The following is a 48,232-nucleotide window of genomic DNA, read 5'->3' as shown; positions in this document are numbered from 1 at the left end:
TTTATGGCTAAACGGATTGGAGCTAAGACAACCGAAGTTAACTCCAGTCATGTTCCTTTTATCTCTCATCCAAAAGAGGTTGCCAAAGTGATTGAAGCAGCAAGTACTGCTGTGAAGTAATCCCAATTTAACGATTTGTTAGTGAGCTAAGTCCTGCGAACCAATGAGACGCAAGTTTGGTTTCTGGCAGAACATTTGGTGGATACACCATTGGTACGCAGTTAAATTCAGCAGATCGGGTGTTGTAAATCAAATAACTAACAGTATCTCAGCAATCGCTCTTTAAATGAATTCATTCTTGACTCCATTTATCCATTGTAGATAACAGAGGAAGAGAACTTTATGACTAATTATGACTACATTGTAATCGGTGCAGGGTCAGCAGGTTGTGTGGTTGCCAATCGTCTAACCGAAGACAATGACACAACTGTGTTACTACTCGAAGCGGGTAACCCAGATACGAAACCAGAGATTTTCATCCCAGCGCAGTGCGTCAATCTACTAGGCTCAGAGGTGGACTGGAGCTATTTCTCTGAACCAGAACCCTTCTTGAATAATCGCAAAATCTTTTGTTCCCGTGGCAAAGTCTTAGGAGGCAGCAGTTCGATTAATTTCATGATGTATGTCCGAGGCAATCATCACGATTATGACCACTGGCAGGAGTTGGGAAATCCCGGTTGGAGTTACCAGGATGTCTTGCCTTATTTCAAGAAATCTGAACACCAGCAACGCGGTGCCTCCGCCTACCACGGAGTTGATGGGGAGTTGAGCGTTACCGATCCCATTGCGCCTACTGCAACTTCTCAACGATTTGTAGAGGCATGTGTGGCAATGGGATTTGACTACAATCCTGATTTCAATGGTACGCAGCAGGAAGGAGCCGGACTCTATCAGCAAACTACCAAGGAGGGTAAACGGCACAGTGCTGCTGCTGCGTTCCTTGTGCCTATTCTCCAGCGTCGCAATTTGACCATAACGACTGGGGCATTGGTGACTCGATTGTTGTTTGAGGGAACCCGCACCGTTGGGGTGGAATATCTGCACGAGGGAATGCTGCACCAAGTCAGGGTTGAGCGGGAAGTGATTTTAAGTGCGGGCGCGTTCGATTCGCCCAAGCTGCTAATGCTTTCCGGCATTGGGGATGCAGCACACCTACAAACATTAGGGATTCCTGTTGTCGTCGATCTGCCAGGTGTTGGGCAAAACCTGCAAGACCACATTTTCTCTCCTGTGGTATACCAGGCAACTCAGGATTTACACTTTGCCAGCACCAGTAGTATCGGGGAAGCTGGATTATTTTTGCATAGCAAGTGGAATTCAGCGGTTGCACCCGATTTACAGTTTCTATTCGGTTCCATTCAGCTCTTACCCCCTGGCTATGCTCCAGCGGCATTTGGATTTACCGGTGCAGTCGCTTTGACCCATCTGCAAAATATTGGCAGTGTCGGTTTGCGAACGCCTGATCCTAAAGACACACCGATTTTGCAGATGAACTATCTGCAAAATGAAACCGATGTGAAGAAGCTGGTTGAGGGAATTAAATTAATGCGGCAATTGTTTCATAGCAATTTTTTTGATGAGTTTCGTGGTGCAGAAATTGCTCCAGGTGCTGAGGTTCAGAGTGATGAAGCACTCGTTGCTTATATCCGCAACAATTGCAGCACAGTGTGGCATCCTGTTGGCACTTGCAAAATGGGCATTGATTCAATGGCAGTGGTCGATCCTGAGTTGCGGGTACATGGAATTGAAGGGTTACGGGTTGTAGATGCCTCCATCATGCCCACCATCACGACCGGAAATACGAACGCACCCACCATCATGATTGGTGAGAAGGCAGCGGATTTAATTAAAGCAGGTCGCACAGCACGAACGGTTCTCAGCAAATCTAACGTCCAAAATCCGGCGTATTCATCTATTTAGAAACGGGCGATTGTCTTTGATCAATCTCAGATTATCATACCTGTTGAGCGTTTATCGGTCGATGTTAGGCAAACAGAACACTTGACCTCTGTAAAGGAATACACAATGGCACTGATTACAACACCATTCGGACGACATTCCACCGCCGCCGAGGTCGTAGAAGGAATTGATCTTTCCGGCAAGCGGGCGATCGTTACGGGAGCCGCATCGGGCATCGGCGTAGAAACGGCGCGGGCACTGGCTCAAACTGGAGCGATCGTCACACTAGCTGTGCGTAATACCGATGCTGGAGCGCAAGTCGCGGCTGACATTATGGCTACTACTGGGAACCGGAATATTCATGTTGCTCCGCTTGATTTAAGCGATCGCAACTCAATTGCCAAGTTCATTGCTGCCTGGCGTGAGCCGCTGCACATCCTCGTTAATAATGCAGGGGTAATGGCACTGCCCGAACAGCGCACACCCGAAGACTGGGAGATGCAATTTGCCACTAACTATCTCGGACAGTTTGCCCTAGCGCTCGGACTACACGATGCTCTCGCTGCAGAGGGTGCCGCCCGTATCGTGTCGGTTAGTTCTAGCGGGCACCTGATGTCGCCCATTGTGTTCGATGATATTCACTTCATGTTCCGTCCTTATGATCCGTGGTTGGCGTATGGACAGTCCAAGACTGCAAGCATCCTCTTTGCTGTGGGTGCTACTGCACGCTGGTTCAAGGATGGCATTACCGCTAATGCCCTGATGCCCGGAGCGATCGCAACCAACCTCCAGCGTCATACGGGCGGTCTTAGAACCCCACCTGAGCGGCAGAAGACAATAGCGCAGGGTGCGGCAACTTCCGTTCTGTTGGCAACCTCTCCACTACTAAAAGGCGTTGGCGGACGCTATTTCGAGGACTGCAATGAAGCCACTCTCGTCACCAACGGGAACGGCTATATGAGCGGAGTTGCCCCCTACGCCCTGAACCCAGACAATGCTGATCGGCTCTGGAATGAATCGTTGCGCCTGCTGGCTTGACCTGGCAGTAACAGTGAGCTTCACGCTATTGATGAACGAATTGTCGGTCGTAAGCCTGCCAGCCTTTCGTCCATCATGCCCACGATGACCACGGGAAATACGAACGTACCCACCATCATGATTGGCGAAAAAGCAGCAGATTTAATTAAAGCGGAGCGTACCTCACAACGCATTGCCAATAAACTTAATCTCCAAGTTCAATCGCATCTCTAGCGAAATTGGCGACGAAATCCTGGGTGTACCGGAAGGTTTCCCTTAGAGGGGCTTATGAACTTCTATAGAACCTAGTAGTCTGCCAAGGCAAATTTGCTGGGTCACACAGTCGGGTATAATCGTTCCATCTTCCTCCGTGCGTCTGTAGTTTGAAAGTGCCAATAGACGCTAGTGCGTTGGAGATTGCGTTGCTTTTCCCAAGTAGCAATTTCAGTGGATAATGTTTGTATATCTGGGATTCGTCGCTCTAAACATTGACGAGATAAAACAGATAACTCAATCTCTACTTGATTTAACCAACTTGCATGTTTAGGGGTGTAGTGAAACTCTAATTTTTGTACAATTCGACTATTGTTCTTTCAACCACGGCTTGACATCGTTTTTTTAAGAGTCTGGCGAACTGTTTCGTCAGAAATTGACGACGATGACAGGTGCATTGGTGACTCGGTTATTATTTGAGGAAACCCGCGCTGTTGGGGTGGAATATCTGCATGAAGGAATGTTGCACCAAGTCAGGGTCAACTCCGAAGTGATTTTAAGTGCGGGTGCGTTCGATTCGCCCAAGCTGCTGATGCTTTCCGGCATTGGGGATGCAAAACACTTGCAAGCAATGGGGATTTGTGTAGTGGTTGATTTGCCGGGTGTCGGTCAAAACCTCCAAGACTACATTCTCGTTACTGTAGTTCAACAGACCACTCAAGATGTACACCCTGCTATCACCAGTAATGGGGTTGAAGCCGGATTATTTTTACACAGCGAGGGTAATCTGGAGGCTGCGCCAGATTTTCAGTTCTTCTTCGGCCCGATTCTATTCGCTCCCCCCGGCTATGCCCACTCTGATTCGGGATTCACGGGTGCAGTCTCGAATGGCACTAAGAAAAGCTGAAACGCTTGTGGTTTAAGCCGTTTGCAATTGCTTGCTCCCATTCATGCCGGGGTTTCGTCATCAAGGGGTAAATTTTGGGGCGACGTTTACGGACTCGTGGTTCACTACGACCGGGACGGTCAGGAACAGCCTTGTGAACAATAACTTTCAGCAAAGTGCGATAAAGTCTTAGGCGTTGTTTAGAATCAGCAGCCTCTAGTTTGGGAATAAAGTTAATTAAATGGTGGCGAGTACCTTGCAACGATAGGCGCAAAGGAGGAGTCGTATAAGTAGTACCTGCCGACCACATTAAGCTACGAAGTAGATTGTAAGCCAGCAAATCAACATAAATATCCCGACTTTTGACTACTGGGTTGCGGGTATGCTTTTTGGTTTTCTACAGTGTCCGGCATTAAGGCAGTTGAGCCATCTATTACTTTCACATTTCGACCACACCATAAATATTCTTCTGCAATTTTTTCTTCTAGATTTTGTGCTGAGTCATTGAAAAGTTTTTCTAATAACTTCTCTGGGAGTCTTGCTCTAGCTTGACAATATCCGCTTGTATCTGTTGACGGAACTTCTACCTCTGATTCTGCTTTTAGGTGCAATTATTTTACTCACGGCATTATGGCAAGTTTTGTCAGTATCTAAAACCTGCGATAAAAATGCCCACAAGGTTACAACTGGGTCAAATAACCGCTTTTTATATTTAATTTTTAGCTCAGAGATTGCTTGCTTAATTGCAGATTCCTGCAATAATTCTTTAAAAGGTAGTCCCAGACTTTGATTAAATTTATCCTTGAGGATTTGTACTCGTAGTGTCACAGTAGTATTTATGATGTTTGCTTGCTCGTCTTTTTGAAAGTATTTCATGAACGAGTAAGCTTTTCCTACCTAAAATTTTTTTGGACAAGCCGTACATCTTTGCACTGTCTAGAGTTAGGCATAGCATAGTGTTATCGCCACAGGCATCCCAACAAGGCTCCTGGTTACGCCAGGAGCAAACTTCATTAGATCGCAACACTTCATCAAGGAAAATCGCCTGCCCCGTCCCGACACTGTTTAATAGCTTTAAAATCTATAGCGCTTATCCTGTATAGCTTAGAGCTTTTCTTAGTGCCATTCTCAACAGTAGTTTGTCAGTTAATTGATACCATCCTTCGAGATGAAAAGCAGATATTTCCAGTATCGGCCAGAGCAGATTCTCCAGAAAGGCTTTATGATTGCTCTACCTGGTATTGCCATCCAAGAAAAAATATACGAAAGTTCTAATTCTCTGGTGTATCGGGGCATTAGAGACGATGGAGTAGGGATCGTCGTCAAAATGCTAAAGCTTGATTATCCCTCACCTCAAGAAATAACCCGCTATAGACAGGAATATAAAATTACTCGTTCCCTCAATCTGGAAGGAGTTGTCAAGGCATACAGCCAGCAGGACTATCAACGCACTCTAGTGATTCTCTTAGAAGATTTTGGGGGAGAGTCTTTAGAACAATGGATGCACAAACGCCCAGATATCTTCTGCCCCATGCCTTTATCCACTTTTTTAGGTCTTGCGATCGCTGTTTGCGACATTCTGGGCAGAATCCATACAGCCAATGTTATTCATAAAGATATCAACCATACATTCAGCACCATCAAACTCAATCAATCTTATGTTTGCCACTACTGAATCAAAGTAAGCTCGTTGGCGTGTTGTATCTAGAAAATCAATTAGCGGCTGGGGCATTTACACCAGAGCGAGTCTCCTTCCTTGCGGGAGGCTGCGCCAACGGAGACGCTACGCGAATGCAAGTCTTAAAGCTGCTTTTTCTCAACAATTTAAGTGAAGCGGTGCTGCCAGCAGATACAAAGCAAAGCTACGACAGCAATTAAAAGCAGATTTAGATGGACTGCCAAAAGTACCTGAGTACTCAGAAAGGCCCCAAGACCAAAATCAGTCAAGACAGATGTGATGGGAACGGATCAAATCTATCCTACTGAAAAACTGCCAATTATCCGGGCATTGAGCGGCGAACGCACTACGGTTGATGATATAGACATTCACCAAAATAACAAAATTATTCCAGTGGAGGCTTGGGGAACCCCCGTTTTTGACGAACATGGCAAGGTAGCTTATGCGATCGCAGCCTTTGAAGATATCACAGAGCGCAAACAAGCAGAACACCTCGTGGCGAATTATAACCGTACCTTGGAGCAACAGGTTACAGAACGAACGGCAGCTTTACAGAAAAGTGAAGCAGCACTGCGCCAGCGAGAACAGGAATTACGACTAATCACCGACGCTCTGCCTGCTTTGATCAGCTACGTGGATGCAAATCAGCGCTATCGGTTTCTCAACCGCACCTATGAGGTCTGGTTTAACCGTAGTCGAGATGAGATTTTGGGCAATTCTGTTCATGATCTCGTGGGTGAAACGGTTTATCAACGGGTTGAGCCGTTTATCAATCAAGTGTTTGAAGGGCAAACTGTCACCCTGGAAGCAGAAATTCCCTTTTCACTTGGTAAAAGATCCATTAGTGCGACCTTGATCCCGGATTGCGATCGCAATGCTCAAGTGAGAGGATTCTACAGTCTAATTACAGACATTAGTGATCAAAAACGTGCCGAGCAAGCCTCAATTCTGGAAGAACGCAACCGCATGGCACGGGAAATTCACGATACGCTAGCCCAGTCCTTCACAGGCATTCTTGTGCAAGTAGGAGCTGCAACCCAAGTGCTAGCGGACGATATAGAAGCGACACAGGCACACCTGGAAATAATTGATGAACTAGCACGAACTGGACTTGCTGAGGCGCGTCGCTCAGTGTCAGCACTCCGCTCTCAGCTATTGGAGGAGGGCAATTTAGATAGCGCCCTTCATCGCCTTGTAACTCAAATGAGAGCTGCTGCTGATACCGCTCTAATCTACCAAATCAAAGGCACAGCCTATCCAATGCCTGCCGAGGTTGAAAATAATTTACTACGAATTGGACAGGAAGCATTAACCAATGCCATTAAATACGCTGATGCTGGCGAAATTCGTGTCGAATTGGTGTATGAGAACACAGAATGTATCCTGCGCGTTAAAGATGATGGACGGGGCTTTGGGGTTGCTACGATCTCAGATATTGGCGGATTTGGATTGTTGGGAATGAGCGAGCGGGCAGAACACCTTGGAGCGCAACTAACAATTCAGAGCCAACCTGGACAAGGAACAGAAATTGTTGTCATTGTCAATCGAAATTAAGAATTATTAAACCAGCAACATTTTAAACGTAATGTGTAGTGATTCAAGTTCTAATACCAATTTAAAAAAAGAATGAGTATCGATGCCAACTTTGAAACCCATGCTAAATCGGGATTTCTTCTTTACGAGACATTGCGCGAAAATTTTGAATTTTGAATTGGTATAAGTCTGTACTTTTAATTTATTAATAATTATGAGCCAATCAACGACTATTCGGGTTCTGATTGTTGACGATCATTCCATTCTTAGGCAAGGATTAGCAACCATCATTAACCGCGACACGATCCAGAGATGGCGGTGATTGCTCAAGCAGAAGATGGACAACAAGCGATCGCTCTTTTTCGTGAATACCAACCAGATGTAACGCTCATGGATTTACGAATGCCGCAGATGGCAGGAGTTGAAGCCATTACTGCTATTTGTGCTGAATTTCCATCTGCCCGAATTGTTGTGCTAACTACCTACGATGGTGACGAAGATATCTATCGTGGTTTACAGGCAGCTAGCTGCTAAAGGATATTTGCTCAAAGATGCTAAATTTAACGAACTTCTGAGTGCCATTCGCACGATTCATCGAGGCCAGCAGTATATTCCACCAGAAGTGGGGGCCAAACTCGTACAGAGGATGAGCAATCCAGAACTGCTGAGTGAACGAGAGCTAGATGTAGTCCGTTTAATGGCGCGAGGAATGAGTAATTTAGAAATTAGTAGTAGTTTGAGTATCGGTGAAAGCACCGTCAAATCTCACATTAATCGAATTTTAAGTAAATTGGGAGTCAGCGATCGCACTCAAGCTGTGATTATTGCTGTTAAACGAGGGATTGTCAATTTGTAAGTAATTCAAAGTGTTGGCAAGAAAGGGTGTACCAAGTTACAGGGTTGATCAATTTACTGAGTTTAGCCCTACAGTTGGGTTCTTGGCAACTTTTGGTGATCTTGGCTGAGACCAATTGCTCTACTAAAAGATGCCTTGGCGGAAACCTTAGCAGAATGGTTAAAAGCTCACCCTGGTGTCAAAGTCGTCTCACGAGATCGGTCAAAAACTTATGAAAGTGGTATTCGTCAAGGCGCGCCAGAAGCCATTCAAAGTATGATATTCAATTGAAAAGTTTAGCTTCAGGAAACATCTTCTATTAAAAAATAAGCTGTAAGCCTTGTTTCTTCTTTAATCAAAGATGTTTCTAAATTCTGAATCAGATTATAGAGGCATACAGCTAATCTCTAATGTGTAAGCTGGTGATTTTTTGACTAAAGACTTGTGCGGTAGTGTTATGGATAAATTCTGATTGTACTGCTGCCACTTCAGTTTATTTCCAAAACCTAGCATCGTAATATTTGCTTTTTTCGGCAAAATTATTCCTGGAATAGTAACCTTTCCAAACGTTGGCTCATCAAGCAATATTGCATATAATTTTCCTTTATTAGTGGTGTAGCGCACTCGAATACGTTCTGGAGTTAAATCTTCTGCTCGTATCCAATAGCGTGAGCCAAAGATTGCTTTACTATTCACATCTAGCCATTTACCCAAGCCTTCTAATCTTTCAAGCTGTACTTTGGATATTGAACCATCAGCCTTTGGCCCAATGTTCAGCAATAAATTCCCATTTTTACTAACAATATCTACAAATAAGTCAACTAGTTCATCTACCGAAATCATGTTCAAATCAGTATCATTTTGGTTATAGCCGAATGAGTAACCTAAACCCCTTGTACTTTCCCATTTAAGAGGTTCTATTTGTGTGAGCTGGCTATACTCAGGTGTGGAAAAGTCAAAGTGCAACCCTAACTGACCACCTAAATCAAAACGGTCATTCACCACACCATCGGGTACGCGATTGTAAAAGTAGGACATAATTTCATTGGCTTGCCCAATAGGGTAGCCAAGATCATTCCATAATATAGATGGCTGATAGCGATCAATCAATTCGCGCCAATGAGCATTCGCATAGTCTGCATAGGCTTTTTCCTGAATGATTGCTCCTAGCAGCGCGTTGAAGTCTGTGATTGTTGTATCTTTGAAAGACCAATCAATACCACCAGAGTAATACACACCCATACGCATACCTTCTTGGCGAACAGCTTGTGTTAGTTCGCCTACAATATCGCGTGTTGCTACTCGCCCTGGCTGGTTTCTAGTTTTACTAGGCCACAACAAAAAGCCATCATGATGCTTCGTTGTTAGTACAACGTACCGCGCACCCACTTTAGAGAATAATTTTGCCCATTTCGAGGGGTTCCAATTTGTTATGGCTGCATTAAATCTGGGAATAAAGTCATCATAGGTGAAGCCTTCACCATAGGTTGTACGATGGTAGTTATAGGTAGGGCTGCCCTCAAGTTTCATGGAGTTGTAATACCATTCCGAGTAAGGGTTGTTCTCAAACCAATATTCCCAACCACGCTCTGCAACGACTTTGTTCAGTTCCCCAGTTAGTGGTGCATAGCCAGGTACAGAATATACCCCCCAATGGATGAAAATTCCGAGTTTCGCATCCTTGAACCAGTCTGGAACTTCATGCTTCGATAGCGATTCAGTTGTTGGCTCATAAGTTCTTTGTGCAAGGGCAACAGAAGTGAACAAGTTCAAAAATACAGTTAACCATAATGTAGCAAACAGCGCACGTACTAAAAACTTAATCATTACAAGGTTCCTTATTGACAACGTTCTCAAAGGGAGCATCTACTTTTGAAAGAAACATAATTCTAATACTTCAAAAACCCTACTATATAGTTATCTAAAAAAGTAGATACGCCGAAAGTGGATGCTCTCTTCTCAAACTTTAGAACGAAAGTATAATTAGCCATTTTTAGTTGCTATTTTTATCAACAAGCACTGGATGTTAAGTTTAAGTCTATCAAATAGTGAAACTAAAGCTATTTATTTCCTGAGTAGTCTCTACTGATATTTAACTCATGTATTGCCTTGTTCTACTTGATGGCAAAGGTATTGTTCAGGATACTGTATTTTCAACCATAGCCGCACCCAATTAATTTTAATTATGCAAAAAATTATAGGCTTCATTGAGTTTGTTAGCTGACTCTTCTAATAAGCGTTGTTCATGAGCATTTCTTGATAACAAGAGTTTGCGCTCAATACCTGTTGAGCCAATGATACATGGAAGTCCAAGAACAACTTCACTGCCAACTCCATAGTGAGAATCTGCTCTGGCCGATACTGGAAATATCTGCTTTTCATCTCGCAGGATGGTATCAACTAACTGACAAAGTACTGTTGATATACCATAGCTTGTATTTCCTTTGCGTTCAAAAATGTTATAGCCTCGTTTACGAGTTAACTGTGCGTACTCTTGCTGAATTTGTTCTAGCGTTGCTCCTTGTGGTATGGGAAATTCAGTTAACAAAATCCCCCCAATAAATGCACTAGACCAAACGACAAATTCACTGTCTCCATGCTCTCCAATCACATAAGCATGAACGTCTTGTTTTGCAACATTCAGTCGCTTTCCAAGTTGATATCTCAGTCTAGCAGTATCAAGAACGGTTCCCGAACCGAAAATTAGGTTTTCTGCTCTAGTGGAAGTAGCGATCGCAATCCGCGTTAGTACATCCACTGGATTGCTAACGATAAGTACGATTGAATTCGGTGCAACTCGATCCAATTCTTTGATTGTTGAACGTATAATCTCTGTATTGTCGCTCAATGTATCTAATCGGGTCTGTCCTTGTTTTTGCTTCACCCCAACAGTCACAATAATGATATCTGAATCAGCTAGATCTTCATACTGATTTGATGGTAAGATTTCCATCTCTTTAAGTAGGGGAATGCTGTCTTCGATATCCCATACTTGCCCTTCAGCTTTTGATAAGGTTCGGTCAAAAAGGACAACCCTTACACATCTACCAAGTAGAACTAAAGCATTTGCAACGTCTGCACCTACATTACCTGCACCAATAATACCGACTTTAGATGTTTTACTAATCATGCTATATCTACTTTTTTGTAACTAACGCAATGGGTTAACGTTCACTCTAAAACTAATCCTTTCGAGTCAAGATTATTGAATTAACCTTCAAGAGTGAAATGTCGTTTATTTGGTAAGTCCTTGGATCTGCAATTGCTGTCTCCTTACAACTTGGAAAACAGGATATTTAAACCTTCGGTCATTGTGGGATGAGTCAAAATGCCATCGCGCAAAACGGTATAGGGCATCTGAGCTAGCATGACCATCTGCACCGTGGAAATCACTTCCCCCGCTTCATGACACAAGAGTGAACACCCTAGAATCCGACCTGTTTCGGTATCCACGATCGCCTTTAGCAGTCCATCAGTTTGACCCAGTGTTCTTGCTCTGGGAACGGCTGACGCATCCACCTTCGCCACGCGAATGGCATATCCTTGTTGTCGTGCTTCAGTTTCCGTCAAACCCACATGAGCTAGTTCTGGATCAATGAACAGACAGGATGGAATCAATCGATCCCGTGTACTCCGGTTGCTCCCATCAATTAAATTAGCTTTGATAATGCGATAATCGTCGAGCGATATATGGGTGTATTGCGGGCCGCCATTAATATCGCCTAACGCCCAAATCCCTGGAATGTTCGTCTCTAAGCGATCGTTGACTTGAATAAATCCGCGTGTATCGGTTACCACACCCGCAGCAGCTAAATTTAAGCTATCGGTATTGGGCGCACGACCAACGGCGACGAGCAAATGCGACCCTTGGAGGGTGATTTCACGATCGCCAACTTGGATTTGCAGGATAGTTTCATTACCAGTGCGATTCTCCAAAGGAGACGCTTCTCTGCCAGAGGCTCCGCCAACGCGAACGACCCTCAACACCTTTGCTTTCAGCAAGAATTCAATACCATCTTGTTCTAGCAGACTTTGCACGGCGATCGCTATATCTGGATCTTGCGGTGACAGGATTTGCTCACTTTGCCCAATGACAGTAACGCCAGAGCCAAAGCGCCGAAACATCTGGGCAAATTCTAAACTAATATAGCCACTACCGAGAACGATCAGGTGTTCGGGCAGGTGTTCTAGCTCCATAATCGACTCACTCGTTAAAAACCCAGCTTCTGTGAGTCCGGGGATGGATGGAATTAACGGTCGTGTGCCTGTATTAATAAATAAGCGTTCGGCGGTAAGTAAGCGATTGTTCCCCTCAGCCGTCGTCACTTCAATTGTTTTAGGAGCAACAAACCTTGCTTCGCCAATGATCAAGTTGTTATCCAGAGCCGTTTCTAAATTGTGCAAGTTCATTTCACGCGCAGATTGCACAACCGCTCGTTTTCGTTGGATCACCTCTCCTAAATTAACGTTGGGTGTATTAGCTTTAACACCATAAGCGGCACTGTTTCGCACTGTGTTTGCCACATTGGCACTCGCCACCATAGTTTTAGTAGGAATGCAGGCAATATTAATGCACCCGCCACCAATCATATTTAAACTGCGTTCAACCAGAGCGGTTTTACGTCCGTCAGCAACCAGCGCTGGTGCAAGTGTTTTACCCGCTTTGCCGCCGCCGATAATAATGTCGTCATAGTGTTGAATGTCCACTTCCATATCTTTTGAGTTTGTGAATACGATGCTTAGAAGGTGTTATGAACTTCAAAAAAGATTAGCTTTCTGAGAAAGTTTTAACGATGATATATTTGGCGAAACTAACTCAAGATGCTTGCCCTAACTAGGTTTAAAAAAAATGCATAACACCTGCTAGAAGATTCAACTTTTTCTACAAGCTTGCTTCATCAAGATACGATTGTTTTTATAAACCTCTAAAGTTCCAGATTGCCGGTTATCTAACGTGCCATCCCACACCCAATATTCATAAATTCCATTCCGAAACTTATACACTCGAACACCTTCTGTTGCTTGGCTAGTTCCTTTGCCCAAATTTAAATTACCGTTGGGATTGGTCGCGCGATAGAGCAGTTCACCGTTCGTATAATTCTGCCAAATATTGATGTTATAACCACCCTTGCATTTTGTACTCAGGATGATGCCAGCAGTAGAATCAGCAGAAGCTCTTAAAGAAAAATTAGCTAACATACTGATTGGCAGAACAAGGAGTAACGCTGATCTTTTCATGAGTGTTTTCATTATTTTCAAGAGTCTTGTAGTATTGATACTTGTTTAGCATTCCAGCAAGCCTCACATCCTGACGACGACTTTGCTCTTGGAAGTATTCGTCTTCTTCTCTGAGTCCAGTGATCGTGAAATTTTCGCCAAAGATGCCTAGCGGTAGCTCTGTGTCAGGCAATTCACCTCGCCAATAATCGTAATGCTCGAATGGGTATACATAGACTGCTTTGTCTGCTCCGCCATGAACGGTTAGATCAGCTTGTCCATCATCATTTAAATTGAGCGATCGCACCATCACCCTTTTGCTGACTGGTTCTTTGAAAATTCCGGTGCTAACGGCTTTCCCTTTCCAGGTCGCTTCACGCGGCAGTCCGACGTTTACAGAGATGACTTTCATAAGAATTTTAAATTGGGTCAATAGTCAAGTATTTAAATTGAATCAACAAATAAGTTAATTAAAGGAGTGCTTGATGGATTAAAAGTACAATGATAGCGATATTCTTCACCAACTCATCGGCGAGAGAAAAACGCTGTTTTAAGTAATTAGGATCGTTGTACCTGAGCCACACCTTGCTGTCAGCCGCTTCCCATGCCAGTAATTTCAACTGGGTGATATGGTCGTTTAGATGCCCCCGTCACAACTGCAATTTTTCCGTCTAGTTTTTTCATGATGGTGAGTCCTATGGTTGTTGACGTTACTTCATTACTTTTACAACTTCATCCGTAGACAGATTTGCACTCATTAGACAGGGATGGGTTGCAGTCGTGACGTGAGAAATTGAGCGATGTAGTTTGCGATCGCATCGCCTTCTTCTTCCAGGGCAAAATGTCCGGTATCGAGTAAATACAACTCCACGTCTTTTAGGTCGCGTTTGTAGGGATGAGCGCCTTCTGGGGGGAAGATGTAGTCATTCTTACCCCAAACAATCAGGGTTGGTGGCTGATATTTGCGAAAATACTCCTGCCATTGCGGATACAAGGGTGGGTTAGTGCCATAGCTATACAGCAGCGCCAGTTGAATCTCATCGTTTCGGGGGCGATCGAGGAACAGTTGATCCATATTCCAGGTATCAGGGCTGATTGCTTCCAGATTGCGAACGCCGTTGGTATACTGCCATTTCGTGGCTTCCAGCGTGACAAGGTGTTTAAGCTTCTCAGCATTCTCAGGTGAACGGTCTTGCCAATAAGCCTTGAGCGGTTCCCAAAATTCGCGCAGACCTTCTTCGTAGGCATTGCCGTTTTGGACAATCAGCGCTTCAACTCGCTCTGGATATTTAGTTGCAATGCGATAGCCAATGGGAGCGCCATAATCCATGACGTAAAGGCTATATTTCTTAAGATTGATCGCGGTAATAAATTTCTCCACGATCTGGGCTAGGTGATCAAATGTGTAATCAAACTCATTCACAGTTGGCATCGAACTGTTGCCGTAGCCCGGATAATCAGGTGCAACCAGATGGAAGCGATCGCCAAGCGCAGATATCAGATTGCGGAACATATAAGATGAGGTTGGGAAGCCATGCAACAGCAAAATTGTGGGATTTTCGCGGGAGCCAGCTTCGCGATAGAAGATATCTAAACCATCAATCGAAACTGTGTGATATGTGGCCATGACTTTATTCCTTGTAAGGTTATAAGTGCAGTTGAATTTGTGGGGTAAAATCTATCATCAGTAAACTCTTTTACCGATTACCCCTAACTAAAACTTGTTGATTTACGGTAAGTCCTGGTGTTGTCATTGTTCAGGAGGCGGGGGAATAATCTCGATGCCGTACTTAGGTGAAGTGGTGAGAATTTTATCTAAGTCTTCAGAACTCAATGGTGGGGCAGATTTAATTTGACCATTCACTGCCTTTCCAACTTCGGCGATAAATTTCTCAAAGCCCGCAGGAGTCACCCAAACTAACAGTTTGGCAGGTACAGAGGTCGTATTGGTAAATTGGTGAAGCTGACCTTTAGGTGAATGAAGGAAAGTTCCAGATGTCCCAACCAAAGTACGATCGCCAAGCTGGAATTCAATTTCTCCATCTTGAACATAAAATGATTCATTTTCTCGGCTGTGCCGATGAGGAGGCGTACCGCCACCAGGTGCAACGATTACCTCACAAAGTGCATAGGCTTCTCCTGTCTCTTCACCAATTGCTTTGAAGGTATAGAGGTCTTGACCGAAATAGTAAGAACGACCTCGATCCGGTTCAACAAAAAGTCCGGGTTGATTAATTGTCATTGCAATTCCTCTCCTTTTTTAGTTGAGTTTCGTGCCTAAATCCCGTCTACACAAACTTTACATTTAATTCTGTCTACTTACTTCTGGAAATAGTCGCACTAAGTTGGGGGTAGTATTGCAACTAGATAGGTGTAAAAACCTGCAAGATGGTCTGAAAACCTTTGTCCTGTCTGGGTTGAATAAGAATAATCTTGGTTGCCAGGGCGATCGCGCTCTACTCTCGTGCGATCGCCAGCGCCACAAACATCGTAGACCAGGCGGACCTAGGACTTCATCGCCCAACTCGGCAAAAATGCGTGCAAGCAGCGCCATATCCAGTGTTTCTGTCTCATCCCGCATCCCCATTTCTGTAATCAGTCCTTGAGCGAAGAACTCAGCAAACTGCGGCAATCCCATTTCTTTAGTCAAACCAATTCCATGAGCCATGACAATGGCCGGGTAGCGATCGCTGGATGCAACTTTATCCAGAGTATAAAAGGTAACGAAACATTTTATACCTTTACTTTCAAAACTGGTTTTTCTTTGCATAGCTCCTTACCTTCTCATTTCTGGAATAGCTTCGGGCGTGACAAACTAAAAGTTATTTGTTTCTCATGATGATTTGCCTGTATTCTGGCTAGGTCAAGATTCGAGCGTTCGTCTTAGCGTTGATTACTTGCAGTGACAATAGCTGCCATCAACTGCTCAATGTTCCATCGCTCGCTATATCTAATTCCATTAATAAACAGTGCTGGGGCAAATGTTACTCCACTGTGTAATCCACTTTGAATATCTTCATTGACCGCATTAACATACACTTTTTTAAATATATCTTGCAGAAATTGGGAGATATCAAGTTTTAGATTATTGGCATACTCTATCAGATAGCCGTTTTTTAACTTTTTTTGATTGGCGAACAGCATTTCATGCATCTGCCAAAATAGACCTTGGACAGCAGCTGCTTTTGCCGCTTCCGCCGCACGTTGAGCATGAGGATGAATCTCGATCTGTGGAAAATGACGGAAGGTGAAACACAAATAATTTTCCCCCAAAAAAACACTAAGCTGTCGCTCAATGACTTTAATCAGCCTGTAAACGTCCGCACTTTGAGAACATTGATAGTCCCCATACATCACCACCACTACGGTCGCATTCAGCATACCTTTTATGTGATCTTGTGTTGAAGGTGGGAAGAATAACGAACTGCGATCGCGGTCAAAGCTCACTGATACCTCCGGCGGTTGTATGTTCAGCCGCAGCATTGAGCATACAACTCTCTTTCCACTCTGTTTGTATCAAGCAAACTTAGATATTGCAACTAAATTGCTCTCAATATTTGGCTAAATTAAATATATGCAATTAACGCTAACTTGTCGTCCACTCAAAGTTGAAACTTTTGTACAATACAATGATTGATGAATCAGTCCATATATCAATCGAAGGTTGGCTCCAACTAAAGTTTGAATTTAGATTCAAACTTTAGTTCGATGCCTAAGTCAAGAAGTCATCATCCTGACTCGGCATTGAGAGGACATCATCGTTATAAAGATGCGTCCATTGATGATTTCTGCCTTGCTTACGTTCAGCAGGTGGTGGGGCTACTGGGTCGCCTTTGAGCCAATCGTGAACCACGTAATGATAAAACTGCTTATTCCATAGCATTCCAGCAAATGCCTGTCGTTGCACAGTTCGCATCTCTTCAGATAAGGGAAAAGGACAGATACGTTGATAGAATTCATCTGCCTCCACTTGACGATCGCGAAAGATTGACTCAAATTCCTGTCCAAACAAGTTTATCTTGCCGTCGTCCTGATGTCATTAGAGCAAAGGCAGCTTCAAAAAATGAAGTATTTTCAATCCCTATGGAAGCAACTATTCTCACCTAACTAAGAATTATTTGCTCATTTTTGCAACGGTTATTGAGAAGTTACGATACAATTGCTATTTGACTTTTAAATTGTTGGAACATTCGTATTATGCAGCTTAAATACCGATTAGCTTAATCATTCTACCGCGTGGTTTATACGTCATCATCTGAGACTTTGGGAAGTATAATCGCAAGTTTGACTGATTTTACTGACTGATTTGATTTCCTAGATAATCAGTCACCCAAAAAGGAAAATTTACAAAGGAACGATGCCTTAGACTATGGCTCTTCTTCAAACCAGTGATTTTGACAAATATTAGTGCCAGATGTCCATTGTTGCCTATGTTCGGCAGCTTAGGAATATTAATTGTACTTAAGTAATTGCGGCATTGTCTAATAAACCAAGTGTCAGCTTATTACGCAAACGATAAGAGCAAAATATAAAGAATACGTTAAGCTCAGTAGTTATAATATCTCAGTAAGTAGGCGAGAATAAATCAAACTGTATTAAGTAATACAAAATCTCTTAAAATGTTTCAGAGCAAGGGATTTAGCCCTTGTTTGAGAACTAAAATCATCACTACAAACCTTTAATTATTTACGCCGCTCTACTTACATTTATAAGCCGGTAACATAAAGATTATGCGAAGATATTTCTTGAATTATAGACATATAAATCATTTTTCGGTATTTAATTGTTAGGTTATCTGCATGTTACCTATTTCCAAGTGTCGAATAATAAATTATTTTTCGTTATTAACACTCTTAAAAGATGTTTTAAAATTCCCGAAGGGTATAATTTCGCACTTCTGACTTAAAACAACTCCAAGGAAAGTCTAGGTTTTAGCCATATACTGAGATGTTTTCCTGTGCTGGCACTTGAAAGCAAAAGACCTGATTTGCCAATCGGTGGTAAGGCCAACGGCAGTGACTTTAGCCGCTCAGGCTCGGGCGACTACCTGACTTTTCTACCTCATCTGAAAAGCCGACAAAGAACCTAACCCTTTCTCCATAGGAGAGGGGGAAAAGTTAAAATCTCTCTCGGTCATAGGAGGCTACCCTTTACACACAAGTGCCGCAAAGGTTTTAACTCTTTTAGCCCCATAAATACCCAAATTTTGGGCGACTTGAAACTCCATTTCTCTCCCTATTTTTACGACTAGGGCAACGAAAGCAATTTTCAGGTGGGATTTACAGACTTGTGTGTACACCGTGGCTTATAGGAGGAGAGAGATTTTCCAAATATGGTGAAAGTCTGGTATGAGAGCAAGTAGTAAATATAATTTTTTATACTAAAAAATTGGAGTAACCTCAATGTCTATATTTACCGTGACTAACACCAAGAACAGTGATGCAGGTTCTCTGCGGCAGGCAATTTTAAATGCCAATGCCTTGGCAGGAAAAGACATCATCAATTTTGGTGGACTGTTTAATGATGGACTTGCTCATACCATCAGTTTGATTGGTAGTAGTCTGAGTATCACAGATGACCTTACCATTCAAGGCACAAATCCAGGCTTACTAACTGTTAGTGATAATAGTGCTGACCGTGTTTTTGATATTGGCAATGGTGTAACTGTTGCAATCAACGGGCTAACTATTACCAATAGCTATAAAAACGCCGGAGGAGGCGGTGCCATCTCCAATCAAGGCGTCCTTAACTTGAGCAACACTACCATCACTGGCAATACTGCGGAATACGGCGGTGCTATCTTTAATCAAGGCACCCTATCGGTGAGCAACAGCACCATCACTGGCAATTCGGCGACAAACAACGGCGGCGGCATCTTCAGCTCTGGCATTCTATCAGTCGATAAAAGCACCATTAGTGACAACACTGCATATAGAGAAGGCGGCGGCATTTACAACTATGTTTTTAAGGAGAACGGCAACCGCAATATAGGCATCGTTACCGTGAGTAATAGCACCATTCGTGCCAACACTGCGGAATATGGAGGCGGCGGCATCTTTGGTTACGAGTTTGGCACTATAACGGTGAGTAAGAGCCTCATCAGTGACAACAGTGTCAGCTTCAGGTCTAGCTACTACGGCGGCGGCGGCATCTTTAGTTCTGGCATCCTATCAGTGGATAGGAGTAGCTTCATTGACAACACTGCGGAATACGGTGGTGGTATCTATGGTAGCTACGAAGGTGCTATAACCGTGAGTAACAGTCTCATCAGTAACAATAACGCCAGCAACGGTGGCGGCATCTACAGCAGTGTTACTCTCTCAGTAAATAATAGTACCATTAGTGGCAACACTGCGGAATACGGTGGTGGTATCTATGACGGTATCAGTCTTAATCAGGGTGATGGCACTATAACGGTGAATAACAGCATCATTAGTGACAATTCGGCAGGTACAAACGGCTCCGGTGGCGGTATCTATGTTAGCGGCACTACAATCGGCGGTACTATAACCGTGAATAACAGTCTCATCAATAAGAACCACGGCTACTTAGGCGGCGGTATCTACAACGAAGGCACTATAACCCTGAGTAACAGCACCATCAGTAATAACTATGCGGAATACGGCGGTGCCATCTATAACCCAGGCTTTATCATTCCGGGTTACCGTGGTCCAGATGTACTAGTATATGGCAGCATTACGGTGGAGAATAGTACTATCAAACACAATAAGGCTACCAATGGAGGTGCAATCTATAATCAGGGTACCCTATTGGTAAGTAATAGTACCATTAGTAATAACTATGCCAGGGATTACGGTGGCGGTATCTACAACGAGCCGTTAGGAATCGTTGCCGTGGACTATAGCACCATTAGCGGCAATCAAGCACATTTTGGCGCTGGCATCTATAATACTGCCACCCTAACAGTGGGAAATAGCACTATCAAACACAATAAAGCTTTTGGGATCGAACTTAGTTCTGGTAGTTACGAATCTGGACGTGGTGGCGGCATTTACAACTCTAGCGCTGGCACTGCTACACTGGATTACAGCACCATTACTTGTAACTTTGACACCCCACGAAAGAATTCAACTAAGGTTATCAAGCTGGATAATGTCGTAGGTAAATTCATCACCAAAGCTTCATGCGTTAAAGTTTAAAACGATATTCTTTTTGCCAATTTGTAATTATCTTTAATCGTAAACTAAAGATAATGCCTTGAAAAAGAATTATAATTCATAATTTTGTATTCTTTGAGTGAGGATTCAGACCCGCCGCTACGAAACTTAACTACTAAATATGCAGATTTAGTGTGGTTTTAGACCGACGAATTATTTGACCATAACAACAAATTATTTGTTACTAATCTAAATCCTTATGCATTGCCTATTTAAGGGATTTCTACAACTTTATATCAGAAATCCTAAAAATTAGATGTCCTTCTAATAAAGCTTAAAGACATGAAGAATTGACTTATAATTTATCGCTGCGGTCAAATAACTTATCGCTCTACAATGGAAGTGCATTTTTGTTGGTTCGGAACTGGGGCTATTTTCTTTTGGTAGCTCCCAGATATCTCGTCTTTGCTGTTGTTTACTGAGTAATAGCTGAAGATGATCTCGTCGTTGAGGCTGTTGCCCTAACAACCAAGGCACTCCATCTAATAACTCTCTTTCAACTTGTCCATTAAACATCTGCTCACCGTTGTTAGGCATAAGCTGTAAATAAGTAAGTTGGCAAGAAAAATTCAATGTATATGAAGTAGGGTATGTTATGTCGCTACCTACTTACTCGAAACTATCCTGTTTGTAGTTCGGAGGCATTTTGATTATTGGCTTCTACAGGTAAGAATCCACCTGCCTGCATTTTCCATAACCTGTAGTAAGCACCACGGCGTGCCAGCAGTTTGGCGTGGGTACCATCTTCGATAATGCGCCCTTGATCAAATACCAAAATGCGGTCTAGATGGGCAATAGTAGAAAGTCGATGAGCCACCACGATGACGGTTTTTCCATCCATCGCTAAATCTAGAGTGTCTTGGATCGCTTTTTCGGTGATGGAATCGAGGCTGGAGGTAGCTTCATCTAGAATCAGAATTGGTGCATCTTTGAGAATTACCCGAGCGATCGCAATTCTTTGTCTTTGCCCTCCAGAAAGTTTGACACCACGTTCACCGACCAAAGAATCATAACCTTCTTTAATCTGCGCGATAAAATCATGAGCATAAGCTTTGCGTGCTGCCTCAATCACTTCCTCATCGGTGGCATCTAGTCGTCCATAACGAATATTTTCTATTAATGTCCGATGGAACAGAGACGGATCTTGAGGAATCAAGCTGATCTGGGCGTGTAAGGCATCTTGCATCATGTCTTGAATATCCACCCCATCAATGAGAATCTGTCCCGATTGGGGATCGAATTGACGCAAAATTAGATTTACAAAACTGGATTTCCCAGAGCCAGAAAAGCCAACCAGTCCGACACGTTGGCCTGCTTGGATGGTGATAGAGAGGTTGTCGAATACTTTTTTCCCAGGCGAGTAGCTAAAATTCACTTGCCGAAACTCGATCTTACCTTGGGTGATTGAGTGGGCGATCGCACTATCCCGATCAATGATCTCGTGGGGTTGAACGATAATAGAGACACCATTGGCAATATTGCCGATATGTTCAAAAAATTCTAGAAACCGTTTACTTAAATTGCGGGCTTCACTAATAATTAATAGTGACAGACTGGTTGCTACAACGAAATCCGCAGTTGCGATCGTCCCGTGACTCCAAAGTGAGAGCGAGTAATACAAAGTGCCAATTTTCAGGACTGCTGCTGAGATAAACTGAAACCAACGGATTCGCTCCGAGTACCAGTTGGATTTTCTCACCTCTTTGAGTTCGTCCCTTAATTGTTCATTCAAATAGCGTCGTTCAAAACCCAGGCGGGCAAACAGTCGGCTACTGGTGAGATTTGTTACCGTATCCACAATTATGCCAGTTGTCTCACTTCTGGCGGCTGCGGCTTTCCGGGAATAAATTCGGCAGCGAGTTGCCAACCAGAACGAAATACTGATGAAGAGAACTGCCCATATCCCTACGAGCGCAGCAAGCGGAGGATAGGCGCGATACAGTAACATGGTGGCGACACTATACACAACAATTACTGGCATAAATTCAGTAATCATCATTTGCATCGTCTGGGTAACACCTAGAGAAGTTTCGCTAATCCGATGTGCTAATGCCCCGGAAAAACTGCTGCTCAGGTAGCGATGGGAATGATGCTGCAAATAGGCATATAGCGATCGCACGATATGCTGTCGGTGGATTGGATGGAGGATAGTTTGCAAGAGTCCAGCCGATCGCCCAAATACCACTTCACCCACACTCAAGGCTATGAACAACGTTAGGGGTTGGCTCACTGCATCAAAAATGGACTTGCTGTCGCCCGCCTGTCGCGTCACGCTGCGAATGATTTCACCAATGGCGTAAGGTAACATAATGCCGCAGGTGGCGTGTATTACCTCCAGAATCACCATTAGCATATACCACCACCGGAACTGGTTAACGAAATAGCAAATGAACCTAAAGGTTGTGTCTGGCAAGTTGGGTGCATTGGCAGCACGTTGAAAGGATTTGGATTGTCTGGACTTTTTATTCATGAAAGTTGATAGATTAGTATCGCGTATACCAATTCGTAGTTTGTAATAACAGTCCAAGCCACGCTAGGCGAACGAGATTAAGAAAGTCACATTTCATCTAGGTTTTTGCATCATTTTGGAGAATTGGTATTAGCTATTCTGTCCTCTAATCACTAAATCCTTTCCTAGCAACCAAATTTCTATGCCGATAATCCTTAACGCAGAGAATCTCCCCTACGGTATTCGGCGGTGATGTCGTCTAGTTTTTGTTTCAAATTGTCATCGAGTTGGAATTCTACAGCCTTGAGGGTGTCAGCAAGTTGTTCTGGTCGGCTAGCACCAATAATCGGGGCGGTAATAATGGGATTAGCCAGTACCCAAGCCACCGCGAGGGTAGTAAGTGACAATCCAGCGAATTCTGCCACTGTACGTAATTCCTCAACAGTATTGAATTCGCGATCGCGCCAGTATCGTTCTTGATAACGTTCTGCGGCAGTACCCAAGGTGAAACGTGTGCCTGCGGTAGGGCCTTGAGTCAGATTGTGTTTGCCAGTCAGCAGACCACCTGCTAAGGGATTGTAAGGAATTACACCAAGTCCCTCTTCTTTCGCCAAAGGCAAAAGTTCTCGCTCAATTTCGCGGAATAATAAATTATAGCGGGGTTGAATTGAAACAAAGCGAGTCAGATTTCGCACATCGGCGCGACCCAAAGCGCGGCTGAGTCGGTAAGCCAAGAAGTTAGAAACCCCGATATAGCGTACCTTGCCAGCACGAACTATCGTATCCAGTGCTTCCAGAGTCTCATCAAGAGGGGTTGAGGCATCGTCAGAATGCAATTGGTACAGGTCAACATAATCAGTTCCCAGTCGTCTGAGAGAAGCATCAATCGCATCCAAAATGTGTTTGCGCGAAGCACCCTGATCCCAAGGTGCAGGGCCAACCTTACCTACAGCCTTGGTAGCCAAAATAAAATGTTCGCGTTTGCCTTTGAGCCAGCGCCCAATAATTTCCTCGGTACTTCCAGCAGTAGCAAGCCCACCCCCAAGGGGATAAACGTCGGCTGTATCGAGAAAGTTGATTCCAGCATCGGCGGCGGTGTCAAGGATTTGTCTGGAAGTTTCTTCATCTGTCTGTAATCCGAAAGTCATTGTACCAAGACAGAGACGGGAAACGGTCAATCCAGTTTCACCGAGTTTAGTTGTTGGTAATGTCATGGAGATATTCGTTATGTCGTTAAATTTTGATGAACTAATGCAATATTCTATTAGTTGTAATTCCTGAAGTATGTGTTTGATTTAGGAATTGGGGACTAGAAATTATCTAATCCCCATGACTGGTAAAAGTCTCTAGATTGTGAATTTGTTCCCTCAGACTTCTTCCGTGATTTATGCCACTACAAGTTTCTTATCTACTTGTGGGGATGCCATTTCACTGACTTTGGATTCAATCGCTGTACCCTTGAAGAAGTCAGGGTTAGATTGGGTGTAAAACTTGTAAGGATTATTGAATACATAAGCCTTAAAGTCCGCTTCAGAAATCACACCTTCTTGTACCAAATCCCAGCTTTCCGCTAGTGGGTCGGTCAAATCTGGCACATCCCAGTGACCAACATCAGAGGAATAGATGGCGTTGATTTTTACACCCAAGGGATTAGCTTTGTTGTTGAATGCGGCTGCAATGGTGCGATCGTCGGACTCGGAACCAAAGAAGAAACTATTTACCCAGCGATCGCGGATGTCTTCAATGGTTTCAATCCCGGCGGCGGCAAAATCTTCTAGTTCGCTACCAACGGGTGAGCGGCTATGACGGTTGAAAGAAGAACCTAAGACACTCTTTGTCAGTTCTTCTTTATTGAGAGGATATTCTTGTAAGAATTCACTACCAAAACGCTCAAACAACAAGAACAACTCATCAGAATTTGTTAGTTCTGGGTTGTAGTTTTGCAGCCCCTTGAGATTGCGCTTGGAGAATCTATCCACTAAATGAATGTAGACATGTGCGCCCCAATCTGCACCACCTTCAAGCATAGCTATGCGTAACTGTGGGAAACGTTTGGTAACACCACCAAAGAACAACGCTTTGGCAAATGCTTGTGAGCCATCGGCAAAATGACCGATATGGTTGTTCATGTAGTTGCTGATGGAGGAGCGTCCAGTCCAGCCTTGACTGCCGTAATGGGTAGTAATGGGTACACCTAATTCAACTGCTTTTGCCCAGAATGGATCGTAGTCATATTCACTATCCAATCCATAAAAGTCAATGTAAGAGGCATACTTGGCGATTTCAGGGTATTGATCTGCTGGATATTTATCAGCGATCGCCTTAATTGGTCGTTTCACACCACCAGGGATGTTTGCTACCTTCAGCCCTAGTGTTTTCACTGCAAACTCTAGCTCTTCAACGGCTTCTTGAGGATTACCCATAGGGATACCAGCTACAGGTGTCAGGCGATCGCTATATTTCCGGTACAAGTCAGCGTGATAGTGATTGACTGCACGTTGCAGTGCTTGACGATTCTCTTTACTGGCTCCAGCTGGTGCAAGAACATTATTCGGAAATAACACTGAATAATCTGACCCCTGCTCCGCCTGACGTTGATAGAACAATTCAGGCAAAGTGTAAGTCGCTAAATCTAAAGTGTTACGAGTAACTCTCGCCCACCAAGGCGATCGAATTGTGCGGTTGTACTGCCGTTCTTCTAGAGTTTGTTGATACCAATCTTTACCATTGCTTTTGGAATTAAGACGAGAAGATTCCGCCTTGCGTAATTCATCTACGAGTTTCGAGCCACCGTATTTAGCAATGTAATCCTCCAGCGCTGGAGTGAAATCATTAGTGTGAACATCGGTGTCGATTATCGGATAATTAAGGGTTGCTTTGATTGCGGCGGAACGGGAAGTTTTTAATCTGCTATATTCAGTCATGTTTTTTTCCTTGAATAAATGACAGAAGTAGTGCTGAGAAATGAGTTATGGGTGCTGAGTACAACAACCCATTTGGGTGTTATTTGGTAATTTATTGGATTGAAAGCCCAATAAAACCCTAAAATTTATAGGCGATTTATCGCATCTGGATAACTCAGCTAAGACAATTGCTACAACTGAAAGAACCCGTAACGGACTGGTTCACCGTAGGAGTGTCTACAGCACTCGAAACTCAATACTTTTTTGATCAGGACTTACGTTTTGTGTTTGTAGTAAGGACTTTAGTCCTGATTTTGTTCAACTAGCGTTTGCAAGAGAAAACCAAAGTCCTGACTACGAACTGAAAAGAATATGCGGCGTTACGTAAGCCCTATTGATTTACGCCAAAACTAATCTTGCATCCACTTGTTTAGCGGCAAATTGATTACCCGGACGACGCAGCCCCAGGTTTTCCCTCAAGGTACTACCCTCATATTCAGTACGGAACAGTCCTCGTTTCTGCAAGATGGGAACGACCAAGTTCACGAATTCATCTAATCCTGTAGGCAAAATTGGCGGCATGATATTAAAACCATCTGCTGCACCATTATTGAACCATTCCTCTAGTTGATCGGCAATACTTTCAGGAGTACCAAGTATAGTGCGATGACCTCTTGCAGTAGCTAGAGACAGATACAACTGACGCAGCGTCAGAGTCCCACGAGTAGCCAAATCTCTGACTAGTTTCAGACGACTCTTATTATTATTGGTATCACTGGGTAGTTCGGGAGCTACATCATCTAAAGAATATTTCGACAGATCCACACTTTTGTAATAGGTCTTTAAAATACCCCAAGCTACATCGGGATGAATCAACGATTGCAGAAATTCATATTTCTCTTGGGCTTCTTCTTCAGTACGCCCAATAATGGGGAAAGCCCCAGGCATGATTTTCAGATCCTCTGGAGAACGCCCATATTGCGCCAGCCTCCCTTTGACATCAGCGTAAAATTCCTGGGCATCAGCTAGGGTTTGATTGGCGGTGAATATTACTTCAGCAGTCCGCGCAGCTAAATCCCGTCCAGCTTCTGATGCTCCAGCTTGCACAATCACCGGATAACCTTGAGGTGGACGACCGACATTCAAAGGGCCTTTGACAGAAAAATGTTTACCCTTGTGGTTGAGTATATGTAGTTTATTCTGGTCGAAATAGATACCAGATTCTCTGTCACGGATGAAAGCATCATCTTCCCAACTATCCCACAATCCTTTCACCACTTGCACAAACTCTTCAGCACGTTCATAACGCTGGCTGTGTTCTGGATGATGCTCAAGACCAAAATTAAGTGCGGCATTCTCGTTACCCGTGGTAACTACATTCCAACCCGCCCGGCCTTTACTCAAGTGATCCAGCGAGGCAAACTTACGTGCCAGGGTGTAAGGTTCTTCATAAGTAGTCGAGGCGGTGGAAATGAAGCCGATGTTTTCGGTTACAGAAGACAAGGCCGAAAAGAGTGTGACTGGCTCGAAATGGACAAGTTTACCATCGCGTTTTTGAGTTTCTGGAGCGCCACCCCAAACTCCTGGACTGTCCGCCAGAAAAACTGCATCAAAAAAGCCGCGTTGGGCAGTCTGGGTAATTTCTTTGTAATGCTCAAAATTGAATCCAGCGTCTATCTGTGCATCTGGATGTCGCCAGGCAGAAACATGATGTCCAGTGGCTTGAATGAATGCACCTAAACGAAACTTGCGTGTTTTACTCATCTGCTTTTTTGTGTATAGTTAAATAGCATCTAAATTAATGCTTCCAAATTACTTGGATTGTTGCTGTGAGTTCTTCTGTAAAGTGTCCAGAAGGCTCAACTGCTAGTAATGCTTCTTTGATATCTGCTTCAAATGCTTCGGTTTTATCGCCATAGAAAATTTTCAAAGAGAAGGCTGTGGTGTACAAGTAGCCAAGATAGCTGGAGACTGTCCAGGCTTTTTCAAATGGCACTTCATACACTTCTTGGCGAGCAAATTTTGAATTAGCAATTACAACTTCGTGGGGAGGATCAACTGGTTTACGAATACCTTGTCCTCGTTGTCCAGTTCGTCGCTCCTCACCTAACCATTTTTTCACTACTTCTACGGCAGCTTGTTTCCAGGGTAAAGAACTTATCCAAGGATTATCACCTGTATTGAGCAATGCGATCGCACCATCATCTGCCAACAATTCATAAAGGCGTTCTAGTACGAGTTCCCGTTCCATCCAGTGAAAGGCTCTGCCAATGGTAGCTAGTTTAAATTCCCCTAGACTAGGATTAATCAGTTCTGCACCTTGCTCTAGCCAAGTAATATTATTTGCTCCTACAGTTGCTGCTTGGCGTTGCGCTTCTTTGAGCATTTCCGAATCAGGATCGATCGCAACTACTTCCTGAAATTTAGTACTGAGGGGAATGGCAATTAAACCTGGCCCAGTACCTAAATCAAGCAGTCGTCCCTGACCATTAAGATGAAAAATTTCGGTTAATTTGTCGAATACAACAGGTGGGTATTTAGTTCTGTATTGAGCGTAAACTTCAGCTGCACCCTCAAATAATGTTGGGTCATAGCTAGGAAGTGTTTTCAGTTGGGTCATAAGTTAGTTTTTTAGTGAATCAATCTCTATTTGGGTACTGGGGATTAGGCATTGGAAAAATTATTCTGAATATTTCCCTAGTCTCTGTTGCTAGAACAAATCTATAAAGGAGAACTTGTAGTATGAGAATGCCGAGGTTCTTACCAAGTTTGTTTGAATCACTTAGAACATTGATAGGGCGTTTCATTACTACTTGCATCAGGTATACGATTAATCTTTGCCCGATCAATATTTTTTTGTAGCTCTAGCTAAGTAGTCAGCCGATAAATGAAATGCTGTAGTTTATTCCTTATAAAATACTACAACTTGATTGGGTTACCGTAGTTTATCTGTTTAACAGAGTTTTTCACACTTACGAGAAAAAGGCAAGTACTGCTTAACACAAGTTTGCTAATATTTCTTTTAAAGAATGTATCTTAATAGGCTTGCTTTTTTACCTAATTTATGCAAATATCCAAACTTAGCAACAAACTACTAAAAATCCATCGGTATTTAGTAGTTAATTAAAAACTATCGGCAAGACGTACACACTTCTTTGCATTTAGAGACTTTTTATTCCTACAGGGTAAATAACAACATCCGAATTATTCCTAGCTTGTATCTAATTACCAAGCGCGAACATCGCGAACATAATGATGCCAACGAGCCGATTTTGGTGGATTCTCTTTGCACTATCTTTACTTTATAGTCAGCAAATCACAGAAAAATCCCATAGCCAAAGCTGAAAAAGGAATATTCCCCGCTCCCTATCTTGAGAGTTGCTTTTTAGTTAATTTCGTGTAAGATATCCTTAATATACGATAATTCGATCGGCGTATAGTAGTTTAAAGATAAATACCTAAACGACTAGGTAATTTTTTGGGTTTGTTCCCCATTCCATCTATCCCTATCTCGGTAAAACAAACATACATAACACTAAAGCTATTCAGTCTTATTGACGAAATAGCTTTTAAATTGAGAGAGAACTTCATAAAACAACTAATTGGTAGCTTATGACTATTACTTTGAAAAATAAAAGCAGCAAAAAATCCCTAGAAGCATTATTCAACAAGAAATTCGCTGATCCAATCATCCCTTGGATAGTACCTTTTATAGTGCTGCTACTTTGGGAGATTGCTTCTAGAACTGGTTTACTTTCCAGCAGAATTCTTCCAGCACCAAGTAGTGTAGTTTTTACGGCATTTAAGTTAGCCTCGACTGGAGAGCTTTTCCAACACATGGGAATCAGTGCTGCACGCGCTATATCTGGTTTTATCGTTGGTGGGGGAATTGGCTTTATTTTGGGATTACTCACTGGGTTTTCTCGCATTGCAGAACAATTGTTAGATAGCTCTTTACAAATGCTGCGTACTATTCCCAACTTGGCATTAATTCCCCTAGTAATTCTATGGTTTGGGATTGGCGATCAAGCTAGATTATTTCTAGTTTCTATAGGTGTATTTTTTCCAATTTATCTTAATACTTATCATGGAATTCGTAGTGTAGATCCTGAATTAATTGAAATGGGCAGAGTTTATGGCTTAAAAACATCGCAGCTTTTGTGGCAAATTGTTTTTCCAGGAGCTTTGTCTTCAATTTTGATTGGTGTCCGCTTTTCTTTGGGGATTATGTGGCTATCGTTAATTGTAGCTGAACAAATTGCAGCAGATTCCGGCATTGGTTATATGGCAATGAATGCCCGTGAGTTTATGCAAACAGACGTTGTAGTTTTAAGTATTGTCATTTATGCACTGTTAGGTAAACTTGCAAATTCTATTGCCAAATCTCTAGAAAACAAATTTTTATCATGGAATCCTAATTACACATCTGCTGGATAAAATATTAAATCGAAGGTTAAACAGCCGTTTAGCTTTTGAATGTGATTAATTGATTTTAAAAAATCCAAATTCCCCATACCTAAATTACTCAACAAAAGGGAAATACACATGGTTTCAACTCTACAAGGTTCACAACTCAATATTTTGGATTTAAGCAAAGTTTTTGGAAATAAAACTGTCTTAAAATCATTAAATCTAGAAGTAGCACCAGGAGAATTTATTGCTATTGTGGGGCGTAGTGGTTGCGGTAAAAGTACCTTACTGCGCCTAGTGTCTGGGTTAGATAAACCCACTACAGGTGGCATATTATTAGATGGGCAACCACTACATAAGCTTAGCCAATCTGTAAGAGTAATGTTTCAAGACCCTCGATTACTACCTTGGAAACGTGTGATAGATAATGTGGGTCTGGGTTTACAAGAAAATTGGCGTGCAAAAGCTGCACGGGTATTGGAACAAGTAGGACTTAAAGATAGAGCTGGCGAATGGCCTTACGTGTTATCTGGAGGGCAACGACAAAGAGTAGCATTGGCCAGAGCCTTAGTGAGTCAACCACAACTATTACTGCTTGATGAACCTTTAGGAGCATTGGATGCGTTAACTCGCTTAGAAATGCAACATTTAATCGAGGGTTTGTGGCAACAGAAAGGCTTTACGGCGTTTTTAGTTACCCATGATGTAGAAGAAGCTGTAGCGCTGGCAGACAGAGTGATAGTAATTGAAGAAGGACGGGTTGCGTTAGATTTACCTGTAAGATTGTCGCGTCCACGAGACAGAGCTAGTGAAGTATTTGTAAATATTAGAGAAGCAGTACTAGAAAAAGTTATGAATAATGAAGGCACTCACGCACATCAATTATTGCAAATGAGTCATTAAGTTGAGCCGTTTGAGAACTTGTTTGCCCTCTTCTTTTTTACTAGTACGCAACGGCAAAAATAGAACAACCGTTTAGAATCCCTAAATAGCTTATTCCATAACACTTTTGACTTTTGACTTCCGCCTTGCGGTACTAGGACTTGTGTGTATACCGTAGTTTAAAAGGTTTTCAGAAAAACTTCTTGCTTGGTTAAGTAGAATATGTGATACTCTGAAAACTATCAGTAAAGCACGGTGATTCTATCGAATTACCGTAGTTTAAAAGGACAGGACTCATGCAGCTACTATGGTTTATCCCAACCCACGGCGACGGACGTTACCTTGCAACTGCTACAGGTGGGCGGGCAGTAAGCTTTCCTTATCTGCGGCAAATTGCCCAAGCGGTGGATGACCTTGGTTATACAGGGGCATTGCTGCCTACAGGTCGGTCTTGCGAAGATGCTTGGATTGTAGCGTCAACATTGGTATCACTGACGCGACAGATGCGTTTTTTGGTAGCGATTCGTCCCGGCTTGGTATCACCTGGAGTAGCAGCACGGATGGCGGCGACTTTTGATCGACTCTCTGGAGGACGCTTGCTGATTAATGTCGTGACAGGTGGCGATCCCGTAGAATTAGCGGGAGATGGCTTGCATTTGGATCACGATCAGCGCTATGAATTAACAGATGAATTTTTGACAGTATGGCGATCGCTCTCTAGTGGTAAACAAGCTAATCTCCAAGGCGACTATCTCAACATTCAGGATGGGAAACTGCTGTTTCCACCCGTCCAGAAGCCATATCCGCCCTTGTGGTTTGGCGGTTCCTCTCCTGTTGCTCAAAAAATTGCTGCCAAGCACGTAGATGTCTATCTAACTTGGGGTGAACCACCGGCGCAAGTAGCCGAGAAGATTGCATCAGTTCGCAGACTTGCTTTATCAGAAGGCCGAACTTTGCGGTTTGGGATTCGCTTACATGTGATTGTGCGCGAAACTGAGAGTGAAGCCTGGGATGCGGCGAATCAATTAATTAAGTATGTGGATGACGAAGCGATCGCTAAAGCCCAAAAAGCTTATGCCCGGATGGACTCAGTTGGGCAACGGCGGATGACTCAACTACACCACGGTAATCGTGAGGCATTAGAGATTAGCCCGAACCTGTGGGCGGGAGTTGGTTTGGTGCGGGGTGGTGCGGGAACAGCCTTAGTAGGCGATCCCCAAACTGTAGCTGCCAGGATATTAGAATACGCTTCTTTGGGTATTGAGTCTTTTATTCTCTCTGGCTATCCCCACCTAGAAGAAGCTTATCGAGTTGCAGAACTTTTATTTCCCCATTTGCCATTAGAGAATCTGCCGACAGTCGAGAAGCAACATGTCTTGAGTCCATTTGGCGAGATTGTGGCAAATGAAGATTTCCCTAAGGAGCAGCATCAGGAAAGAGCAACGTCCATATCCTAGTAATTAAGAACTAGAAAATTACCAGCCATGTTGCACCGACAAATTGATCAAAAAATCTCAGAAAAAGAAGCGTGGGCATTACGTCGCCAGTTGGGGATACCTAACAATAAACGCTTGTGGGTGCTGGCGTGTATGGATGAGCGATTACCGATAGAAAAAGTATTGGGAATTGGTGAAGGAGATGCTCATATTTTCCGTAATGCTGGGGGATTAGTTACGGATGATGCTATCCGATCAGCAATGTTAACTACACAGTTTTTTGGCACACAAGAAATTATCGTTATTAATCATACCGAATGTGGCATGATGACAGCATCAGGAGACTTTCTCAGTGAGGTATTGCGAAATCAAGGTATTAACGTGGATCAAGTTAGTCTCGATCCTGCTTTGCCTGAGTTGAAGCTACCAAAAGGCGTTTTTTCCAAATGGATCAAAACGTTTACCGATGTGGATGAAATCTGCACACAGCAGGTAGAATTGCTGCGTAATTCTGCTTTAATTCCCCAAGATGTAGTTATTCATGGCTACATCTGGGAAGTAGAGAGTATGAGTTTGCGCCGTCCCTACAAACGTCTGAGTGATCAGGTCAATACAGCATCAGCTATGAATACCAAAACCACAAAACATACTGAACCGATTTTAGAAGTTGGGAGTTTAATTGAATGACAAATATTTTAGCGATCGCTGGTAGTCCAACCCATCCATCTAGAACCTATGGTGTTGTCGAATACACTGCCAAGCTTTTACAACAAGAAGGCTTGCATGTGGACATTATTTCAGTTCGGGATTTGCCTGCTGAAGATTTAGTTTTTGGACGTTACGATAGTCCTGCTTTAGAACAGCCAAAAGCTTTATTAGCAAAGGCAGATGGTGTGATTATTGCCACCCCAATCTACAAAGCTGCTTACACAGGAGTGCTGAAAACATTTCTAGATTTGCTCCCACAAAAATCATTGACAGGTAAACCTGTATTACCAATTGCCCTTGGTGGGACGATCGCTCACTTATTGGCAATTGAATATGCTCTTAAACCTGTCTTATCTGAATTAGGAGCGCGGCATATCCTAGCTACTATTTATGCAGTAGACAAACAAATTCAACGACAAGCTGATAACAGCGTACTGTTAGATGAGGAAATTGATCAAAGACTTAAAGACATTCTCAAGGAATTTGTCAAAGCTGTAGAATATGATGCCGCAGCGCCTCAAGAATTGGTTCATGCCAATTAAATAATCAAGTTTATACCTCCGCATGTTTGTAGCAGAGAAGTAATTTTTACCCATCTGCTACCTTTTTTTAAGGTTAATCAGAGCAATACAGATTTATTATAGAAATTTAACCGAAAAGCGGTTTAAAGCACTGGCTGTTCAGCATCGGCACGTTAACAACAGTTTCAGTTTTCTCAATTACCTGTAAACAACCCCAATTAGACAGCCAGGGAGTGGGCATTGTTAAAGAAATACTCAGTACCCTAACTAGTGATCAGAGGTGGGCGTGATAGTCCAGTTGAAGAATACTTGCCACAATGGGTTCGCTCAATTGGTGTCGTTTGCGCCACAGTCGAATGAGTGGATGGGATGATTTAAATCCATCAAAACCGTTATTGTGAGTCTGTTTGTTATTGTGCAGTTTCCTCTTTTTGGAGCAAATAATCTCTATTACCTTGCCCTCGAAAAAAACAATTGTGTACTCGTTCTCTTCTCCGTCGCTTAAAGTGGCTTTGTAAGGTTTGTTTTAGCCCAAGATTCGGTCTGAATCAAGTTCCCACTGATTTTTGAGCAATTCTTGGTAAGTTGCTTCCCTAATCATCATCTGCTTATAGAACATCAGCAAAAATTCTTGAGCTTGTTCACGGGACATCTGCTGCACTTGGTCAGAAAAAGTTCTAAGGCTAAATTCTTGTTCTAAAGATAATTTAATGGGTTGATTCATCGCTTTTATTAGTCTTTTGTGTGGGTTTGCTTATATAAGCAAATATTGCTTTATATAAACAAATGTTACGATAGCTTTACAAAAACCAAAGGGGTGTAAACCGTACCGACGTAGGTTAGAATGCCGTATCTGCTGCTGGAAACCTTGATATCACTGCATTGTGGCAACCCAAGTAAAAACCTAAATTCTAAAGTTTCTTACTTTGAGGATTTTAAAAGCATTTTTAGCCTCTGTTTGCGGCTGGCGGCTCAAAAGAAGAGATGGGCAATACAATCATTTCTTTGGGCAACGGTGGTGATGAAGGGACTTCCCAGTGGATGAAGGCGGCGGGTATTGCCATCGATGAGCAGCATTTTTGCAAGGTGGCTAGAGTTAAATTACTTTTAAAGCTGACAAATTGCTTTTAAAACTTGTAGCAACTGACTTGAACGCTCTCTTTCCATTAAATTTAATTCTGGTAACAGATAATAAATAGGAGGATTTCCTTGTTCAAGGTAGACAAACTGATAACCTCTACCATTAGTCGTTAATCCCAAAACTGATTTTTGATTATCTAAATTTTTATAAGAGTATGTGAGTAGCTGAGGTAAACCAGTTGATATATCAATCTGACTATTTTTAGATTCAATTAATAGTACCCAAAAATATGTTTGAGGTTTTGTATGTTTAGCTTTACTAATAGCTAAAATATCAAATCTTCCTTTAATTTTGATATCTTCATCTTCAACTTCAATATCAGCAATATTCTCCTCCAAAACAATCTCAATAGGATAGCGATAAAAACCAGCTAATCTTAATAAAGGAGCAACTGCAAGAAACTTTACCTGACCTTCAGAAACTTTACCTGCTGTAAGATATCTATCAAAGTCATTTCTAATTTGTAGAAGTTCCTGCTGTTCTGCTTCCGTGAGAGGTTCCAGAGATAAGTAGTTAGAAAATGAGTCACTGTAATGTTTTTGAAAGCCAAACAGACGATGAACTTCTTCTAAGGTTAAATTACGAGCGTTGAGAATTGTCATATATTTTTGCTTAATTAAGGTGCAACCCAACCCAAGTTACCTAAATAAAATCTATGTTAGCCCCTGATTGACTGAACAGCTTTGTTAAGCTGCAACAAAAAAGATTTGTCAGTTAATCAAATATTAATCCTCAAGAAACCCCTCTTTAACTTCTTGACTCTGTGTTCTCTATGCCTCTGTGGTTAAATAAAAAACTTTGAACCGCTCCAGACGCAGAGGGAGCAGAGAGAAAAAGAGATATTAAAAGTATATTAGCCAAGTCTTCTTTTAACTTCTTCAGCCAAATCTACTAGTAGCACTTCTACTTGCTCACCTGTTTTCAAATCTTTCAGCGATGACTTTTGTGCTGCTGCTTCTTCAGAACCGATAATTACACAAAATTGAATTCCTTGTTTGTCAGCTAGCTGAAATTGTTTACCCAAGGGACGCTTATCAAAGTTAGTGATCACATTAATTCCAGCCTGACGCAGATGTTGCGAAACTTTTAAATAAGTTGGCATTAAATCTTCTTGCATATTTACTACCATCACCTGGGCTGGTGTAGTAGCTAAGGTACTAAGAATACCAGCTTTTAACAAGCGACTAATTAAGCGAGTTAATCCTATAGAAATACCTACACCAGGCATTTTTTCACCCAAAAATACCCCGACTAATTCTTCATATCTACCGCCAGAACAGATACTGCCTAAAGCTTCATGTCCTAATAAAGTTGTCTCGTAAACTGTACCAGTATAGTAATCAAGACCACGGGCAATTGATAAATCAATACAGAAACGATTTTCGGCAACTCCGAGATTACGCACACCTGCAATTACCGTTTCTAATTCGCTAACTCCCAGGTTTAATTGCTCGGTTTCTGACAGATTTTCTGCGAGATGCTTAAGCTTATCTAATACTTGATCAACGGAACCATCTATTTTAATAAAATCAATAATTTTTTGGGTTTGTTCTCCTGAAACTCTCTCTTTTTCTAACTCTTGTTTTACTTTACTTTCACCAATTTTTTCTAAGTTATCAACAATACTAATACACGATTTAATTTTATCTTCGGTAATTCCTACTGACTTAAAAAACCCTGTGAGAACTTTACGGTTATTAATGCGAATCAAAAAATCACCAATATTTATTGCTTCAAATATCTCAGTGATAATTGCAGGCATCTGAGCATCATAGAGCAAGCTGAGTTCACGACGAGCAACTACATCAATATCACACTGGCGGAACTGACGAAAACGCCCATCTTTTGCTCGTTCTCCCCGAAAAACTACATCCATTTGGTAGCGGGCAAAGGGAAAGGTTAACTCATTCAGGTGACGGGCAATATAGGCTGCTAATGGAACTGTTTGGTCAAACTTTAAAGCTCTTGCTTCTGAACCAGTTTCACCAGATTTATCTCTCTCAGCTTGTCGATTTGGTGGCAGAATGGGGTCAATACCATAAATGATATTGTCGCCTTGATTTCCTTTAGCTTGCAGCACTTCTAAACGTTCTACAGCAGGTGTTTCGATGGGCGTAAATCCATAGCTTTCAAAAACTCTACGGATGATATCTAACAAATATAATTCTAGACGCTTTTCACTAGGAAGAAATTCTGGGAAACCACTAGGAGTAGAAAAGTTTATTTTGTCACCTTTTGCCATGCGTCTACCTTACTAAATTGAAATTTGAGATAAAAGCCTAAGGACTGGAAATCGTCGCTACACAAACATAGACCCTTTGCGGCTACTCTTACGAGAACGCTTGCACTGTTAGCGCAGCGGTAGCGACGTTCGCGTAGCGTCTCGCAGAGAAGGAGCGTCACCCGCAGGGTAGTCCGCCTGCGCGGACTGGAGGATTATCTCTGAGCGAAGAAATTACTATCTTACCCGTTCTTCTTGAATTAAGGTGCGTTGAAAAATTTTGTTGTTCTTAAACCAATGCCAAGTGCGGGCACGATTGTTATTGTCAGGACTAATATAGATCATTTCGTATAAGCTCATTTCTGGGTTTGTTTTATAACTAAACCACAAAATCACAATTGAATCATCGGCTTCCCAGGCTTTACCTTGAATGCGATCGGTGTCAAACCACAGCTTATTATCTTTATAGCTTCCTGGAAATTCATGCTCTTCTTGTTTACCATCAGACCATTTATACCGATTAATTTGGTAGTAGGGATGAGGGCCATTTTCTGGAAATTGACAGCTTAAGTGAGACTCATGACTGTCAAGGATTTTTCCTGTTGTATCAACTAATGTATAAGTCCCTACCCAATCTCCTTCATGACGGGCAAGTACGGGCATTCCTTCTCGAATATTTGACATTGCAATTGACCTTTTATTGTTCTAGCATTTGGAAAAAGCAAGTAAAGTAATCGGGAAAAGTTTTCGCTGTACAACCACGGTCTTTGATTACAATGCCTGGAACCTTTAAGCCAGTGACAGCAAATGCCAGTTTTCACTAAATAAGGCATTTTCTAAAATCGAGTCACTTGCCGCTAAGTCCGCGACGAGTAATGCCCGATTGGTAATACTTTTAGAAACATGAATCTCTACCGTGGCATTTACTGGGCGATTCAGAACAGGGATTGCAATGGTATCCATTTTAAATCTCTGTGCAGGTAGTCAGCTACAACTTAATTATGTTCCCATATTATGAGTGGGGAGTGACGAAGGTTGCCAAAGACGGCTTTAATCATCGCTGGCATAACTTGACGCGAAGCATAACGAATTCCGTTTTTCTTCCAAGCGATGCCTGCGGCGGGCTACGCCTACGCCTTTATCGTCGGCTTGTAATGTTCTTCTGTATCCACACCAATATCTTTCGTCAGTCCCGCCGCCTGCGATCGCCCCTGGTAAAACAAATATTTTGAACAGAATGAGAATGCGATGCCAACTTTTGAAGACGCTTTGCGTAGCTTGCTTCTCCAAAGGAGTACGGCGGCAAGCTACGCCATTGGTTACGATAATGAGTTGCATAGTGATGATGGCATTGGTCACTCCCCATTCCCAAACCACCAAGGGTCATTAGTATCGTTAGTTTTAATCAAAATAGCTTTTTTTCGCATGAACCGTTTCAGCGCTGCTGCACCCATGCGTGACCCTCCCAAACCGGAAAATTTGAAGGCGTTTTTCTCTCCTTCATGCATGATAGCGGTGAGGGCAGCATCGTTGATACTAATACCACCCGCATCTATCTGCTGGGCAATTTCTAAGGCTTCGGCTTCTGAGGCAAAGACAGCAGCACTCAATCCATAAATTGAGTCATTCGCTAAAGATACTGCTTCCTCTACTGTGGAAAAAGGCATTATTGGCATTATGGGGCCAAAAGTCTCTTCCGTCATCACTTTCATGGAATGATTAACCTGGGTAAGCACTGTGGGACGACACCACCAACCTCCACCTAAGTCTTCAACTACACCGCCGCAGTGAATTACTGCTCCCTTTTCCACTGCATCTAGGAGATGGTCGCTAATAATTGCTGCTTGTTTTTCGGCGATGATGGGGCCAATTTCTCCACTTTCTACTGTGGGGTAGGCTAGTTGAAGGCGATAAGCTTTGGCTACTAATTGATGGTAAAACTTTTCAAATATCGATTCAGCAACATAAATTCGCTCAATTGATAAGCACGACTGTCCGGTGTTGACGACGGAACCCCACAATATTGCTGAGGTTGCTAATTCTAAATTGGCTGATTCTAAAACGATCGCAGGGTCTTTTCCGCCTAATTCCAAAAAAGCCGGAATAAACCGTTTGGCAGCCGCTTCTGCTACTTTTCGCCCTGTTGCTACACTGCCTGTAAAGCACACCAAATCTACATTTTCAATCAAAGCAGATCCAGTTTCGCCTGCGCCTTCAACAAAAGTTAATACGTCGCGCAATTCAGGAACGGCGCTGATTGCTGTTTTCAGTGGTGCTACGAAGCGGGGAGCAATTTCACTGGGTTTAACAATAACAGCACAACCCGCCAGTAATGCCGGAATAGTATCAATGGTTGACAGTAACAGTGGAAAATTCCACGGGCTAATTACCCCAACTAGGGGATAAGGAACGGATGTTTGTTGCAAAGCGATAAATGGAATTGCTGTGTTTTTGGCAGAGTCTTGTAGCAATTCCGGCGCTAACTTACACCAGCGATCGATGCTAGAGAGGAAGGAGTCTATTTCTAATACTGAGGTGGATAATCTTCCTGTATCATTTACCAAAGCCTCCGTCAAGCGATCGCGCCCTGATAATATCGCTTTTTTCCACTGCTGTAAGGCTTCAATTCTCCCCTCTAAACCCAATTGCTGCCAACGAATTTGCGCTCTGCGGGTACGCTTACATTGCTGTGCCAGCAGCCTTGGGGGCGGCGGGATAATTACGTAGTCAAATTTGCCAGTTCGAGGATTGCGGACTTCTATTGCTTTTGTCATTTGTCATTGGTCATTTGTCATTGGTCAATAATTAATAGTTATTCTTCCCTTGCTTCCCCCCACTCCTCATTCAAATTATCCCCAGTTTTGCTAACCGTTCAATAGTGGCTTGCTGCGTTTGGAGGAAGTGTTTGCGGTCTACTTCTCCCTCCAGCATAGTATTCGCTGGGTAAAAGTGTGATTGGCGATAACTTTCGGCGTATAGTTCAAAGCGTTGGCGGGAAAGTAAATTATTTAACCCTGGCCGGCGGCGATCGCGGCGTAATGCTCCTAAATCAATCTCTGCAAATGCTGCCATGCTCTCACCTGCACCTGTCTCTGCTAAAACGATTCCGCGATGGTCAATGATTTTAGAACCACCATCAGCCGAAGCAATAGGGATAGCAATATTAGCGATGCCTGCGGTATTAGCTGAAACTACATAAGCCATATTTTCGACGGCACGAGTGATTTTTGCTGCGTCTTTAGGTGTGAGGTTTTTGTTGTATACTTCCGAAGTGGAATGGACAAAAATCTCCGCTCCTCGCATCGCTAGACACCGCGCCACTTCTGGATACAAAATTTCTTCTGATGCTAAAGCTGCCAAATTACCGATCGCTGTTTTGGCAACGGGGAAAACTCCCTCTAAACCATAGCAGTCAAGATATTTATCCCAAACATCATGAGGTGTGGGAGCAAATAAGGAATTTAGCCGCCGATATCGCAAGACGATTGAGCCAGAAGGGTCAAGAATAAAGCAAGTTTGGAAGTACAATTCGGGAAAGTTGGGGTCAACTTCGTAGGCGTTACCAGCTAAAAAGATTTTATGCTTTTGGGCAATTTTACCAAGTGCCTCATACTCAGCACCAGCCATTTCTATACAAGCTTTTTCTGCCCACCCTGCTAAAGTATCGCCCATCGGGAAACCAGTCAGGAAATATTCTGGCAGTACAATTAAACGACAATCGAAGCCGATAAAAGCAACACTGGCAGCAATTTGTTGTGCTAGACGGTTGATGGAGTTTTGCATGAGCAATCGCGCTTGTTGACCATCGGTTGTTTGGTTGACTGCATGACAGGTAACTTGCAACGCTAAAGCGCGGAATGATTCTAAATTAGTGGACATAGGGGATGGGAATAAGGACAAATGACCAATGACAAATGACTAATGACTAATTCGATCGCCACCCCAGAGCGATCGCACAAGTTGATCTGTCAATTCAGATCCAAACATCTGTGCGGCAAATTTATTACCTGGATCACGTTCAGCACTGGTACGGCGCAGCGCCAAATCACGAGATGCTAAAGCGGTGCGTGCATCTTCTGGCACAGGTTCAGCTGCATCTACCCAACTTAGCCAGCGATCGAGTGTTTCGTGTGCAACTGTGCGTGTCAGTTCGAGGGTTTCAAAAATAGGTGCGCCAGTGTAGCAAAGACTAACAGGCGATTGAAATAGACGAATATATACACTTTTGCTGGTAAATACCTTGAGACGCGAATCTTCCTGTAACTTTAAGAATGTTTGATTAACTGGCTCATAATAGCGATCAAGATATGCTAAATCGGTTAAAAGCTCAGTTCGGGCAATGTAATCTATATAAAATAAAATATTTCCATTTGGAAGTGTGCCAAACTCAAACGCCAAATGAGGGACCTGAATATGCGACTTCAACCAAGTGGTGAGACGCATAGTACTAAAGTTTGATTTTTCAGGGTTTCCTAGCCACGAATGCACTAGCCAATCAATTTCTTTCCCGGAAAAAGCGGTGAGCGAACCCTTCATATTGCCATCAAGACTGCTGTATTGCTGTAAATTTTTTACAGAAGGGTCTGGATGTAATTCAAAACGAGCGTCTATTTTCTGACGGAGTTCGTTTGTCAAACCCCACAACTGTTCAAATAAGGATGTACTGTCTATATTAGGTTGCTGCTCAAGCACTGTTTATATATACCCTTTTTAGATAATCAATACAGACAAAGCATAATGTCAAAACAAAACAAAACACAAGCATCTAGCTTCTGTCCAGACGGATGTATTCTGACTTCTGAATTTTGAATTATTCTTCAATTATTGTTTGCTTTTATTGTCTTTGGATAAACTTAATTTAAATAAATAACTCCAGGTAGAAGAGAGAATGTCAAATTTCCCCGATCGCACAGAGTCAAATACTGATAAAGTTTTACTCATCGGAGTTACTGGCGGCACAGGTGGAAATGTCGTTAAGGGATTTCTTGAACAGGAAGTTACCAACCTGCGAGTTATCACTAGAGAAATTGACCTTAATCGTCCAACTCTTGCAAAACTCAACGATGCCGGAGTTGAACTGGTAAAAGCCAACCTAGACGATGAAATTTCCCTCATAGAAGCTTTTACAGGAATTTCGGCTGTTTACTGCCACGCTACTTCTGCGGACTCTGCTAAAATTGACCCGCTAGAGGTGGAGAGAGCAAGGCGAGTTGCACAAGTAGCTAAACAGGCTGACATTAAGCACTTTGTCTACAATTCCGCAGGTGGGGCGGATAGGAATTCAGGAATCCCCCGCATAGAGCAAAAGTATCAAGTAGAGAAAATTCTCAAAGAAGCTGGCTTACCAACTACCATGTTGCGAGCTTGCTTATTTATGGAGGAGTTTTGGAAGAAGTACACGCGACCTTCCATCCTCAAAGGTAGTTTCCCATTTTCCATTCAACCAAACAAGCCCCTTCATCTAATTACAACGAAGGACATGGGCCGCGTTGCTGCTTACGTAATTAAACATCCCACTAAGTATATTGGTCAAGAAATTGAGCTAGCTGGCGATGTGCTGACTCCTCTTGAGATGGCAGAGGCATTCTCCCAAGCACAGGGGATGAAAGTTGTCTACAAAGAGACACCCGCCTGGATTTTCTTACTCTTGCTGCAAAAGGAATTGTTCGATTTGATTCAGTGGTATCGCAAGCAAGGTTATCAAGCCGATGTCCAGCGTTTACGAGAAGAGGAGTTTCCTGGAATTCTAACCACATTTAGGGAATTTTTGGCAGAAACCAACTGGGCAAATACGGAACTCACCTACGAGAGTCTGTGATCGGAAGTACAGTGTGGCAGAAGTAGGCGGTTATGGAGTTTTGCATGAGCGATCGCAATGACACTTTAGGGACTTCCAACTAAAACAATATCCTATCGTGGTGTAGGCAGGGGGGCAGGGGGAGAACAGGGCGAACGCACGGCATTTCTGAAACCCCTGCTGGATAAGGATCTTGACGAAAAAATAGGCTAAATTTAAAAACGTTGAAACCCTTGCTATTAAAGGATTCTTATACTTTAGATGCGTTTGCCCTGAGGGGGAGAAAGAAAAATATTATCTGAGTAAATTGGTTAATTTATTTTCTGGAAGTCCCTTATCAGTCGATGATTCCTCATTTAGATGCCTTTGCCATTACTCTAAATTAAGTAATAATACTGTAACTTCATATAAAATAGATTTTATTATACTTAATTATAAAAATAAAAATAATTTTCTGGGTAAATATAGACAAATCAGAGTAAAAACAAATACTAATAAGTTAGTTATTTGGTTACAAGTTAAGAATATGGCTTTTGATTTAGGTGAAAATTTTCAACTAGACATAGCTCAAATTAATTTAAAAAAAGTCTATAGGAAATTTGAGAAATATTTTCGGGATTAATCCTGATGATATAAAACTTATAGGAGAGCATTAAATTTTATTATCAATGACCATATATATAAAAAAATTATCAAAATGCACCTTTATATTTCTAACAAACTGAGATTCGTTCCCTCTCAAATAGTAACTATAACGTTACTGCTAACATTAATCTTGTTTATTCCTAAAATTTGCCTCAATTGGCAAGCATATCATAACTTTAATAGTATTACTAAATATGAATTCAAACTCCAAATGCTGAGTGATGAAATTACTTATCTTGATGAAGTCTTAACGATGTCAGCACGCATGAATGCTGCAACAGGAAAACTTATTTGGGAAGAACGGTATCGCGAATTTGAACCTAAACTTGATCTTGCTATTAAAGAATCTATTAAATTGGCTCCTAAAGTATATGAAAATGAGGATGCTAAAAAAATTGATGCTGCTAATCAACGCTTAGTAGAAATTGAATATCAATCTTTTGAATTGGTTAAAAAAAATCAAAAAGAGATAGCACAAATATTACTTTCTAACCGTGATTATGAAAGTCAAAAACAAATTTATGCTGATGGTGTTGCTAAAACAAAGCGTAATATCTCACTTCAGTTACAGCAAAGAGTTGATGATTATTACAAAAGAATGTTTTGGGCAATTTTAGAATCTATTATAAGTTTAGCAATGCTGATTCCAGCATGGCTTTTAGTATTGCACTTATTACAGCAATACTTAAAAGCTAAAAAAATTGCTCAAGCCGCCTTAGAAGAAACGAATTATAGGTTAGAAATGCAAGTTGCAGAAAGAACGGCAAAACTAAAACACAAAAATAATCAATTAAAACAGACACTGCAAGAATTGCAACACGCCCAAGTACAACTTATTCAGACTGAAAAAATGTCTTCATTAGGTCAGTTAGTTGCTGGTGTTGCTCATGAGATTAATAATCCAGTTAATTTCATTTATGGTAACCTGATGCATGTTAGAGAATATAGTCAGGATTTACTAAGTTTAATTAACCTGTATCAGCAACAAAAATTTAATTATAACCCACAACTAAGTAGTCTGATTGATGAGATAGATTTAGAGTTTATTATTGATGATCTACCGAAAGTATTATCCTCAATGGCAGTTGGTACTGACCGCATTCGTGAGATTGTGCTAACTTTGCGAAACTTCTCGCGTCTTGACGAAGCAGAAATGAAACCTGTTGATATTCATCAAGGAATTGATAGCACTCTATTAATTTTACAATATCGTATCAAAGGAAAGCATAAACACCAAGAGATTGCAATAATCAAAGATTATGGTGATTTGCCTCTTGTTGAATGTTATGCAGGAAGACTGAATCAGGTATTTATGAATATTTTAAGTAACGCTATTGATGCTTTATATGAATGGGAAGAAGAGTGTTTAAGTTTAAAAGGAGAGGCTAAAAAACACCTTAGCTCTATTATTGTCCATACTCAAGTTAAGAATGAAGAGTGCGTGATTATTAGTATTAAAGACAATGGACCAGGAATACCAGAGGAAGTTAAGACTAAATTGTTTGATCCTTTCTTTACTACTAAACCTATAGGTAAAGGCACTGGTTTAGGATTATCTATTAGTTACCAGATTATCGTAGATAAGCACAAGGGAAAAATCAAGTGTATTTCTTCACCCGGTAAGGGTACAGAGTTTTTGATTGAGATTCCTATCAAGCAGACACGGTAAGCAAATATATCGACTGTGTAGCATTCTTTTCTATCTACCCCTGCTCTCTTGCTCTTGTTCAAGCTTATTATCTGTGGTCATACCTTTGACATAATTTTGTAATGCCTTTGTCAATATGATCTGCAATAGTTTACTCATCAAAATGTTTAACGGAACTAGGCAGGTAATTCCTGCCTTTTTTAATCAATGTCCTCTATATTTAATTATGGACGATTCCCCTTTACCTGAGAATTACTAATAGAAAATCCTCGACGCGTAGGTTTAATACTAGCTAATTCGACCTGAAAACTTACCTTGTCGGTCATCTCTCCGCTTCTTGCTTCCAAAGTCCACTTACCAGCACGCAAATTCCAAAATAAAGAATTAGCTGAGTTTGTATCTAGTTTTTCCCCATTTAGCCACCATTCAACAGACGCAGATTTATTTCCCGCTAGCTTAAATTCGAGTTTTTGCTTCGCTTCTTCACCTGGATACAGTAAAAATAAATCGCCATGATGCGGAGATAAAATTCTCAAATTGGTAGAAACAAGACTCGATTGCTGTTGTTTTGCCAACCACTCATCATACTCTGGTGATAAATTGAATTGATTGTCACCTTCGTAGGCAATTTTATCTTCTGGATAGAAATATTCCTGCACCACTGAGGTACAATCTGGTGTTGGTCGTAACCCCGAAATTGCACAAACAGGTAATTGCACTAAACCTTTTGGAGGCGGAAAACCTGCTGGTTCTTGATATTCGTGCAGGTGTAACATAATTCGATTCCACAAGGGTGCAGCCCCGGTAACACCTGAAACCTGACGCATCGGTTCGCCGTTGAAATTGCCTACCCAAGTAGCGACGGTGTAATCTGTGGTGAAGCCAACTGTCCAAGTATCCCGAAAATTGGAAGAAGTGCCAGTTTTAACAGCAACGGGGAAAGGTAAATTTAACACTGAGTCTACACCAAATGCTGTTGCACGGGCATGGTTATCACTAAGTATGTTGGTAATTAATTGCCATATTGTCGTCGAATTTTGGATTTTAGGTCGCACTTTTGGTGCGCTTTCAGCGCAACTTGGATTTTGAATTGGGGAATCTGAAAATGTGCTTATTAGCGGCGTAGCTTCTCCGAGTCGTGCCATAGTAACGTAAGCTCTAGCTAATTCCCATAGACTGACTTCGCCACTACCGAGAGTTAACCCTAAACCGTAATATTCTGGGGTTTGATTAAGGTGTTCAAAGCCCAGTTGATGCAGAAGTTCTAAGAATGTTACCACGCCTACTTTTTCTAAAACCCTCACTGCGGGGACATTTAGGGAATTTGCTAAAGCGATTCGCACCCGCACAGGGCCAAGAAAGCGTTCGGTGTAATCTGTGGGGCTGTAAAGTTTCGCGCCGGGAATTGCATAATGGGCAGGTACATCTGCCAAAATGGTATTTGGGCGAATTAAACCTTTTTCTAAAGCTAATTCATACACAAAAGGCTTGAGCGTAGAACCTGGTTGACGTAGAGCTTGCACTCCATCATTGCGTCCCAGTTTGACTTCATTAAAATAATCAGGTGAACCAACATAAGCCAAAACTTCACCAGTGTGATTGTCAATCACCAATGCAGCTGCATCATGCACATTGTTAGCGGCGAGGGAAGAAATTACCTGCTGTACCTGTGCTTCGACAAACTGCTGCAAGGGGCGATTTATAGTCGTGCGAATAACGGATTGATCCCCCCAACCCCCCTTAAAAAGGGGGGCTTGATTCTCCGCTTTGTAAGGCTTGCTAGGGGGGATTTGATTGGCTAACCAAAATAAAAAGTGTGGTGCGGCGATAATTCCTGGTGGGCGAGATTGAAACACAACTTTTTCGGTATGTGTTCGGGCTGCGTAGCTTGCCGCCGTAGGCATCGCACCACTAATATACTTTTCCTGTACCATCCGATTAAGGACATATTTTTGTCGCTGCTTCAGCCGTTCCCAATGCTGGTAAGGGTTAAAGTATGTAGGATTATTAGGAATAGCAGCCAACAAACTAGCTTGGGCAAGATTCAACTCACTAGCTGGGATGGAAAAATAAGTCTGCGCTGCTGCTTCCACACCATATATATTGCCTCCCATTGGCAGGCGATTGATATATGCAGAGAGAATTTCATCTTTATTCATCCCTGCTACTAACCGCCAAGATAGCCAAATCTCACTCAGTTTACCAGAGAAACTGCGTGGCACTGGATCTAACATCCGCGCTAACTGCATAGTAATTGTAGAAGCACCGGAAACAATTCGTTTGGCGTGAATGGCTTCTTTGCTGGCGCGGATAATAGCTTTCATATCCAACGCCCCGTGATGATAAAAGCTGCCATCTTCGGCGGCTAAAATAGCATGGGTAAACTGGGGAGAAACCTGATTTAGTGGTACTACTGATGTATGTTCTTGGTCACGGGTGAGTAGTGTTCCTAATGGTAAACCATTGCGATCGCTAAATTGCATTGCCAACTGATTTTGAGCAATGCCTGCGGCACGAATGGGCGCAAAATAAGGTAGTAGACGTACCACCAGACAGATTACCAGCACAGCTAGGATAACCTTACTAGTGCGCTTAATTTTGAGTAGCGATCGTGATATCAGTTTCATCAGGGAATCCCTGCCCAAGAAAACTTATCTTAATTTTGACGCGGAGATTATTACATCTACATCAGTAAGTATGTCAAATACTTAATAATTAATTTTTCCTAACTTAGCAGATATAAATTAATATTTGCAGAACTTAAATACTTCTTCATAGTTAAGAATTGTAGTGATTTTTGGAACAATAACACTTGATTGGTTATCTATGTAAATAAACATACGTTACATCCACAGCTTGAGTATAAATAACTAGACATATTGCGTCCTTTATTAGTCTTGGCATTACCCACTCTATGAAAGAATGCAAATTTTTGTTTGCTATAACTTGTGAATTTTTTATTTTTAATTACTAGAAAGATGATAATCAGATTTTTACTGCGTTTCCATCATAAGA

The 48,232-nt window shown here is 42.3% G+C and carries 43 protein-coding genes and 3 pseudogenes; 17 read left to right on the top strand and 29 right to left on the bottom strand.

Annotated features, from left to right (window positions below):
• Nucleotides 1-342: 342 nt before the first annotated feature.
• Nucleotides 343-1,920 carry a GMC family oxidoreductase gene (locus LC608_RS25055; RefSeq protein ID WP_229556153.1) on the top strand — a complete coding sequence of 526 codons (1,578 nt, stop codon included), beginning with the start codon at nucleotides 343-345 and terminating at the stop codon, nucleotides 1,918-1,920.
• Nucleotides 1,921-2,025: 105 nt separating this feature from the next.
• Nucleotides 2,026-2,937 carry an SDR family NAD(P)-dependent oxidoreductase gene (locus LC608_RS25050; protein WP_229556152.1) on the top strand — a complete coding sequence of 304 codons (912 nt, stop codon included), beginning with the start codon at nucleotides 2,026-2,028 and terminating at the stop codon, nucleotides 2,935-2,937.
• A 314-nt stretch (nucleotides 2,938-3,251) separates the two neighbouring features.
• Here LC608_RS25050 and LC608_RS25045 read toward each other — a convergent pair.
• A pseudogene (locus tag LC608_RS25045) lies at nucleotides 3,252-3,497 on the bottom strand (transposase); the annotation flags it as partial.
• A 77-nt stretch (nucleotides 3,498-3,574) separates the two neighbouring features.
• Between LC608_RS25045 and LC608_RS25040 the strand changes: the two are divergent.
• Nucleotides 3,575-4,036, top strand: a complete 462-nt coding sequence (locus LC608_RS25040; RefSeq protein ID WP_229556151.1) for a GMC family oxidoreductase N-terminal domain-containing protein — start codon at nucleotides 3,575-3,577, stop codon at nucleotides 4,034-4,036.
• Here LC608_RS25040 and LC608_RS25035 read toward each other — a convergent pair.
• On the bottom strand, nucleotides 4,023-4,355 hold the full coding sequence (locus LC608_RS25035; RefSeq protein WP_229556150.1) for a hypothetical protein: 333 nt from the start codon (nucleotides 4,353-4,355) through the stop codon (nucleotides 4,023-4,025). The two genes, LC608_RS25040 and LC608_RS25035, sit on opposite strands and share 14 nt — an antisense overlap.
• Before the next feature lies 1 nt (nucleotide 4,356).
• A complete protein-coding gene (locus LC608_RS25030; RefSeq protein ID WP_229556149.1) occupies nucleotides 4,357-4,626 on the bottom strand; it encodes a hypothetical protein in 270 nt (89 codons plus the stop codon).
• Between the two features lie 611 nt (nucleotides 4,627-5,237).
• Here LC608_RS25030 and LC608_RS25025 point away from each other — a divergent pair.
• The 5 genes and pseudogenes from LC608_RS25025 (at nucleotide 5,238) to LC608_RS36955 (ending at nucleotide 8,352) form a co-directional block, all read left to right on the top strand.
• Nucleotides 5,238-5,690 (top strand): serine/threonine-protein kinase, encoded by a 453-nt coding sequence (locus LC608_RS25025; protein ID WP_308189918.1) that lies wholly within the window; start codon nucleotides 5,238-5,240, stop codon nucleotides 5,688-5,690.
• Nucleotides 5,678-5,893 carry a GAF domain-containing protein gene (locus tag LC608_RS25020; protein WP_229556148.1) on the top strand — a complete coding sequence of 72 codons (216 nt, stop codon included), beginning with the start codon at nucleotides 5,678-5,680 and terminating at the stop codon, nucleotides 5,891-5,893. Before LC608_RS25025 ends, LC608_RS25020 begins: the two co-directional genes overlap by 13 nt.
• 79 nt (nucleotides 5,894-5,972) lie before the next feature.
• Nucleotides 5,973-7,247, top strand: coding sequence for a PAS domain-containing protein (locus LC608_RS25015; RefSeq protein ID WP_229556147.1), 1,275 nt, complete (start codon nucleotides 5,973-5,975; stop codon nucleotides 7,245-7,247).
• 193 nt (nucleotides 7,248-7,440) lie between these two features.
• A pseudogene (locus LC608_RS25010) lies at nucleotides 7,441-8,082 on the top strand (response regulator).
• Between the two features lie 135 nt (nucleotides 8,083-8,217).
• The gene (locus LC608_RS36955) at nucleotides 8,218-8,352 is read left to right on the top strand and encodes a hypothetical protein (RefSeq protein WP_267871191.1); all 135 of its coding nucleotides are present in this window, start codon (nucleotides 8,218-8,220) and stop codon (nucleotides 8,350-8,352) included.
• Nucleotides 8,353-8,445: 93 nt separating this feature from the next.
• Here LC608_RS36955 and LC608_RS25005 read toward each other — a convergent pair whose 3' ends face one another.
• From LC608_RS25005 to LC608_RS24960, 10 genes and pseudogenes are all read right to left on the bottom strand, one after another.
• Entirely contained in the window at nucleotides 8,446-9,888 is a 1,443-nt protein-coding gene (locus tag LC608_RS25005) for an alpha-L-fucosidase (protein ID WP_229556146.1), read from the bottom strand.
• A gap of 352 nt (nucleotides 9,889-10,240) precedes the next feature.
• A complete protein-coding gene (locus tag LC608_RS25000) occupies nucleotides 10,241-11,191 on the bottom strand; it encodes an L-lactate dehydrogenase (RefSeq protein ID WP_229556145.1) in 951 nt (316 codons plus the stop codon).
• A 143-nt stretch (nucleotides 11,192-11,334) separates the two neighbouring features.
• Nucleotides 11,335-12,774: a mercuric reductase gene (locus LC608_RS24995; protein WP_229556144.1), complete on the bottom strand. Its 1,440-nt coding sequence runs from the start codon at nucleotides 12,772-12,774 to the stop codon at nucleotides 11,335-11,337.
• Nucleotides 12,775-12,933: 159 nt separating this feature from the next.
• Nucleotides 12,934-13,260, bottom strand: a complete 327-nt coding sequence (locus LC608_RS24990) for a hypothetical protein (RefSeq protein WP_229556143.1) — start codon at nucleotides 13,258-13,260, stop codon at nucleotides 12,934-12,936.
• Nucleotides 13,250-13,690: an MOSC domain-containing protein gene (locus LC608_RS24985; protein WP_229556142.1), complete on the bottom strand. Its 441-nt coding sequence runs from the start codon at nucleotides 13,688-13,690 to the stop codon at nucleotides 13,250-13,252. Before LC608_RS24985 ends, LC608_RS24990 begins: the two co-directional genes overlap by 11 nt.
• A 345-nt stretch (nucleotides 13,691-14,035) precedes the next feature.
• Nucleotides 14,036-14,905: an alpha/beta fold hydrolase gene (locus LC608_RS24980; protein WP_229556141.1), complete on the bottom strand. Its 870-nt coding sequence runs from the start codon at nucleotides 14,903-14,905 to the stop codon at nucleotides 14,036-14,038.
• Nucleotides 14,906-15,028: 123 nt separating this feature from the next.
• Nucleotides 15,029-15,520 (bottom strand): cupin domain-containing protein, encoded by a 492-nt coding sequence (locus LC608_RS24975; RefSeq protein ID WP_229556140.1) that lies wholly within the window; start codon nucleotides 15,518-15,520, stop codon nucleotides 15,029-15,031.
• 63 nt (nucleotides 15,521-15,583) lie between these two features.
• A complete protein-coding gene (locus LC608_RS24970; protein WP_229556139.1) occupies nucleotides 15,584-16,048 on the bottom strand; it encodes a hypothetical protein in 465 nt (154 codons plus the stop codon).
• Between the two features lie 113 nt (nucleotides 16,049-16,161).
• On the bottom strand, nucleotides 16,162-16,761 hold the full coding sequence (locus LC608_RS24965) for a DsbA family protein (protein WP_229556138.1): 600 nt from the start codon (nucleotides 16,759-16,761) through the stop codon (nucleotides 16,162-16,164).
• Between the two features lie 250 nt (nucleotides 16,762-17,011).
• Nucleotides 17,012-17,287, bottom strand: a pseudogene (locus LC608_RS24960) (glucosidase); the annotation flags it as partial.
• 1,393 nt (nucleotides 17,288-18,680) lie between these two features.
• Here LC608_RS24960 and LC608_RS24955 point away from each other — a divergent pair.
• Complete coding sequence (locus tag LC608_RS24955; RefSeq protein WP_229556137.1) at nucleotides 18,681-20,438, top strand: right-handed parallel beta-helix repeat-containing protein; 1,758 nt, start codon at nucleotides 18,681-18,683, stop codon at nucleotides 20,436-20,438.
• 282 nt (nucleotides 20,439-20,720) lie between these two features.
• Here LC608_RS24955 and LC608_RS24950 read toward each other — a convergent pair whose 3' ends face one another.
• The 6 genes from LC608_RS24950 to LC608_RS24925 form a co-directional block, all read right to left on the bottom strand.
• A complete protein-coding gene (locus LC608_RS24950) occupies nucleotides 20,721-20,993 on the bottom strand; it encodes a hypothetical protein (RefSeq protein ID WP_229556136.1) in 273 nt (90 codons plus the stop codon).
• 82 nt (nucleotides 20,994-21,075) lie between these two features.
• Nucleotides 21,076-22,926 carry an ABC transporter ATP-binding protein gene (locus LC608_RS24945; RefSeq protein WP_229556135.1) on the bottom strand — a complete coding sequence of 617 codons (1,851 nt, stop codon included), beginning with the start codon at nucleotides 22,924-22,926 and terminating at the stop codon, nucleotides 21,076-21,078.
• Nucleotides 22,927-23,120: 194 nt separating this feature from the next.
• Nucleotides 23,121-24,119 (bottom strand): aldo/keto reductase, encoded by a 999-nt coding sequence (locus LC608_RS24940; protein ID WP_229556134.1) that lies wholly within the window; start codon nucleotides 24,117-24,119, stop codon nucleotides 23,121-23,123.
• Nucleotides 24,120-24,290: 171 nt separating this feature from the next.
• Complete coding sequence (locus tag LC608_RS24935) at nucleotides 24,291-25,829, bottom strand: amidohydrolase family protein (RefSeq protein WP_229556133.1); 1,539 nt, start codon at nucleotides 25,827-25,829, stop codon at nucleotides 24,291-24,293.
• A gap of 378 nt (nucleotides 25,830-26,207) precedes the next feature.
• Entirely contained in the window at nucleotides 26,208-27,572 is a 1,365-nt protein-coding gene (locus LC608_RS24930; RefSeq protein ID WP_229556132.1) for an LLM class flavin-dependent oxidoreductase, read from the bottom strand.
• Nucleotides 27,573-27,606: 34 nt separating this feature from the next.
• Nucleotides 27,607-28,428: a class I SAM-dependent methyltransferase gene (locus LC608_RS24925; RefSeq protein WP_229556131.1), complete on the bottom strand. Its 822-nt coding sequence runs from the start codon at nucleotides 28,426-28,428 to the stop codon at nucleotides 27,607-27,609.
• 992 nt (nucleotides 28,429-29,420) lie between these two features.
• On the opposite strand from LC608_RS24925, the gene LC608_RS24915 reads away from it, so the two are divergent.
• The 5 genes from LC608_RS24915 to ssuE all read left to right on the top strand — a co-directional run bounded on the left by LC608_RS24915 (nucleotide 29,421) and on the right by ssuE (nucleotide 33,786).
• Nucleotides 29,421-30,245 (top strand): ABC transporter permease subunit, encoded by an 825-nt coding sequence (locus LC608_RS24915; RefSeq protein WP_229556129.1) that lies wholly within the window; start codon nucleotides 29,421-29,423, stop codon nucleotides 30,243-30,245.
• A 108-nt stretch (nucleotides 30,246-30,353) separates the two neighbouring features.
• Nucleotides 30,354-31,121, top strand: a complete 768-nt coding sequence (locus LC608_RS24910) for an ATP-binding cassette domain-containing protein (RefSeq protein ID WP_229556128.1) — start codon at nucleotides 30,354-30,356, stop codon at nucleotides 31,119-31,121.
• Nucleotides 31,122-31,396: 275 nt separating this feature from the next.
• Nucleotides 31,397-32,557 (top strand): FMNH2-dependent alkanesulfonate monooxygenase, encoded by a 1,161-nt coding sequence (ssuD, locus tag LC608_RS24905; protein WP_229556127.1) that lies wholly within the window; start codon nucleotides 31,397-31,399, stop codon nucleotides 32,555-32,557.
• Nucleotides 32,558-32,584: 27 nt separating this feature from the next.
• Entirely contained in the window at nucleotides 32,585-33,223 is a 639-nt protein-coding gene (locus tag LC608_RS24900; RefSeq protein ID WP_229556126.1) for a carbonic anhydrase, read from the top strand.
• On the top strand, nucleotides 33,220-33,786 hold the full coding sequence (ssuE, locus tag LC608_RS24895) for an NADPH-dependent FMN reductase (RefSeq protein ID WP_229556125.1): 567 nt from the start codon (nucleotides 33,220-33,222) through the stop codon (nucleotides 33,784-33,786). Before LC608_RS24900 ends, ssuE begins: the two co-directional genes overlap by 4 nt.
• Before the next feature lie 505 nt (nucleotides 33,787-34,291).
• Here the strand turns inward: ssuE and LC608_RS24890 are convergent.
• Nucleotides 34,292-34,489, bottom strand: coding sequence for an NblA/ycf18 family protein (locus LC608_RS24890; RefSeq protein ID WP_229556124.1), 198 nt, complete (start codon nucleotides 34,487-34,489; stop codon nucleotides 34,292-34,294).
• Between the two features lie 260 nt (nucleotides 34,490-34,749).
• On the opposite strand from LC608_RS24890, the gene LC608_RS24885 reads away from it, so the two are divergent.
• Nucleotides 34,750-34,896, top strand: coding sequence for a hypothetical protein (locus LC608_RS24885; RefSeq protein ID WP_229556123.1), 147 nt, complete (start codon nucleotides 34,750-34,752; stop codon nucleotides 34,894-34,896).
• Here the strand turns inward: LC608_RS24885 and LC608_RS24880 are convergent.
• The 8 genes from LC608_RS24880 to LC608_RS24845 all read right to left on the bottom strand — a co-directional run bounded on the left by LC608_RS24880 (nucleotide 34,873) and on the right by LC608_RS24845 (nucleotide 41,819).
• A complete protein-coding gene (locus LC608_RS24880; RefSeq protein ID WP_229556122.1) occupies nucleotides 34,873-35,508 on the bottom strand; it encodes a restriction endonuclease subunit R in 636 nt (211 codons plus the stop codon). The genes LC608_RS24885 and LC608_RS24880 overlap by 24 nt on opposite strands.
• Before the next feature lie 251 nt (nucleotides 35,509-35,759).
• Nucleotides 35,760-37,148, bottom strand: a complete 1,389-nt coding sequence (gene hisS, locus LC608_RS24875) for a histidine--tRNA ligase (protein ID WP_229556121.1) — start codon at nucleotides 37,146-37,148, stop codon at nucleotides 35,760-35,762.
• A 216-nt stretch (nucleotides 37,149-37,364) separates the two neighbouring features.
• Nucleotides 37,365-37,811 (bottom strand): DUF3598 family protein, encoded by a 447-nt coding sequence (locus LC608_RS24870; protein WP_229556120.1) that lies wholly within the window; start codon nucleotides 37,809-37,811, stop codon nucleotides 37,365-37,367.
• A gap of 105 nt (nucleotides 37,812-37,916) precedes the next feature.
• A complete protein-coding gene (locus LC608_RS24865; protein WP_229556119.1) occupies nucleotides 37,917-38,090 on the bottom strand; it encodes a hypothetical protein in 174 nt (57 codons plus the stop codon).
• An 87-nt stretch (nucleotides 38,091-38,177) separates the two neighbouring features.
• Nucleotides 38,178-38,486, bottom strand: coding sequence for a hypothetical protein (locus LC608_RS24860; RefSeq protein WP_229556118.1), 309 nt, complete (start codon nucleotides 38,484-38,486; stop codon nucleotides 38,178-38,180).
• Nucleotides 38,483-39,901, bottom strand: coding sequence for an aldehyde dehydrogenase family protein (locus LC608_RS24855; RefSeq protein ID WP_229556117.1), 1,419 nt, complete (start codon nucleotides 39,899-39,901; stop codon nucleotides 38,483-38,485). Before LC608_RS24855 ends, LC608_RS24860 begins: the two co-directional genes overlap by 4 nt.
• 70 nt (nucleotides 39,902-39,971) lie before the next feature.
• The gene (locus tag LC608_RS24850; protein ID WP_229556116.1) at nucleotides 39,972-41,006 is read right to left on the bottom strand and encodes a nitrilase-related carbon-nitrogen hydrolase; all 1,035 of its coding nucleotides are present in this window, start codon (nucleotides 41,004-41,006) and stop codon (nucleotides 39,972-39,974) included.
• 39 nt (nucleotides 41,007-41,045) lie between these two features.
• A complete protein-coding gene (locus tag LC608_RS24845; protein ID WP_229556115.1) occupies nucleotides 41,046-41,819 on the bottom strand; it encodes a red chlorophyll catabolite reductase in 774 nt (257 codons plus the stop codon).
• A gap of 196 nt (nucleotides 41,820-42,015) precedes the next feature.
• Here LC608_RS24845 and LC608_RS24840 point away from each other — a divergent pair, with 196 nt between their 5' ends.
• Complete coding sequence (locus LC608_RS24840; RefSeq protein ID WP_229556114.1) at nucleotides 42,016-42,945, top strand: NmrA family NAD(P)-binding protein; 930 nt, start codon at nucleotides 42,016-42,018, stop codon at nucleotides 42,943-42,945.
• A gap of 676 nt (nucleotides 42,946-43,621) precedes the next feature.
• Nucleotides 43,622-45,238, top strand: a complete 1,617-nt coding sequence (locus tag LC608_RS24835) for a sensor histidine kinase (RefSeq protein ID WP_229556113.1) — start codon at nucleotides 43,622-43,624, stop codon at nucleotides 45,236-45,238.
• A 203-nt stretch (nucleotides 45,239-45,441) separates the two neighbouring features.
• Here the strand turns inward: LC608_RS24835 and pbpC are convergent, their stop codons facing one another.
• On the bottom strand, nucleotides 45,442-47,844 hold the full coding sequence (pbpC, locus tag LC608_RS24830; protein WP_229556112.1) for a penicillin-binding protein 1C: 2,403 nt from the start codon (nucleotides 47,842-47,844) through the stop codon (nucleotides 45,442-45,444).
• Between the last annotated feature and the right edge of the window lie 388 nt (nucleotides 47,845-48,232).

The sequence above is a fragment of the Nostoc sp. XA010 genome, assembly GCF_020829625.1.
Lineage (GTDB): Bacteria > Cyanobacteriota > Cyanobacteriia > Cyanobacteriales > Nostocaceae > Nostoc.
Note: the sequence above shows the minus strand (reverse complement) of the source record. Positions and strands in the feature narration are given on the sequence as shown.

Bases quoted from the DNA above. Each gene is read 5' to 3' on its own strand.
- LC608_RS25055 (WP_229556153.1), top strand. From the start codon at position 343: ATGACTAATTATGACTACATTGTAATCGGTGCAGGGTCAGCAGGTTGT.
- LC608_RS25050 (WP_229556152.1), top strand. From the start codon at position 2,026: ATGGCACTGATTACAACACCATTCGGACGACATTCCACCGCCGCCGAG.
- LC608_RS25040 (WP_229556151.1), top strand. From the start codon at position 3,575: ATGACAGGTGCATTGGTGACTCGGTTATTATTTGAGGAAACCCGCGCT.
- LC608_RS25025 (WP_308189918.1), top strand. From the start codon at position 5,238: ATGATTGCTCTACCTGGTATTGCCATCCAAGAAAAAATATACGAAAGT.
- LC608_RS25015 (WP_229556147.1), top strand. From the start codon at position 5,973: ATGGGAACGGATCAAATCTATCCTACTGAAAAACTGCCAATTATCCGG.
- LC608_RS25005 (WP_229556146.1), bottom strand. From the start codon at position 9,888: ATGATTAAGTTTTTAGTACGTGCGCTGTTTGCTACATTATGGTTAACT.
- LC608_RS25000 (WP_229556145.1), bottom strand. From the start codon at position 11,191: ATGATTAGTAAAACATCTAAAGTCGGTATTATTGGTGCAGGTAATGTA.
- LC608_RS24995 (WP_229556144.1), bottom strand. From the start codon at position 12,774: ATGGAAGTGGACATTCAACACTATGACGACATTATTATCGGCGGCGGC.
- LC608_RS24990 (WP_229556143.1), bottom strand. From the start codon at position 13,260: ATGTTAGCTAATTTTTCTTTAAGAGCTTCTGCTGATTCTACTGCTGGC.
- LC608_RS24985 (WP_229556142.1), bottom strand. From the start codon at position 13,690: ATGAAAGTCATCTCTGTAAACGTCGGACTGCCGCGTGAAGCGACCTGG.
- LC608_RS24980 (WP_229556141.1), bottom strand. From the start codon at position 14,905: ATGGCCACATATCACACAGTTTCGATTGATGGTTTAGATATCTTCTAT.
- LC608_RS24975 (WP_229556140.1), bottom strand. From the start codon at position 15,520: ATGACAATTAATCAACCCGGACTTTTTGTTGAACCGGATCGAGGTCGT.
- LC608_RS24970 (WP_229556139.1), bottom strand. From the start codon at position 16,048: ATGCAAAGAAAAACCAGTTTTGAAAGTAAAGGTATAAAATGTTTCGTT.
- LC608_RS24965 (WP_229556138.1), bottom strand. From the start codon at position 16,761: ATGCTGCGGCTGAACATACAACCGCCGGAGGTATCAGTGAGCTTTGAC.
- LC608_RS24955 (WP_229556137.1), top strand. From the start codon at position 18,681: ATGTCTATATTTACCGTGACTAACACCAAGAACAGTGATGCAGGTTCT.
- LC608_RS24950 (WP_229556136.1), bottom strand. From the start codon at position 20,993: ATGCCTAACAACGGTGAGCAGATGTTTAATGGACAAGTTGAAAGAGAG.
- LC608_RS24945 (WP_229556135.1), bottom strand. From the start codon at position 22,926: ATGAATAAAAAGTCCAGACAATCCAAATCCTTTCAACGTGCTGCCAAT.
- LC608_RS24940 (WP_229556134.1), bottom strand. From the start codon at position 24,119: ATGACATTACCAACAACTAAACTCGGTGAAACTGGATTGACCGTTTCC.
- LC608_RS24935 (WP_229556133.1), bottom strand. From the start codon at position 25,829: ATGACTGAATATAGCAGATTAAAAACTTCCCGTTCCGCCGCAATCAAA.
- LC608_RS24930 (WP_229556132.1), bottom strand. From the start codon at position 27,572: ATGAGTAAAACACGCAAGTTTCGTTTAGGTGCATTCATTCAAGCCACT.
- LC608_RS24925 (WP_229556131.1), bottom strand. From the start codon at position 28,428: ATGACCCAACTGAAAACACTTCCTAGCTATGACCCAACATTATTTGAG.
- LC608_RS24915 (WP_229556129.1), top strand. From the start codon at position 29,421: ATGACTATTACTTTGAAAAATAAAAGCAGCAAAAAATCCCTAGAAGCA.
- LC608_RS24910 (WP_229556128.1), top strand. From the start codon at position 30,354: ATGGTTTCAACTCTACAAGGTTCACAACTCAATATTTTGGATTTAAGC.
- ssuD (WP_229556127.1), top strand. From the start codon at position 31,397: ATGCAGCTACTATGGTTTATCCCAACCCACGGCGACGGACGTTACCTT.
- LC608_RS24900 (WP_229556126.1), top strand. From the start codon at position 32,585: ATGTTGCACCGACAAATTGATCAAAAAATCTCAGAAAAAGAAGCGTGG.
- ssuE (WP_229556125.1), top strand. From the start codon at position 33,220: ATGACAAATATTTTAGCGATCGCTGGTAGTCCAACCCATCCATCTAGA.
- LC608_RS24890 (WP_229556124.1), bottom strand. From the start codon at position 34,489: ATGAATCAACCCATTAAATTATCTTTAGAACAAGAATTTAGCCTTAGA.
- LC608_RS24885 (WP_229556123.1), top strand. From the start codon at position 34,750: ATGGGCAATACAATCATTTCTTTGGGCAACGGTGGTGATGAAGGGACT.
- LC608_RS24880 (WP_229556122.1), bottom strand. From the start codon at position 35,508: ATGACAATTCTCAACGCTCGTAATTTAACCTTAGAAGAAGTTCATCGT.
- hisS (WP_229556121.1), bottom strand. From the start codon at position 37,148: ATGGCAAAAGGTGACAAAATAAACTTTTCTACTCCTAGTGGTTTCCCA.
- LC608_RS24870 (WP_229556120.1), bottom strand. From the start codon at position 37,811: ATGTCAAATATTCGAGAAGGAATGCCCGTACTTGCCCGTCATGAAGGA.
- LC608_RS24865 (WP_229556119.1), bottom strand. From the start codon at position 38,090: ATGGATACCATTGCAATCCCTGTTCTGAATCGCCCAGTAAATGCCACG.
- LC608_RS24855 (WP_229556117.1), bottom strand. From the start codon at position 39,901: ATGACAAAAGCAATAGAAGTCCGCAATCCTCGAACTGGCAAATTTGAC.
- LC608_RS24850 (WP_229556116.1), bottom strand. From the start codon at position 41,006: ATGTCCACTAATTTAGAATCATTCCGCGCTTTAGCGTTGCAAGTTACC.
- LC608_RS24840 (WP_229556114.1), top strand. From the start codon at position 42,016: ATGTCAAATTTCCCCGATCGCACAGAGTCAAATACTGATAAAGTTTTA.
- LC608_RS24835 (WP_229556113.1), top strand. From the start codon at position 43,622: ATGCACCTTTATATTTCTAACAAACTGAGATTCGTTCCCTCTCAAATA.
- pbpC (WP_229556112.1), bottom strand. From the start codon at position 47,844: ATGAAACTGATATCACGATCGCTACTCAAAATTAAGCGCACTAGTAAG.